The sequence below is a fragment of the Pseudidiomarina terrestris genome, assembly GCF_030466405.1.
Lineage (GTDB): Bacteria > Pseudomonadota > Gammaproteobacteria > Enterobacterales > Alteromonadaceae > Pseudidiomarina > Pseudidiomarina terrestris.
Genome location: NZ_JAGGJF010000002.1, coordinates 115,343 through 171,365, shown reverse-complemented (window position 1 = coordinate 171,365; position 56,023 = coordinate 115,343). Strand labels below are relative to the sequence as shown.

Annotated in this window: 61 protein-coding genes and 1 other RNA gene (1 of these 62 only partly in view); 16 read left to right on the top strand and 46 right to left on the bottom strand. The window is 53.1% G+C overall.

All coding sequences use genetic code 11. The annotated features are described in order from the left end of the window. Positions 1-37: 37 nt before the first annotated feature. Positions 38-643: a peroxiredoxin gene (locus J6J34_RS05050; protein WP_301720027.1), complete on the bottom strand. Its 606-nt coding sequence runs from the start codon at positions 641-643 to the stop codon at positions 38-40. A gap of 36 nt (positions 644-679) precedes the next feature. Then, positions 680-1,018, bottom strand: coding sequence for a Grx4 family monothiol glutaredoxin (locus J6J34_RS05045; protein WP_301720026.1), 339 nt, complete (start codon positions 1,016-1,018; stop codon positions 680-682). Positions 1,019-1,257: 239 nt separating this feature from the next. Here J6J34_RS05045 and J6J34_RS05040 point away from each other — a divergent pair, with 239 nt between their 5' ends. Beyond that, on the top strand, positions 1,258-1,839 hold the full coding sequence (locus J6J34_RS05040; protein WP_301898586.1) for a superoxide dismutase: 582 nt from the start codon (positions 1,258-1,260) through the stop codon (positions 1,837-1,839). Between the two features lie 77 nt (positions 1,840-1,916). On the opposite strand, the gene fadR is transcribed toward J6J34_RS05040, so the two are convergent. Further along, entirely contained in the window at positions 1,917-2,627 is a 711-nt protein-coding gene (gene fadR / locus J6J34_RS05035; RefSeq protein ID WP_301773775.1) for a fatty acid metabolism transcriptional regulator FadR, read from the bottom strand. Positions 2,628-2,813: 186 nt separating this feature from the next. Between fadR and dsbB the strand changes: the two genes are divergently transcribed. Further along, entirely contained in the window at positions 2,814-3,335 is a 522-nt protein-coding gene (gene dsbB, locus J6J34_RS05030; RefSeq protein ID WP_301720023.1) for a disulfide bond formation protein DsbB, read from the top strand. Between the two features lie 6 nt (positions 3,336-3,341). Here dsbB and J6J34_RS05025 read toward each other — a convergent pair whose 3' ends face one another. The 10 genes from J6J34_RS05025 to J6J34_RS04980 all read right to left on the bottom strand — a co-directional run bounded on the left by J6J34_RS05025 (position 3,342) and on the right by J6J34_RS04980 (position 12,748). After that, positions 3,342-3,794 (bottom strand): YcgN family cysteine cluster protein, encoded by a 453-nt coding sequence (locus J6J34_RS05025; RefSeq protein WP_301898704.1) that lies wholly within the window; start codon positions 3,792-3,794, stop codon positions 3,342-3,344. A 1-nt stretch (position 3,795) separates the two neighbouring features. Beyond that, complete coding sequence (locus J6J34_RS05020) at positions 3,796-4,434, bottom strand: fumarylacetoacetate hydrolase family protein (RefSeq protein WP_301898585.1); 639 nt, start codon at positions 4,432-4,434, stop codon at positions 3,796-3,798. A gap of 15 nt (positions 4,435-4,449) precedes the next feature. Then, complete coding sequence (locus J6J34_RS05015; protein WP_418055171.1) at positions 4,450-5,391, bottom strand: lytic murein transglycosylase; 942 nt, start codon at positions 5,389-5,391, stop codon at positions 4,450-4,452. 38 nt (positions 5,392-5,429) lie between these two features. Beyond that, on the bottom strand, positions 5,430-5,693 hold the full coding sequence (locus tag J6J34_RS05010; protein ID WP_301720020.1) for a YcgL domain-containing protein: 264 nt from the start codon (positions 5,691-5,693) through the stop codon (positions 5,430-5,432). Between the two features lie 13 nt (positions 5,694-5,706). Further along, positions 5,707-6,855: a ribonuclease D gene (gene rnd, locus J6J34_RS05005; protein ID WP_301720019.1), complete on the bottom strand. Its 1,149-nt coding sequence runs from the start codon at positions 6,853-6,855 to the stop codon at positions 5,707-5,709. Then, positions 6,852-8,537: a long-chain-fatty-acid--CoA ligase FadD gene (gene fadD, locus J6J34_RS05000; RefSeq protein ID WP_301898584.1), complete on the bottom strand. Its 1,686-nt coding sequence runs from the start codon at positions 8,535-8,537 to the stop codon at positions 6,852-6,854. Before fadD ends, rnd begins: the two co-directional genes overlap by 4 nt. A 71-nt stretch (positions 8,538-8,608) precedes the next feature. After that, entirely contained in the window at positions 8,609-9,502 is an 894-nt protein-coding gene (locus J6J34_RS04995) for an alpha/beta fold hydrolase (protein WP_301773769.1), read from the bottom strand. Between the two features lie 4 nt (positions 9,503-9,506). Then, positions 9,507-10,076 (bottom strand): Slp family lipoprotein, encoded by a 570-nt coding sequence (locus J6J34_RS04990; RefSeq protein WP_301898583.1) that lies wholly within the window; start codon positions 10,074-10,076, stop codon positions 9,507-9,509. Between the two features lie 45 nt (positions 10,077-10,121). Next, positions 10,122-10,820, bottom strand: coding sequence for a tRNA (adenosine(37)-N6)-threonylcarbamoyltransferase complex dimerization subunit type 1 TsaB (tsaB, locus tag J6J34_RS04985; protein ID WP_301898582.1), 699 nt, complete (start codon positions 10,818-10,820; stop codon positions 10,122-10,124). After that, on the bottom strand, positions 10,817-12,748 hold the full coding sequence (locus J6J34_RS04980; RefSeq protein WP_301720014.1) for a DNA repair helicase YoaA: 1,932 nt from the start codon (positions 12,746-12,748) through the stop codon (positions 10,817-10,819). Before J6J34_RS04980 ends, tsaB begins: the two co-directional genes overlap by 4 nt. Before the next feature lie 359 nt (positions 12,749-13,107). Between J6J34_RS04980 and hisG the strand changes: the two genes are divergently transcribed. From hisG to hisIE, 8 genes are read left to right on the top strand one after another with little or no spacing between them, the layout of a single operon-like run. After that, positions 13,108-14,016, top strand: a complete 909-nt coding sequence (gene hisG, locus J6J34_RS04975; RefSeq protein WP_301720013.1) for an ATP phosphoribosyltransferase — start codon at positions 13,108-13,110, stop codon at positions 14,014-14,016. 5 nt (positions 14,017-14,021) lie between these two features. Continuing rightward, complete coding sequence (gene hisD, locus J6J34_RS04970; RefSeq protein ID WP_301898581.1) at positions 14,022-15,347, top strand: histidinol dehydrogenase; 1,326 nt, start codon at positions 14,022-14,024, stop codon at positions 15,345-15,347. Continuing rightward, positions 15,344-16,438 (top strand): histidinol-phosphate transaminase, encoded by a 1,095-nt coding sequence (gene hisC, locus J6J34_RS04965; protein ID WP_301898580.1) that lies wholly within the window; start codon positions 15,344-15,346, stop codon positions 16,436-16,438. The genes hisD and hisC overlap by 4 nt, the downstream gene beginning before the upstream one ends. Beyond that, a complete protein-coding gene (gene hisB / locus J6J34_RS04960; protein WP_301720010.1) occupies positions 16,435-17,511 on the top strand; it encodes a bifunctional histidinol-phosphatase/imidazoleglycerol-phosphate dehydratase HisB in 1,077 nt (358 codons plus the stop codon). The genes hisC and hisB overlap by 4 nt, the downstream gene beginning before the upstream one ends. After that, a complete protein-coding gene (hisH, locus tag J6J34_RS04955) occupies positions 17,508-18,131 on the top strand; it encodes an imidazole glycerol phosphate synthase subunit HisH (protein ID WP_301898579.1) in 624 nt (207 codons plus the stop codon). The genes hisB and hisH overlap by 4 nt, the downstream gene beginning before the upstream one ends. Beyond that, positions 18,112-18,849, top strand: a complete 738-nt coding sequence (gene hisA / locus J6J34_RS04950) for a 1-(5-phosphoribosyl)-5-[(5-phosphoribosylamino)methylideneamino]imidazole-4-carboxamide isomerase (RefSeq protein WP_301898578.1) — start codon at positions 18,112-18,114, stop codon at positions 18,847-18,849. Before hisH ends, hisA begins: the two co-directional genes overlap by 20 nt. Next, the gene (hisF, locus tag J6J34_RS04945) at positions 18,831-19,619 is read left to right on the top strand and encodes an imidazole glycerol phosphate synthase subunit HisF (RefSeq protein ID WP_301898577.1); all 789 of its coding nucleotides are present in this window, start codon (positions 18,831-18,833) and stop codon (positions 19,617-19,619) included. Before hisA ends, hisF begins: the two co-directional genes overlap by 19 nt. A 9-nt stretch (positions 19,620-19,628) precedes the next feature. After that, entirely contained in the window at positions 19,629-20,246 is a 618-nt protein-coding gene (gene hisIE / locus J6J34_RS04940) for a bifunctional phosphoribosyl-AMP cyclohydrolase/phosphoribosyl-ATP diphosphatase HisIE (RefSeq protein ID WP_301834323.1), read from the top strand. On the opposite strand, the gene J6J34_RS04935 is transcribed toward hisIE, so the two are convergent. The 21 genes from J6J34_RS04935 to J6J34_RS04835 all read right to left on the bottom strand — a co-directional run bounded on the left by J6J34_RS04935 (position 20,206) and on the right by J6J34_RS04835 (position 38,086). Continuing rightward, a complete protein-coding gene (locus J6J34_RS04935; protein WP_301720005.1) occupies positions 20,206-21,618 on the bottom strand; it encodes an MATE family efflux transporter in 1,413 nt (470 codons plus the stop codon). The genes hisIE and J6J34_RS04935 overlap by 41 nt on opposite strands. A gap of 20 nt (positions 21,619-21,638) precedes the next feature. Then, on the bottom strand, positions 21,639-22,862 hold the full coding sequence (locus J6J34_RS04930) for an aminotransferase class V-fold PLP-dependent enzyme (protein ID WP_301720004.1): 1,224 nt from the start codon (positions 22,860-22,862) through the stop codon (positions 21,639-21,641). Continuing rightward, the gene (locus tag J6J34_RS04925; protein ID WP_301898576.1) at positions 22,855-23,667 is read right to left on the bottom strand and encodes an alpha/beta fold hydrolase; all 813 of its coding nucleotides are present in this window, start codon (positions 23,665-23,667) and stop codon (positions 22,855-22,857) included. Before J6J34_RS04925 ends, J6J34_RS04930 begins: the two co-directional genes overlap by 8 nt. Next, the gene (locus tag J6J34_RS04920) at positions 23,664-24,068 is read right to left on the bottom strand and encodes an MAPEG family protein (RefSeq protein WP_301720002.1); all 405 of its coding nucleotides are present in this window, start codon (positions 24,066-24,068) and stop codon (positions 23,664-23,666) included. The genes J6J34_RS04925 and J6J34_RS04920 overlap by 4 nt, the downstream gene beginning before the upstream one ends. A gap of 93 nt (positions 24,069-24,161) precedes the next feature. Continuing rightward, positions 24,162-24,806 (bottom strand): adenylate kinase, encoded by a 645-nt coding sequence (gene adk, locus J6J34_RS04915; RefSeq protein WP_301720001.1) that lies wholly within the window; start codon positions 24,804-24,806, stop codon positions 24,162-24,164. 136 nt (positions 24,807-24,942) lie between these two features. Further along, the gene (htpG, locus tag J6J34_RS04910) at positions 24,943-26,838 is read right to left on the bottom strand and encodes a molecular chaperone HtpG (RefSeq protein ID WP_301773759.1); all 1,896 of its coding nucleotides are present in this window, start codon (positions 26,836-26,838) and stop codon (positions 24,943-24,945) included. 71 nt (positions 26,839-26,909) lie between these two features. Beyond that, positions 26,910-27,524, bottom strand: a complete 615-nt coding sequence (gene recR, locus J6J34_RS04905; protein ID WP_301834326.1) for a recombination mediator RecR — start codon at positions 27,522-27,524, stop codon at positions 26,910-26,912. Between the two features lie 12 nt (positions 27,525-27,536). After that, positions 27,537-27,866, bottom strand: a complete 330-nt coding sequence (locus J6J34_RS04900; protein ID WP_126761366.1) for a YbaB/EbfC family nucleoid-associated protein — start codon at positions 27,864-27,866, stop codon at positions 27,537-27,539. Between the two features lie 23 nt (positions 27,867-27,889). Continuing rightward, a complete protein-coding gene (gene dnaX / locus J6J34_RS04895) occupies positions 27,890-29,725 on the bottom strand; it encodes a DNA polymerase III subunit gamma/tau (protein WP_301898575.1) in 1,836 nt (611 codons plus the stop codon). An 82-nt stretch (positions 29,726-29,807) separates the two neighbouring features. After that, entirely contained in the window at positions 29,808-30,332 is a 525-nt protein-coding gene (locus J6J34_RS04890) for an adenine phosphoribosyltransferase (RefSeq protein ID WP_301773756.1), read from the bottom strand. After that, positions 30,329-30,727: a response regulator gene (locus tag J6J34_RS04885; protein ID WP_301719996.1), complete on the bottom strand. Its 399-nt coding sequence runs from the start codon at positions 30,725-30,727 to the stop codon at positions 30,329-30,331. The genes J6J34_RS04890 and J6J34_RS04885 overlap by 4 nt, the downstream gene beginning before the upstream one ends. A gap of 43 nt (positions 30,728-30,770) precedes the next feature. Continuing rightward, positions 30,771-30,896, bottom strand: coding sequence for a hypothetical protein (locus J6J34_RS04880; RefSeq protein ID WP_301719995.1), 126 nt, complete (start codon positions 30,894-30,896; stop codon positions 30,771-30,773). 79 nt (positions 30,897-30,975) lie between these two features. Continuing rightward, on the bottom strand, positions 30,976-31,725 hold the full coding sequence (locus J6J34_RS04875; RefSeq protein WP_301898574.1) for an HvfC family RiPP maturation protein: 750 nt from the start codon (positions 31,723-31,725) through the stop codon (positions 30,976-30,978). Next, positions 31,694-32,539, bottom strand: a complete 846-nt coding sequence (locus J6J34_RS04870) for an HvfB family MNIO-type RiPP peptide maturase (protein WP_301719993.1) — start codon at positions 32,537-32,539, stop codon at positions 31,694-31,696. The genes J6J34_RS04875 and J6J34_RS04870 overlap by 32 nt, the downstream gene beginning before the upstream one ends. Continuing rightward, complete coding sequence (locus tag J6J34_RS04865) at positions 32,524-32,952, bottom strand: HvfA family oxazolone/thioamide-modified RiPP metallophore (RefSeq protein WP_301719992.1); 429 nt, start codon at positions 32,950-32,952, stop codon at positions 32,524-32,526. The genes J6J34_RS04870 and J6J34_RS04865 overlap by 16 nt, the downstream gene beginning before the upstream one ends. Positions 32,953-33,075: 123 nt before the next feature. Next, complete coding sequence (locus J6J34_RS04860) at positions 33,076-34,377, bottom strand: tetratricopeptide repeat protein (RefSeq protein WP_301773753.1); 1,302 nt, start codon at positions 34,375-34,377, stop codon at positions 33,076-33,078. Between the two features lie 3 nt (positions 34,378-34,380). Continuing rightward, positions 34,381-34,992 (bottom strand): energy transducer TonB, encoded by a 612-nt coding sequence (locus J6J34_RS04855; protein ID WP_301719990.1) that lies wholly within the window; start codon positions 34,990-34,992, stop codon positions 34,381-34,383. Position 34,993: 1 nt separating this feature from the next. After that, positions 34,994-35,395 (bottom strand): ExbD/TolR family protein, encoded by a 402-nt coding sequence (locus J6J34_RS04850; protein ID WP_034732452.1) that lies wholly within the window; start codon positions 35,393-35,395, stop codon positions 34,994-34,996. Positions 35,396-35,407: 12 nt separating this feature from the next. Beyond that, a complete protein-coding gene (locus J6J34_RS04845) occupies positions 35,408-35,932 on the bottom strand; it encodes a MotA/TolQ/ExbB proton channel family protein (RefSeq protein WP_301719989.1) in 525 nt (174 codons plus the stop codon). Positions 35,933-35,936: 4 nt separating this feature from the next. Then, complete coding sequence (locus tag J6J34_RS04840; RefSeq protein ID WP_301836548.1) at positions 35,937-37,307, bottom strand: MotA/TolQ/ExbB proton channel family protein; 1,371 nt, start codon at positions 37,305-37,307, stop codon at positions 35,937-35,939. Continuing rightward, positions 37,304-38,086, bottom strand: a complete 783-nt coding sequence (locus tag J6J34_RS04835; protein WP_301898573.1) for a DUF3450 domain-containing protein — start codon at positions 38,084-38,086, stop codon at positions 37,304-37,306. The genes J6J34_RS04840 and J6J34_RS04835 overlap by 4 nt, the downstream gene beginning before the upstream one ends. Before the next feature lie 394 nt (positions 38,087-38,480). Between J6J34_RS04835 and priC the strand changes: the two genes are divergently transcribed. Continuing rightward, the gene (gene priC / locus J6J34_RS04830) at positions 38,481-38,825 is read left to right on the top strand and encodes a primosomal replication protein PriC (protein WP_301898572.1); all 345 of its coding nucleotides are present in this window, start codon (positions 38,481-38,483) and stop codon (positions 38,823-38,825) included. Here the strand turns inward: priC and J6J34_RS04825 are convergent. The 4 genes from J6J34_RS04825 to J6J34_RS04810 form a co-directional block, all read right to left on the bottom strand. Further along, positions 38,799-39,890, bottom strand: a complete 1,092-nt coding sequence (locus J6J34_RS04825; protein ID WP_301898571.1) for a tryptophan 2,3-dioxygenase family protein — start codon at positions 39,888-39,890, stop codon at positions 38,799-38,801. The genes priC and J6J34_RS04825 overlap by 27 nt on opposite strands. 90 nt (positions 39,891-39,980) lie before the next feature. Beyond that, an RNA gene (gene ffs / locus J6J34_RS04820) (signal recognition particle sRNA small type) lies at positions 39,981-40,077 on the bottom strand. A gap of 94 nt (positions 40,078-40,171) precedes the next feature. Then, a complete protein-coding gene (locus J6J34_RS04815) occupies positions 40,172-40,918 on the bottom strand; it encodes an enoyl-CoA hydratase (RefSeq protein ID WP_301898570.1) in 747 nt (248 codons plus the stop codon). Continuing rightward, complete coding sequence (locus J6J34_RS04810) at positions 40,911-42,002, bottom strand: ketoacyl-ACP synthase III (RefSeq protein ID WP_301898569.1); 1,092 nt, start codon at positions 42,000-42,002, stop codon at positions 40,911-40,913. Before J6J34_RS04810 ends, J6J34_RS04815 begins: the two co-directional genes overlap by 8 nt. Positions 42,003-42,126: 124 nt before the next feature. Here J6J34_RS04810 and J6J34_RS04805 point away from each other — a divergent pair, with 124 nt between their 5' ends. The 4 genes from J6J34_RS04805 to J6J34_RS04790 are packed head-to-tail and all read left to right on the top strand — an operon-like array spanning position 42,127 to position 46,140. Beyond that, positions 42,127-43,278 carry a methyltransferase gene (locus J6J34_RS04805; RefSeq protein WP_301898568.1) on the top strand — a complete coding sequence of 384 codons (1,152 nt, stop codon included), beginning with the start codon at positions 42,127-42,129 and terminating at the stop codon, positions 43,276-43,278. 18 nt (positions 43,279-43,296) lie between these two features. Continuing rightward, entirely contained in the window at positions 43,297-43,887 is a 591-nt protein-coding gene (locus J6J34_RS04800) for a peptidylprolyl isomerase (RefSeq protein ID WP_301719981.1), read from the top strand. An 11-nt stretch (positions 43,888-43,898) separates the two neighbouring features. Then, positions 43,899-45,254 carry an AmpG family muropeptide MFS transporter gene (locus J6J34_RS04795; RefSeq protein ID WP_301773749.1) on the top strand — a complete coding sequence of 452 codons (1,356 nt, stop codon included), beginning with the start codon at positions 43,899-43,901 and terminating at the stop codon, positions 45,252-45,254. After that, on the top strand, positions 45,247-46,140 hold the full coding sequence (locus J6J34_RS04790; protein WP_301898567.1) for a ketopantoate reductase family protein: 894 nt from the start codon (positions 45,247-45,249) through the stop codon (positions 46,138-46,140). Before J6J34_RS04795 ends, J6J34_RS04790 begins: the two co-directional genes overlap by 8 nt. Here the strand turns inward: J6J34_RS04790 and ribBA are convergent. The 4 genes from ribBA to glyA are packed head-to-tail and all read right to left on the bottom strand — an operon-like array spanning position 46,115 to position 50,110. Beyond that, a complete protein-coding gene (gene ribBA, locus J6J34_RS04785; protein ID WP_301898566.1) occupies positions 46,115-47,239 on the bottom strand; it encodes a bifunctional 3,4-dihydroxy-2-butanone-4-phosphate synthase/GTP cyclohydrolase II in 1,125 nt (374 codons plus the stop codon). The genes J6J34_RS04790 and ribBA overlap by 26 nt on opposite strands. Then, positions 47,236-48,351 carry a bifunctional diaminohydroxyphosphoribosylaminopyrimidine deaminase/5-amino-6-(5-phosphoribosylamino)uracil reductase RibD gene (gene ribD / locus J6J34_RS04780; RefSeq protein WP_301898565.1) on the bottom strand — a complete coding sequence of 372 codons (1,116 nt, stop codon included), beginning with the start codon at positions 48,349-48,351 and terminating at the stop codon, positions 47,236-47,238. The genes ribBA and ribD overlap by 4 nt, the downstream gene beginning before the upstream one ends. 14 nt (positions 48,352-48,365) lie before the next feature. Next, positions 48,366-48,815 (bottom strand): transcriptional regulator NrdR, encoded by a 450-nt coding sequence (gene nrdR, locus J6J34_RS04775; protein ID WP_301719976.1) that lies wholly within the window; start codon positions 48,813-48,815, stop codon positions 48,366-48,368. A 38-nt stretch (positions 48,816-48,853) separates the two neighbouring features. Beyond that, on the bottom strand, positions 48,854-50,110 hold the full coding sequence (glyA, locus tag J6J34_RS04770; RefSeq protein WP_301719975.1) for a serine hydroxymethyltransferase: 1,257 nt from the start codon (positions 50,108-50,110) through the stop codon (positions 48,854-48,856). A 124-nt stretch (positions 50,111-50,234) separates the two neighbouring features. Between glyA and ettA the strand changes: the two genes are divergently transcribed. Continuing rightward, positions 50,235-51,899 (top strand): energy-dependent translational throttle protein EttA, encoded by a 1,665-nt coding sequence (gene ettA / locus J6J34_RS04765; protein ID WP_301719974.1) that lies wholly within the window; start codon positions 50,235-50,237, stop codon positions 51,897-51,899. Positions 51,900-51,929: 30 nt separating this feature from the next. On the opposite strand, the gene J6J34_RS04760 is transcribed toward ettA, so the two are convergent. From J6J34_RS04760 to J6J34_RS04745, 4 genes are all read right to left on the bottom strand, one after another. Next, complete coding sequence (locus J6J34_RS04760; protein WP_301719973.1) at positions 51,930-54,233, bottom strand: acyl-CoA dehydrogenase; 2,304 nt, start codon at positions 54,231-54,233, stop codon at positions 51,930-51,932. A 30-nt stretch (positions 54,234-54,263) separates the two neighbouring features. Then, on the bottom strand, positions 54,264-54,899 hold the full coding sequence (gene psrA, locus J6J34_RS04755) for a TetR family transcriptional repressor PsrA (RefSeq protein ID WP_301773743.1): 636 nt from the start codon (positions 54,897-54,899) through the stop codon (positions 54,264-54,266). 90 nt (positions 54,900-54,989) lie between these two features. Beyond that, positions 54,990-55,838 carry a 3-deoxy-8-phosphooctulonate synthase gene (kdsA, locus tag J6J34_RS04750; RefSeq protein ID WP_301720793.1) on the bottom strand — a complete coding sequence of 283 codons (849 nt, stop codon included), beginning with the start codon at positions 55,836-55,838 and terminating at the stop codon, positions 54,990-54,992. Between the two features lie 12 nt (positions 55,839-55,850). Continuing rightward, positions 55,851-56,023, bottom strand: the final stretch of a protein-coding gene (locus J6J34_RS04745) for a DUF819 family protein (RefSeq protein ID WP_301719971.1). It continues 1,078 nt past the right edge of the window; the window shows 173 of its 1,251 coding nt (coding positions 1,079-1,251); its start codon lies beyond the right edge, outside the window — the gene reads right to left on this strand; it ends in the stop codon at positions 55,851-55,853.

The following is a 56,023-nucleotide window of genomic DNA, read 5'->3' as shown; positions in this document are numbered from 1 at the left end:
ATGGCGGCCTTCTAACACTATTAACGCTTGTGGCCTGTTACAGCTTACCTGCGTTTTTCGAAAGGTAGTCAGCTACGCCTTTAGCGTCAGCTTTCATACCTTCGTCGCCTTCTTTCCAGCCAGCTGGGCATACATCGCCGTGTTCCTGGTGGAAGTTCAGCGCGTCTACCAAACGAATCATCTCGTCGATGTTACGGCCCAATGGCAGGTCGTTTACGATTTGGTGACGAACAGTGCCTTCTTCGTCGATCAGGAATGACGCGCGGAAGGCTACACCAGCTTCTGGGTGCTCAACATCATAGGCTTTACAGATGTTGTGCTTCACGTCAGCAACCAATGGGTATTTAACTTCACCAATACCACCATTTTCTTCACTGGTGTTACGCCATGCGTTGTGGGTGAATTGTGAGTCGATAGACACACCAATCACTTCCACGCCACGCTTTTTGAATTCTTCTAAACGGTGATCAAAAGCGATCAGTTCAGAAGGACATACAAAGGTGAAATCCAAAGGATAGAAGAATACGACTGCTTTTTTGCCTTTAATTTGCGAATGCAAGTTAAAGTCGTCAACAATCTCACCTGTTCCCAATACTGCTGATGCAGTGAAATTAGGAGCTTTACGGCCTACTAATACACCCATTTTTTTTCTCCGTAATGTTGTTGTACTGAATGAAACTTAATCTTCCGAAGGCGCAGGATGACGCTCTGCCACTTCGTTAATTAATTCTTGTAGTTCGCCTTTTTGGAACATTTCCAAAATAATATCACAACCACCGACGAGCTCACCCTCAACCCACAGCTGTGGAAAGGTCGGCCAGTCGGCATAATTTGGTAATTCTGCACGAATGTCAGGATTCTGTAGGATATCAACATACGCGAATGGCTGACCACAGCTCATCAACGCTTGCGAGGCCTGTGAAGAAAAACCACAGCTCGGTAATTTTGGCGAACCTTTCATGTAAAGCAGAATCGGATTTTCGCTGATTTGCTGCTTAATTTTCTCTACAGTTTCCATGCCTTCGTCCTTACTTCTTTAAGCGAGTTAATGGCGGCAAGTTTATCACATCAAGCACAAGGATTGCAGTACAGCAGGCCAGCAAAGGGACCATCTACTGACAATTTAAAATTTGCTTACTACACTTGAAATAAACTTTTCTGCCTATATCTAGGTATATTGAGACTTGAAGATTCGTTTTCAATGCTAAAATAAGAACGAGTCCAATAAATTCACAAAAGCAAGAATGGAGAGTCTATATGGCATTCGAACTACCAGCATTACCTTATGAAAAAAATGCTCTTGAGCCGCACATCTCTGCGGAAACTTTGGAATACCATTACGGCAAGCACCACGCTGCTTACGTAAGCAAGCTGAACGATGCTGTCAAAGGCACTGACATGGAAAATAAGTCACTTGAAGATATCATTAAATCTTCCTCTGGTGGCGTATTCAACAATGCAGCGCAGGTCTGGAACCACACCTTCTACTGGCATTGCTTAAGCCCAAATGGCGGCGGTGAGCCAAGCGGTGAACTTGCCGATGCAATTAATTCTGCATTCGGTTCTTTCGATAAATTTAAAGAAGAGTTCAAAGCGCAAGCAGCAGGTAACTTTGGTTCAGGCTGGACCTGGTTAGTGAAAAAAGCTGACGGCTCAGTTGCTATTGCCAATACGGACGATGCCGATACCCCTATCACCAACAGCGCGGTCACCCCACTGATGACTGTTGATGTTTGGGAACACGCTTACTACATCGATTACCGTAATGCGCGTCCAAACTACTTAGACGCATTCTGGAACATCGTGAACTGGGACTTCGTAGCGAAAAACTACGGTTAATTCCCGCTCCAGAGCGAAAGTTTTTACGAAAAAAGCCCCGCACTGCGGGGCTTTTTATTGCTACAGCAAAAGTGCTCTTACTCAATCAGGTTCGCTGGAATATCACCACGTAAGCTATGCCAGATACGACCTGAAGCATAACCATAATCGCGGACCAGCAGCGCCGCTTCGTCGCGTTTCTCTTCAGTCGCTACTTTCTTCAAATCTGCATAGTACTTGCGGGCCAGTTTGCGCGCGTCATCATTGGAGAAATAAAAGTTACCAATGCGCGAGTACAATCCTTTAAAGCCATTAAGTACCAAGACGTAAATTGGATTGCCTGATGCCATTGCCAGATCGTGGTTTAAACGATAGTCGTATTCGCTAAAGGCGTCGGCGGTATCTTCCAGCCCTTCAGCTTCAGCCAGTAGTTCAGCGACCCGTTCCGGTGCATTGCGCACGGCCGCACGAATATAAATCGCACTAATGTTGGTGCGCGCCGACAGCAACTGATCCACCAGTTCCGGCATGCCCTCTTCGTCAAGCCGCGCCAGCGTCTCCAGAATATTCAGACCAGAGGTTTCCCAGAAATTATTTACCCGGGTCGGCTTACCGTGTTGAATCGTTAACCAGCCATCACGCGCCAAGCGTTGTAACACCTCACGTAAGGTCGTTCGGGTCACGCCAATCAATTCTGAAAGCTCACGTTCGGCAGGGAGAATCGTACCCGGCGCGAAGTGCCCATTCCAAATGGACTTCACTATATATTCTTCTGCAAACCCCGCAGGGCTTTGTGCCTTGATAATCATGAAGTGGCCTATTTGCTGTGAATCAAACCGGTAAGGGCTAGATTAGTATTAATGTTATGACCGTTGATTTTATCAGGCTTTCCAATGGTCGGACAAGTTTTGTCGTCATTGCTTTTCAGAAATCTATCGACATCATCCGCGTGCTTCGCTATCTTTTCCGCAAAACCTATAACAAGAGATGTCTTCATGATGCGCTTTTTCGCCCAACTTCCCGAGCGCCGCGGCGCCTGGGCCTTGCTCGCTGCCTCGGCATTTGCACTTTTTGCGACAGCCCTTTACATGCAGTACCAGATGGATCTTGCCCCCTGTGTGAAATGTATTTATCAGCGTGTCGCTGTGCTGGGCGTGGGCTTAGCCGCTTTAGTTCCAGCCATTGCACCGAAGTTTATGTTAGCACGACTGGTCGGCTATGCCGGCTGGCTGACTGCGGCCATCTGGGGCTTCATCATTGCCAATAATCATGTTGCTGCGCAGCAGGCCAAGAATTCCTTTTTCGCAGTCTGCGATACCTTTCCCCAGTTTCCTGACTGGATGCCGCTGCACGAGTGGCTACCTGGTATGTTCGGCGCCACCGGCTTATGTGGAGATATTAACTGGTCATTCCTGGATATGAGCATGCCGGAATGGCTGCGCATCATCTTTGCCTTCTACGCGGTACTTGGCGGGCTGGTCCTGGTGCTGCGGCTGCTGGGCGCGCGCAAATTCTAGTCGGCCTTAGTTGCGGTCTCTTAGCGGCCAGGTCACAATTCTTAATTCGAGGTCCTCATGGACCTCGTTTTCGTTCTGGACTCGCCCCGCGGCACTCATTCCTGCTGCTATCATCGCTTTGCGAGAACCATCATTGCGCAGCGGATGCCAGCTCGGTAAGCCACGACCTTCAGCCAGGCGCCGGTAGGCACATGAGGTCGGCATAAAATCCAGTTCGTAGACGTTCTGCGGGGTGATCACCACACAATCTGGCACAAACTGCGTGCGTTCTGCGTAGTTGCTGCAGCGCGCAGTGTCGCATTCCAGCAACACACAGGAGACGTCGGTGTAATGCACGGTGTCGTCTTCATCGTCACTGTCGATCAATTTGTGCAGGCAGCATTTACCGCAGCCATCACACAGGGATTCCCACTCCGCGTGGGTCATCTGGGCAAAACTCTTGCGCTGCCAGAACGGAATCTCACTCATCTGCTATGACCTTGCCCTGCCAGTGGCCGCGCATTGCACCGAACTGCAGGTGCAGATCGAGTTGCTGACCAACGTGCAAGGGACCTACCCCTGCAGGCGTACCTGTCAGCACTACGTCCCCTGGCTCCAGGGTAAAGGTATGACTGATGTGCGCGATCAGCTCAGCGATGGGCATCAGCATCTGCGTCGCTTCACCTTGTTGTTGCAGGTGCTCATCACAGAAGAGCTTGAAGCTGGCTTGCTGCAACTGTGCCGGGTCATCGACCACTAACCACTCCGCCAGTACACAGGCACCGTCAAAGGCTTTAGCACGCTCCCAGGGCTGCCCTTGCTGCTTTAGTTTGTCTTGCAGCTCGCGTAAGGTCAGATCCAGTGCCAGAGTGACCTGGCCGATGGCGGCGCTGGCCTGCTCCGGAGTCGCCCGACGTAAGCGCTGCTGCACCTGAACCGCCAGCTCCAGCTCGTGATGACAGGCGCCGCGATCCGTTGGAATACGTACCTCGGGTAACTTTGCGAGACTGCTGGGCGGCTTGATGAAGAGCAAAGGTTCGGCAGGAATGGGATTATTCAATTCAGCTGCATGGGCCGCATAATTGCGACCCACACAGACAATTTTCGAAGGCTTCAACATGGCACTGGTTCGGGATCAGCGCGGAAAGCGAATACGGTCCGACAGGTAGCCGACCGCCGCCACAAAGTAATGCGAACGATTCCAGCGCATCAGCGCATCGTAGTTGGCATAGGCCAGATAAACCCGACCTTCTTTGTCGTCCGGAATGACCACAGCGGCTTCAATGTCACCGCGCTGCGGCAGATCGCTGCCATCCATGCGACGCACACCCAATGCCTGCCATTCAGCCAGGCTCTTTTTGTTTTTCAGCTCCGCAATGGAAACATCGAAATCCGCAGGCAGTTGCACTTGCCGGCCCCAGGTCACATCGTCGCGCCAGCCTGCATTTTTCAGGTAATTTGCCGCCGATGCGAAAACGTCGCCCATGGAGTTCCAGATATCCTTACGGCCGTCACCATCATAGTCGACCGCATAGGCCATAAATGAGCTTGGCATAAACTGCGTCTGGCCCATGGCACCGGCCCAGGAGCCTTTCATCTGGTCCACGTCAATGTGACCGTCCTGGATGATGGTCAACGCCTGCCATAGCTGCTTCTTAAAGAATTCTTCACGACGGCCTTCATAGGCCATGGTGGTCAGCGCTGAAACGACATCAAAACCGCCGGTATAAGAGCCGAAATTGGTCTCGATGCCCCATAACGCCACAATAAAGCGCGGTTGCACGCCATAGGCTTTGCCGACTTCTTCGAGCAGTTCTTTATGTTCGTTGTATTTCTCCAGTGCCTGTTTAGCTTTCCATTCCGGCACAGCTCGTGGCAGGTAGGTGTCCAACGTCAGTTTAAACTCTGGCTGGTTCTTGTCGGCACTCACCGAGCGCTGGTAAAATTTTGCGTTGGCAAAAGCTTTTTCCAGGGTTTCACTGCTGTAGCCCTGCTCCAGCGCTTCGACCTTAATCTTTTCAACGTAGTCTGCAAATCCGGCTTCATCCTGGGCAATGGCATGCTTAGGGGTCAGCATCAAAGCAGTGGCAACCAGTGCCATCGACATCAATTTTTTCATTTTGCCAATTCCTTCTTTAATAAATTCTCTGGCGGTGGCGGGATCTGCAAATAATAGCCGGGATCCTGTAAATGTTCTTTCAGTTCAGCGACCGATAGCCGGGCCAGCTTTCGCTCATCCGTCAGGGCTATCGTCATCACGTGCTTAGGTTCCCCGAAACTTTTCGCTAACGGCTCCGGTAACACAGAGAAATCGGCAGGATGCGCGATATAGAGGTAGGTATCCACCCGTTTCGGGCTTCGATAGACAGCACACAACATAGATTGCTACCACTCACTTCAATAATTGTTCGATCGGTTGCTTCAGCTTAGCCCCTCGCCAACTTGTGAACAAGTCCGGCAGCGGCAACTGGTCTTGCGCATGCGACGGAATCTGCCAGCACCAGTGCAGCACGTCATTAATCTGACGGCGGGAGGCTATCAGTGCCACATTGATACCCAGCTCGTCAGCGGTCTGTTGCGCCAGTTTTTTTATCGCATTGAACATGGTTTTGTAGTTCGGCAGATCGGTCAGGCGCAGCAGCGGAATATCCAAGGGTCCATTGTCACGACCTTTGGCAATAGCGCCCAACAGGGCGTCGCCGGCGTACTTGATGGTCACTGGCGAGAGTTCTTTAAAGTAACGCAATTTGTTCTTGCTGTCGGGCATCTGCCGCGCAAGGTCCAGCAAGGTATGATCTTTGGCGATAAAGCCCAGTGGCAAATCAGAGCTGCGCGCACGCTGATAGCGCCAGGCCACTAACTCACGCAGCACACTCAGCTGCTCGGGGTCGCATTGCCAGGCGTTACCAAAATACAGGAACTGCCATTCATCCGGGATCGTTTGCGCCCGTTTGTGCGCCTGCCAGGCACTTTCCTGCAGGATCAGCTCAAGCTTGCCCTGTGTTTGCGCCAGTTCATATAACTCTGGATACAACTGCTGCAAATAAAATACATCCGCCGCGGCGTAATCGAGCTGCTCCGGCGCCAGCGGCCGCTTCATCCAATCGGTGCGTGACTGCGACTTATCGATGGCAACACCAAGCCGTTGCTCAACCAGCGCCGCGTAGCCTAAAGCATCGCCATCCCCAAGCATGGCGCTGGCGATCTGGGTGTCAAAAATGGCGTTCGGAAGTTGTCCCATGTGCTGGTGCAGGATTTCATAGTCTTCGCCACCGGCATGAATCACCAGGGTGGTCTGCGGATCAGCCAGTAACTGCCAAAGCGGCAACAGCGCCTGGCCATCATCTTCTGCAGCCAGCGCCACCGGATCAATCAGTGCGGTGCGTTCGCCGGCCTGGATCTGCACCAGTCCGAGCCGCGCAAAGTAAGTGCGAGTGCGCACGAACTCGGTATCGACCGCGATAAACTCCGCGCCCTGCGCATGTTCACAGAATTCACCCAACGCAGCTGCGCTGGTTATCAATTGAAAGGCTATGGTCACGAGTCGTTTTTCGCCTTAGCTTCTTCTTCGTCACGAAGTTCACGACGCAGGATTTTACCAACATTGGTTTTCGGCAGTTCGTCACGAAACTCGACAAACTTAGGCACTTTGTAACCGGTCATGTTTTCGCGGGCGTAATCAATCATCTCTTTTTCCGTGAGTGATGGATCTTTCCGCACCACGAAGACCTTCACTGCTTCGCCCGACGAGTCATGCGGCACGCCGACAGCAGCAACTTCCAGCACTTTCGGGTGTTCCGCAATGACATCTTCAATTTCGTTCGGGTAGACATTAAAGCCCGACACCAAAATCATATCTTTCTTACGATCAACAATTTTGAAAAAGCCGTTTTCTTCCATGCGGCCGATATCACCGGTCAGGAACCAGCCATCCTGCATTACTTTGTCGGTTTCTTCAGGTTGGTTCAGATACCCCACCATGACCTGCGGACCGCGCACCTGCAGTTCGCCTTCTTCACCCTGGCCCAGTACTTCACCGGTTTCCGTGTCGACGACACGAACGTCCGTTGAAGGTAAAGGAATACCAATGGTGCCGTTGTAATGCTCGATGTCCGTTGGGTTCACTGTGACTACTGGCGAACATTCTGTTAAGCCATAGCCTTCCAACAGGCGTTGCTTGGTCACCCGCTCCCAGTGTTCAGCCACAGAACGTTGCACGGCCATGCCGCCGCCCAGCGCTATTTTCAGGTGCGAGAAATCAAGTTCCTTGAAGCCTTCAGTATTAAGCAGGCCGTTAAACAAGGTGTTCACGCCGGAGATAATCGAGAACTTATGCTTGCTGAGCTCTTTGATAAAGCCCGGCATGTCGCGCGGGTTGGTGATAAGAATATTCTTGCCACCATGCTTCATAAAGGTCAGGCAGTTCGCCGTTAACGCGAAGATATGATAAAGCGGTAAAGCGGTAATAATGGTCTCTTCGCCATCATTCACCAAAGGCGCCACAATGGCAGACACCTGTTCCAGATTCGCGACCATATTGCGATGCGACAGCATTGCACCTTTGGCCAGCCCAGTAGTACCGCCCGTGTATTGCAGGAACGCCAGATCATCGCCGCTCACTTCAGGGCGCTGGTAGGTCGCTTTGGCACCTTTAGCCAGGACGTCACGGAAAGTCACCGTGCCCGCCAGCTTGTAGCTGGGCACCATACGCTTAACGTGCTTCACTACAAAGTTCACGATCCAACGCTTAGGGCTTGGCAGCAGATCGCCAATTCCGGTCAAAATCACATGGTCCAGATCCAGATCACCGATCACTTTTTCCAGTGTATGGCCGAAATTATCCAGGATCACGATACCTTTACATTGTGCGTCGCTAAGCTGGTGCTTCAACTCGCGCGGCGTGTAAAGCGGATTCACATTGACCACGGTCATGCCCGCGCGAAGAATGCCAAATAACGCCACCGGGTATTGCAATAAGTTCGGCATCATTATGGCAATCGCGTCACCCTTTTTCAGGCCTTTGCTCTGCAGGTACGCTGCGAACTTTTTCGTTTCTTCATCCAGCTCATGAAACGACATTTCATGATCCATATTCACATAGGCGGTCTTGTCGCCATAGGCTTCGACACTTTGCTCGAAAATGTCGACCAGTGAATTAAAGTGATCAGGGTCGATGGTTTCTGGGACCCCTGCCGGATAGCGTTGTAACCAAGTTTTTTCCACGCGTTGGTGCTCCTGACTCATTATTTTTTGCCAATCTTCGCATATCCGACCAGTTTAAACTAGCCGTGAACTCATGCCAACATCGCAGTAAATTCGCGCCACACCGCATCTGGCTGCTCCATGTGCACGTGGTGCCCACCCGCGGCCTCGACAATTTCAAGTTGTGGCACGGCATCTTGCCACTGCTGCAGCGCCAGTTCGATGCGTTCACGGTGGCCGTGACTGCCTAACACCAGCTTTATCGGACACTCAATCGCTGCCAAAATGGAGCGTATTTGCAGTGGCGTCAGCCGTAATACCGATTTTGTCCGTAATTGGCCGTCTGCCCGAAACCGAAAATCATCTTCAGCCAGCTGTTCTAAACCACGCTCCACCAGTAACTGAGCCACCTCGGTATCAAAATCACCGGCTTGCTGACGCGCCAGCACCGCCGCGTCGAAATTCGGGTAATGTGGACGGCGTTTGCCCTGTTGTTGCAGTCGGCTGCGAAATCCCTGACGGATATCATCAAGAATAGCAGTCTCCGGACTACTTAAGAGGCCAAAAGCTTCAATCGCTAACAGATGACGGACCCGCTGAGGCTCAATACCGGCCCATAAATTGCCGACAAAGGCGCCCATCGAATGAGCGACCACCTCAACCTGCTGCCAGTTTTGCTGTTCACACAACTGCACCAGATCGTAGACATAGTCGAGAAAGGGGTAATAATTACCGGCAGGACGGTGCTGCGAGAGTCCGTGCCCGGGCCAGTCGATAGCCAGCAACTGATGGCTCTTCGCCAGATCCGAGGTCAGAAATTGCTGCGCCAGCGGCAAAAAACTGTGGCCGTTATCGAGCCAGCCATGCAATGCCAGTATAGGTTTGCCGTTGGCATTCCCCCAACGCAAGCCAGCCACGCTGCCCCAGTTCAGCTGAAAAGAAACAGGCTCAGCATGCTGCCGAGCCTGTGTATAGGTGTTGGTCATAGGTTTAGTTGTTCTTGTTATCGTCCTGATTACCGCCATTGGTTCTCACCGGCACTGGATAGTAGACCCGGTATGGCGGTGAATACCAGTGATGACGATACCAGAGTGAGCTGTAATCCACTTCCATCGGGCTCTTATCGATTTCTTTCCAAAGGTATTTGCCGGTCACGTCCAGGGTCGGGAACAGGTAACGAAACTCATCGATCTTCCCTTCCTCGGGCGCTTGCACGATACCGATGAAGGTAATGCTACGGCCTTTTTTATAAACCATAGGATCGACAAAACCGTCGAGTTTGGCCCGAAAACGACCGTCGCTGTTATCCGAAACGGCCGGACGGCCATACGAATTCAAGTCGTAATTGACCACTTCAACGATGGTACCGGAATCGGTATTGCGTACTTCAGCGATAACGCCACCCCAGCGCGCCGGTTTATTCTGCACTTGCTCAGGAGACTCCAGAGCTACTGTGTAGGGCGTCAAATTCGTGCCTTCAGCAACGGCAAGCTCATCCGGAACCGTCGAACATGCACTTAGAGTCAAAGCTCCCAGTGCTGTCAGCCAGTATTTCAACATGTTCGTACTCCTCATTCGATTGGAATGCTCTGCCCCGTTGCGCGATTAACGCCCGGGTAACTTTTTCCACGTCACTTCATTACGCACATATAAAGGTTCGAGTTCTTCTGCCGCCACAGGTTCACTTTGTTTTGCCAGAGTGAGCATATCCTGCGCTAGCGGTAAGGTCACAGCATCCAGCACCTGCACCTGCGTGTCAGGGTCAAGCTGACTGCCGTAGGCTTGCCAGCCGGTACCTGCACCGCTTACAACTGCAGCGCGCGCGCTGATATCCGCCCACCAACCCTGTTCCTTTAGGGGCGCTAAGGGCGCCATTTGTGCTGCACTGACAGGCTGTGCCAGGCCGTTGTCATTGACGTAGCTTGCCACATAGACTTCCTGCATGCGCGCATCGATGGCGCTGATCACAGCCTTGGCATCGTGACAACGTATCGCCTGTTGCGCCAAAGCTGCTAATGTAGAGACGCGATAAACCGGTAAATTGTGACTGAATGCGAGTCCCTGACTGATGGCAACACCGATGCGCACGCCGGTAAAACTGCCCGGACCATAACCACAGACAATGCCGTCCACCTCGGCCAGGGTGATACCAGCTTCACCTAACACCTCTTCGACAAACCCCAGTACCCGCTGGGAATGCTCACGCGGGGTCACAGCGGCGCGCTGAAAACATTGATCGCCGTAGCTTAACGCGACAGAACATTGTTCGGTCGCTGTATCAATTGCAAGTAATACCGCGCTCATTCCGATACATCTCCATTAATTTCTGCTAAAAACTCTAATGCCTGAGGCAAGTCTCGGGTGCGGCGTAAGGGGGGTAAGCTGGCCAAAAACAGTTGCCCGTAAGGTTTGCTCACCAAACGCTGATCGCAAACGATCAATACGCCGCGGTCACTGCTATCACGGATCAGGCGTCCGGCGCCCTGTTTCAGCGCGATCACCGCAGGCGGTAATTGTACCTGAGTGAAAGGTTCAGCTCCACGTAATCGACAGTCCTCAATGCGTGCCTGCAGCAGGGGATCATCAGGCGAGCCAAACGGCAGCTTATCGATGATCACACAGGTCAACGCCTGCCCGCGCACATCCACCCCTTCCCAGAATGACGAGGTTCCCAGCAGCACGCCGTTACCGGCTTTGATAAAATCTGCCAGCAATTCGCGTTTGTTGGTACTGCCCTGCACAAACAGTGGTCGGTCGGTCAGCGTGGCCAGTCGTTCGGCCACTCGCTGCAACATGCGGTGACTGGTAAAAAGCACAAAAGTGCCGCCCTGTTGATTCACGTCAAGTACCTGCGTGGTGATCTGCACCAGATGATCCAGCATCTCATGCTGATGAGGCTGCGGCAGGTAACGCGGGACACACAAGATGCCTTGCTCAGCGAAGGCAAACGGACTTGGCAGGCACAGTGTCCGCGCTTGCTCCAGGCCCAACAGGCGGGTGAAGTGGGTAAAATCGTCGCCAATAGCCAGGGTTGCTGAGGTAAAGACCCAGCTGGCATCAGAGTTGCCGACATAACTGCCGAATTTATCCGCCACCTGCAACGGCGTCTGATGCAGAGTGACTTGCCTTGGTGTGGTTTCAAACCAGAAGCTGAAACCGGTACGCTGGGTATCCTGCAACAGCTCCCAGGTATGCAAAAACTGTACGCAGCGCTCGTAAATGCTGTCCAGGTCCTGGTTACGGCCGAGCGCCCCCTTGGCGACATTGGCAAAAAACTGCAGGTTCTCGCTGAGTTGCATAACGGCGGCCTGCACCTGCGGTTGCTGCTGTGCCTGGCGCCAGTTGCCGCGCTGCGGATCCACCGGAAACGCCAGTCGCCAATCGCGCAGACTACCGATGAGTTTGTCGGCAGCTTTGTCCAGCTGGCGTAGATCTTTCAGCTCGGTCAGATAAAGCACCTTAGCTTCCTGTGCCAGCTCCTGTAACTGCCGGCTGCCGACCGCCTCACCAAAATACTGACTGGCAATATCTGGCAACTGGTGGGCTTCATCAAAGATCAGTGCATCGGCATGCGGGATCAGCTCGCCAAAGCCAATATCTTTGAGTGCCATATCGGCAAAAAATAAATGGTGATTAACCACCACGATATCCGCTTCCAGCGCATTTTTGCGCGCTTTAACCAGGTAGCAATCATCGTAGTCGGGACAATCACGGCCAAGGCAATTATCGACGGTGCTGGTCACGTGCGGCAGTACTTCGGCGTCCTCAGGCAAACTGCTGAGTCCACCAACATCGCCATCTTCTGTGCGCGCCGCCCAGCGTTTTACCTCAACCACTTGTTTTTGTACCGTCATCGAGAGCTCGCTGGCATGCGCCTGACTTTGCGCCAGACGGTGCAGACACAGATAGTTACTGCGACCTTTAAGCAGACTGACCTGTTTTTGTGGTGCGATCGCATCCCGCAGAGCAGGTAAATCACGGTGATACAGCTGCTCCTGCAGGGCTTTGGTGCCCGTCGAAATGATTGCAGAGCCTTTGCTTTTCAGAATGGGAACCAGATAGGCGTAGGTTTTCCCCGTCCCCGTTTCCGCTTCCACCACAAGCTGAGACTTATCTTTTAAAACCTGTGCAATAGCGGTCGCCATTTCCGTCTGCGCGGGGCGTGGTGAAAAGCCAGGTAAAGCCGAGGCGAGTGCACTGTCAGGTTGAAAATATTGGGCTACGGATGTCATCGCTCGGCGCGGTCTTTCGTTGGGGGTGATCGGTAGTCGCTAGGTTAGCGTAACTTACTCTGAATGGCTACGCTCATCAGCAAAGCTGAGCTCAAACCAAATGCTATACAACTTGCCATACAAGAAATCTTGGTAAGCTGATTACAAAGGGTTGAATCGATATTTTGAAATCTATACAATTCACCCATTGCAAATTTCAAGGACCACAAATGCGTTACAACAACTGGCATCATCATCATATCCAACGACGACGTTAGCCTCGTATTGTACGCGGAAGGCTGACACATTGGTGGTTGCCTTCACCCATTACGAACCCCGAAAGGCAACCTTTTGGGGTTTTTTTATAGGAGTTATAAAACATGGTTGTCGATACAAATTCAGCACGCTTAACCATCGCAATTCAAAAATCGGGTCGTCTCAGTAAAGAGTCGATGAAACTGCTGGAAGCCTGTGGCGTGAAGTTTAGCCTGCATGAGGCGCGCTTGTTGGCGCACAGCAGCAATCAGCCGATTGATCTGTTGCGCGTGCGGGATGATGACATCCCTGGTCTGGTCATGGACGGCGTTGTTGATCTGGGTCTGGTGGGCGAGAACGTACTTGAAGAAGCCCGGCTGGAGCGCGTCGCGACAAAATTACCTGCTGAAATTAAGCGCTTGCGTCCCCTCGACTTTGGCGGCTGCCGCCTGTCGATTGCGGTACCTAAAGAGGACAACTACAACGGCCTGAAGGATTTAGCCGGCAAGCGCATTGCGACCACCTACCCTTACCTGTTACAGGATTACCTGCAACGCCAAGGCATCAGTGCCAGCACCGCCGTGCTCACCGGTAGTGTTGAGGTTGCACCGCGCGCCGGGCTGGCAGATGCGGTTTGCGATCTGGTCTCCACCGGCGCCACCCTGGAAGCCAACGGCCTGGTCGAAAAAGAAGTGATTTTCACCAGTCAGGCGCAGCTGATCCAGCGCCCTGAGCCACTCAATGCCGCCAAGCAGGCGCTGATCGATCAATTATTGCCGCGCCTTGATGGCGTGCAGATGGCTCGCGAGAGCAAGTACATCATGCTGCACGCACCGCGCGCCGCCTTAGATAAAGTCGCCGCGCTGTTACCCGGCGCTGAAGATCCAACCATACTGCCTCTGAGCCACACCGACGAGCTGGTGGCAGTGCACGTGGTCAGCACCGAAACCTTATTCTGGGAAACCATGGAAGAGCTGAAAGCGGTAGGCTGTAGCTCCATTCTCGTGCTGCCAATTGAAAAAATGATGGGGTAATCGACATGGCCGATGCACGTCTTGATTTAAGCACCCGCCAGTTTTGCTGGTCGCAGCTCTCAAGCGAGGATCAAAAAGACCTGTTGCAGCGTCCGACCCAGCGGGTCTCGACCGAATTAACGGCAACGGTCAATGCGATTCTTGCTGCCGTGCGCACCGAGGGCGATGCGGCAGTGCTGCGTTACACCCGACAATTTGATTGCGAGAGCCTGACAGAGCTGCGCTATCCAGCCGCAGCCATTGCCCGGCAACTGGCCAAGCTGCCGGTTGCCACTAAGGCAGCGATTGATACTGCTTATGGCACTATTCGTAAATTTCACGAAGCGCAACGCCCGCAAGGCATTAAAATTGAAACCGCCCCCGGTATCGAGTGTGAACTGCGTTACGCGCCAATGGCAGCGGTCGGACTCTATGTGCCCGGAGGCACTGCGGTATTGCCCTCCACGGCCTTAATGCTGGGAGTACCAGCGCAGCTGGCAGAATGTCCGCGCGTGGTCTTGGTCAGCCCACCCGATGCTGATGGTGAGTTGGCCCCGGCGCTGCTTTACGCCGCGCAGTGCTGCGGCATTACTGAAATTTATCGCTGTGGTGGCGCGCAGGCGATTGCTGCCCTCGCCTATGGCACTGAGTCGATCGGCAAAGTGAATAAGATTTTTGGCCCTGGCAACAGTTTTGTCACCGCCGCAAAGCAGGCGGTCTCACAGGACCCATCAGGCGCGGCCATTGATATGCCGGCAGGCCCTTCTGAGTTACTGGTGATCGCTGATGACCAGGCAAACCCGGCCTATGTCGCCGCGGATCTGTTATCCCAGGCTGAACACGGCGCGGATTCGCAAGTGGTGCTGCTGAGCGACAGTGCTGCGCTCATTGCTGCCGTTCGCGAGCAGCTGGAGACGCAGCTGCAGCAGCTTTCACGTGCCACCACGGCGCGCCAGGCATTGGCCAATAGTGCCTTGGTTGAAGTTGCCGATCTGGATCAAGCGGTTGCCATTAGCCAAAGCTACGCGCCTGAGCACTTGTCGGTACAAACCGCCGCGGCTGAAGAACTGGCAGAACGTCTTACCCACGTCGGTTCGCTGTTTATCGGGCCTTATACGCCAGAGTCCGGCGGTGACTATGCCACCGGTACCAACCACGTGTTACCGACGTATGGTTTTGCCAGCACCGCCAGTAGTCTCGGTTTGCTTGATTTCTACCGCCGCTACACCAGTCAAAAAGCTACCCGTGCAGGGCTGGCAGGACTGGCAAGTGCCATTGTTGAACTGGCGCAAACTGAAGGCTTAGATGCCCACGCGCGTGCCGTCACTGTGCGTCTGGAGGAGTCCTCATGAGCGACTTTATTGCCGCGTTACAGCGCCCGCACCTGGCCGCTATTACTCCTTACCAGTCGGCCCGCCGCAGCATGTCCGGCGGCTCCGTCTGGCTAAACGCCAACGAAGCGCCAGCAACACCGGCCTTTCCTGAGCAGGAACAGTGGCATCGCTATCCGAGTTTTCAAAGTGACGCGCTGAATCAGGCTTACGCAAGTTACGCCGGGGTGTCCCGCGAGCAGGTGTTAAGTTGCCGCGGCAGCGATGAAGCCATCGAGCTGCTGATCCGCAGTTTTTGCGAGCCAGTCAGTGACGCGGTCATGATCACCACACCCACCTACGGTATGTATGCTATCAGTGCCGCGACCCACGGTGCCGCTGTGGTCGATTGCCCACTGCAACAAGCTGCCAGTGGCGATCTGCAACTGGATGTCGCGGCCATGTTGGCCCGTCTGAACGATCAATCCGCCGCGCCGGTAAAACTTATTTTTGTCTGCAGCCCGTCTAATCCGCTGGGCAACGAAGTGGATGCAGCGGCGCTGCGTGAATTGCTCGATGGTGTTGGCGACCGTGCCCTGGTGGTGCTGGATCAGGCCTATATCGAGTTTGTCGATCCGGGCTCAAGCCAGCGCGACTGCGCAACCTGGTTGGCCGATTATCCGCAGCTGGTGATCCTGCGTACCCTTTCTAAAGCCTTTGGTCTGGCTGCTCTGCGCTGCGGTTTTGCCATCGGCCAGCCAGCCTTGATTGAGGTGCTGCGTAAAGTCATTGCCCCTTACCCGTTGCCGGCACCAACGATTGCCGGCGCCGAGCAGGCGCTAAGCGCGACCGGCCTCAATGCGATGCAAGCGCAGCTGGCGGACATTAAAGTACAGCGTCAACGGCTGCTTGACGATCTGCGCAGCCGCAGTTGGGCGCAACGTATCTGGCCCACGGTGACCAATTTTGTCTTAATTTCCGTTGCCGACGCGCAGGCTTTGGTCGCACACTGTCAGGCACAGGGCGTGCTCATCCGCAATCAGTCGAGCCAACGCGGACTGGGCGAATGCGTTCGTATCAGTATCGGTAGCGAAGAAGAAATGAATCAATTACTGGAGGTTCTGCCACAATGAGCCAGCAAAAACTACTTTTTATCGACCGTGACGGCACCCTGGTGCAGGAACCCCCGGTCGACAAACAACTCGACAGCATAGCCAAACTCGAATTTGAACCGCAGGTGATCCCTGCGCTACTGGCCTTGCAAAACGCTGGCTACCGGTTGGTGATGGTGTCCAATCAGGACGGTCTCGGCAGCGACAGTTTCCCTCAGGCCGATTTTGATGCCCCACACGACCTGATGATGGCAATCTTCTCTTCTCAGGGCGTACGCTTTGATGATGTGCTGATTTGCCCGCACTTTGCCGAAGACAACTGCAGCTGCCGTAAGCCGAATCTGGGACTGGTGAAAGACTATCTGCAACAAGGCCGGATTAATTTTGCCGAGTCCTATGTGATCGGCGATCGCGAGACCGACCTGCAACTGGCCGAGAATATGGGCATCCGGGGCTTGCGTTACGATCGCGACAGCCTTAACTGGGCGGCCATCCAGCACCAGCTGCTGGACCGTCCGCGCACGGCCAGTGTTCGCCGTGTCACTAAAGAAACTGAGATTTCTATCGCGGTTGATCTGGACGCCCAGGCACCGATTGAAATTGCCACCGGTATTGGCTTTTTTGACCACATGCTGGAACAAATTGCCACCCATGCCGGTATCTCCCTGCGTGCTCAGGTTAAAGGCGATCTGCACATCGATGAGCACCACACCGTAGAAGATACCGCGCTGGCATTAGGACAGGCGCTGCGGCAAGCTTTGGGCGATAAACGCGGCATCGCGCGCTTTGGCTTTGCCTTGCCCATGGACGAATGCCGGGCTGAATGTCTGATTGACCTCTCCGGTCGCCCGTACCTGCAACTGCAAGCCGAATTCAGCCGTGCCGATGTCGGTGGCATGGCAACCGAGATGGTGGGACACTTTTACCGTTCACTCAGCGATGCCATGGCCATTTCGTTGCACCTGAGTACCACTGAAGGTAACTGTCACCACCAGGTCGAGAGTCTCTTTAAAGTGTTTGGTCGCGCCCTGCGCCAGGCGGTGCAGCGCACCAGTGATGGTGCCTTGCCATCAAGCAAAGGGATGCTGGCATGAGTTTAGTGATTGTCGATACATCGTGCGCGAACTTGTCTTCGGTCAAGTTTGCCTTTGAGCGCTTAGGCGTAAATCCAGTGATCAGTGCCGATGCGAGTGTGATTCGCAGCGCTGATCGCGTCATTCTCCCTGGGGTTGGCACGGCCAAAGCAGCGATGCGCAATCTGCATCAGCTTGGCCTTGTCGACACCCTTCGTCAGTTGCAGCAGCCAGTGCTGGGCATCTGTCTGGGAATGCAGTTGTTGACGGAGTCCTCAGCTGAGGGCAACGTCGACTGCCTGGGCGTGATCCCAACCCGTACCAAGGCGATGCAGCAGGGCCAGGAATCTGCGCAGTTTCCGCTGCCACATATGGGCTGGAACACTGTTGTCGCAAGTACTGACAACCCGCTGCTTAAAGGTCTGGATAGCTCGGCCTACTGCTACTTTGTGCACAGCTTTGCTGTTGCCACTGATGCTTATACGCTGGCCACGACCCAGTACGGCAACACCAGATTCGCCTCGATGATCGGCCACGGCAATTTCTTTGGCGCGCAATTCCACCCCGAGCGTTCGGGCAAGGTAGGCGCGACCATTTTGAAAAATTTTATGGAGTTAACTGATGCTGATTCCCGCACTTGATTTGATTAACGGCGAAGTGGTTCGCTTGCAGCAGGGTGACTTTGAGCGCCAGACAACTTTTGCCAGTGATCCGTTACCGCTCGCGCAAGCTTACGCGGCAGCGGGCGCCGAGTGGTTGCATGTGGTCGACCTGGACGGTGCGCGTGACCCCGCCAAGCGCCAGATCGCCACCTTGCAGCGGCTGGCTGAAGCCTTGCCAATGGCGCTACAGGTCGGCGGTGGCATCCGTCAGCAGGCAGATCTTGACGAGCTGTTCCAGTGCGGGGTGCAACGGGCAGTGATTGGCTCCCTGGCAGTGCAAAACCCGCAACTGGTGTCGAGCTGGTTCGATGATTATGGCAGCGACGCTATCGTGTTGTCACTGGATGTCAGTATTGCCGAAGATGGTCAGGCGTTTGTCGCCACTCATGGCTGGCAACAGACCTCTGAGCTGACCCTGCAACAGGTCATTGAACGCTTTTTACCTGCAGGACTGCGCCACGTGCTCTGCACGGATATCTCTCGTGACGGCATGTTAGGCGGTTACAATACCGAGCTTTATCAGCAGCTGAAAACGCAGTACCCGGAGTTGGTGATTCAGGCCTCCGGTGGCGCCGCCAAATTAGAGGATCTGCGTCAGTTACGGGCGATCAACTGCGACAGCGCCATCCTCGGTAAAGCTTTGCTGACCGGACAGTTCACTCTAGAGGAGGCGTTGGCATGCTGGCAAAACGCATAATCCCCTGCCTGGATGTACGTGATGGCGAGGTGGTCAAAGGTGTGCAGTTTCGCAACCATGAAATCATCGGCGCTATCGAGCCTTTAGCCGCGCGTTATGCGGCTGCCGGTGCTGATGAGCTGGTCTTTTACGATATTACCGCGTCTTCGGACGCGCGGGTGGTCGACAAATCCTGGGTCGAGCGGATCGCCCGCCAGATTGATATTCCTTTCACCGTCGCCGGCGGAATTAGTTCCATCGAGCAGGCGCGTGAGCTACTGGCGATGGGCGCGGACAAAATCTCCATCAATTCACCGGCGCTGCGCAATCCGGACCTTATCAACACGCTGGTCGACGAATTCGGCCAGCAGTGCATTGTCATCGGTATCGACAGTTTCTATGATGCTGAAACCGATCGCTATCTGGTGTATCAATTTACCGGCGATGAAAGTAAGAGTCAGCAAACCCGCTGGCAAACTGCTGAGTGGCTGCAGGAGGTGGTCTCCCGTGGCGCCGGTGAGGTGGTACTGAATTGTATGAATCAGGACGGTGTGCGTCAGGGGTATGATATTAAACAACTTAAACAGATGCGCGCGCTCTGCCCGGTGCCCTTGATTGCCTCAGGTGGTGCCGGTTGTATTGAGCATTTCACCGATGTTTTCACCGCTGCCGAGGTCGATGGTGCACTCGCTGCTTCTGTGTTCCATAAGAACACCGTGGTGATTGCAGAATTAAAACAAGCCTTGATAGATGCCGGAATTGCCATCCGGCCGCTGGAACAAACACAATAGGAAAGCTTCATGCGTATTGATGAAAGCAATCAACAGCAGATAGATTTTGATAAACAGCAAGGGCTGGTGCCTGCCATCGTCCAACACGCGCTGACCGGCACAGTACTGATGCAGGGCTATATGAATGCTGAGGCGGTGCAAGCTACCCTGGACGAGCAGCGGGTGACCTTTTTTAGTCGCAGCAAGCAGCGCTTGTGGTGCAAAGGCGAAAGTTCAGGCCATCACCTGCAACTGGTAAGCCTGCACACAGACTGCGATCAGGACAGCTTGCTGGCCCTTGCCCTGCCCCAGGGACCGACCTGTCATCTGGGCACAGAGAGCTGTTTCAGCGCGACTGACTTCAGTGAGCAACCTCTGTTAAATCAGCTAATGCGCATTGTCCAGAGCCGTTCCGCTAACCCCGAGGGCAGCAGCTACACCGAACGGCTCTTGGCGGAAGGCAGCAAACGTGCGGCGCAGAAAGTAGGTGAAGAAGGCGTTGAAACAGCACTGGCTGCAGTTGCCGACGATCGCGAAGAGCTACTCAATGAAAGCGCTGACTTGCTCTACCATCTGCTGGTGCTGCTGCGCAGCAAAGACCTTGAGCTTAATGATGTGCTGACGATTCTGCATCAGCGTCGGCGTTAATCTGTACCTGGTGTGTGTGCGCGTAGCGACGGCTCACTACGCGCAGACGCCAGGTCAGCAGTACTGCCGCACAGCTCAAACCGACAATAAAACCAATCCACATACCGGCAGCGCCTAAAGCTGGCACAATAACATCGGTCAGCGACAGTAAGATCCCCACCGTCAGACCCAGTGGCCAGTACGACAGGAAGGTAATAAACATCACCACTTTGGTGTCTTTGTAGCCACGCAAGGTGCCCATGGCAATGGCCTGGAAAGTATCCGACAGGGTAAAAATAGCCGCCAGCCCCATCAGCGTTGCCGCCAGCTGAATGACCGCCTGATCACTGGTGTATAGACTGGCCAGCCAGGCGCCGCCTAAATACATAATCAAACCATTCACGCCGGCAAAGGTCATTCCGTACAAGGTGGCAAGCTTATGACTTAACATGGCATTGGACGGATTTCCTGCCCCCAGGGCAAAACCCACCCGCAACGTGACCGCCATGGACAAACTCAGCGGCACCATATACACCAGCGAGGATATGTTCAGCGCAATCTGATGCCCGGCCACCACAGTGGCTCCAAGTGGCGCAATTACCAGCGCGGCAGCAGCAAACAGGCTGACCTCGAAAAACATTGATGTGGCGATAGGAAAACCCAGACGAATAATGTACCAGACGTCATCCCAGTCGGGCCGGTGCCACTGGCTGAATAATCGCAAGGCTTTGAAGCGCTTGGCACAGAGCACGTACACCAGCAATCCCAGCGCCATCACCCATAAGACGATTGCCGTCGCCACACCACAGCCTGCACCGCCCAGAGCCGGCGCACCAAATTTACCGTAGATCAGGATATAGTTGGCCGGGATATTGACCAGCAAGCCCAATACCCCAATCACCAGCGAGGGCATGGTGTGCGACAAACCCTCGCAAAAATTGCGCAGCACCATGTAAATCACCAGGGCGGGAATAGCCCAAAGCAAATAAAACAGGTAATCCAGGGTGATCACGCGGAAGGCGTCTTCGACATTCATGGCATTCAGGATCAATGGCGCCGACAAAATCACTGCCACACAAAGCAAGCTGCCAATCAGTGCCGCATAGAAGCCCTGCTGAACCATGTTGGCTATTTTTTGTTGTTTCTTGGCGCCGTCGAAGTGCGAAATAATAGGGGCCAATGCCAATGCCAGGCCGAATACCAGCAGTGTTGAGGGTAACCAGATACTGCCGCCCACGGATACCGCGGCAAGATCGACAGCACTGACACGCCCGGCCATGACGGTATCGACTACGCTCATGAGCATTTGAGTCAGCTGCGCGATCAGAATCGGCCCAGTTAACTTGGCGAGTTTCTTGGACTCAGTCCACCAGTGGTCGGCTGCACGGGGCATGACATCTTCTCTTCGTTTAGTTAGGCGTCAGCAAAGAGCTGATAGGCTTGATCCAGGGCAGCGAGCAGACGCTCACAATCGGCGCGCGTAGTATAGGCTGCTAAAGACACTCTGACTACCGCTTCATGCTGCCAATGTTGCAATAAAGGTTGCGCACAATGACTACCAGCACGCACCGCAATGCCCTGCTCTGCCAGAAAACTGGCAAGGTCATAGGCGTGTACTTCAGGGCTGAAAAAACTGAGCACCGGTAATGCGGGCGCCTGGCGCGGCAACAACTGAATCCAGCTACGTTGACCTAATTCATCAACAAGCCACCGGGTCAGCCCATCCAGGTAATCACTAAGCCCTTTTTGGCGTTGTTCTGTCAGCCATTCGGCGGCTTCGGCACAAGCCACAATTGCCGCGGTATTGGGCGTGCCTGCTTCGTATTTATGCACGCCGGTTAACCACTGACTTTGCGCTTCGCTGACCTGCGCCACCATACCACCGCCCAGCAAAGCCGGCTGCAACTGTTGCTGTAAGCGATCCGAGAGGTACAAGACGCCGCAGCCGGTAACGCCATACATTTTGTGCGCAGAAAAAGTCAGCGCGTCACACTGCAGCGCCGCCACATCCAAAGTTACTGAGCTCACCGCCTGGGCCGCGTCGATAATACTGACCGCACCCTGTGCCGCGGCCTGTCGACACAGCTCCGCCACCGGGAAGATCTGGCCGGTGACATTACTGGCCATGGTCACAGCCAACAGCTTACAGCGCGGACCGATAAGCTCAGGCCAGGTCGCGGGTAAGCCGCCCGTGAGCGGATCGAGATCGAGCCAGCGCAGCTTCAGCTGATGGCGCTCCGCCAGCCGCTGCCAGGGCAAAAAGTTGGCGTGATGCTCGGCCCGGCTGACCACAATCTCATCGCCGGCCTGCCAGTCGATGGTAAGGCCTGTGGCTAACAAATTCAGACTGTGCGTTGCGCCTGCGGTAAATACCAGGTGCTCAGCGTCGGTCCCGATCCAGTGCGCTAAGCGCTCGCGTGACTGCTCCAGCAACTGCGTCGCCTGCTGTGCCAGCGGGTAGCCACCACGATGCACATTGGCATGCTGGCGGCGGTAATACTGCAAATAACGTTGCAGCACAGGTTCAGGAACCTGACAGCTTGCTGCACTATCCAGATAAACCAGCTCCGGCTGCTCCTGCCATAACCCGAAGGCATCGCGTGGCGGTTGATAGCCTGTTGCGCGTGCTTCAGGCACCACTTGGCTCCGTTACCTGCTGCAGGAAGTTCACCAGTAAGGGATTCACCAGTTGCGGGTGCGTCAGTGGTCCCATGTGGCCGCATGCAAGCTGCTCAACTTCAACCTGAGGCAGTACCTGTTGCAGTTGCTCTGCGACACGTCTGGCACTGGCCTGGGTACGCGCACCTGTCAGTAACAACACCGGCACTTCGACCCGCCGATAATCCACCAGTTTATGAGGCTCGCCCATCAGTGCGGCGAAATCCATCGCGACTTTGTCGGCCTGACTGGCCATTTGCTGCTGCAACTTTTCAGGTAAAGCCGCGAAGTAACCCGGTACGTTCCAGTAGTCAACAAAGGCCTGGGTCGCTGCCCATTTATCCTCCTGATCCATTTGGTTGGCGATGGCTTCAACTTCCTGACGTGCCGGATCATTGGCATCCAGCACATGAAAAGCGACCGGTTCAAACAGCGCCAGGGCACGCACCGGCAGCAGGTTCTCCAGCGCCAGTTTAAGCGCCACCGCAGCTCCATAAGAGTGCCCTACCAAAATCACCGGCTGACCTTGGGTCAGTTGCTCCACCGCCGCCACTATGCGCGGGACCTCGTCGGTAAAGCGAAACGCTTCGGTCGCGTCGACCTCTGGCGCCGGTGCTTTGCCGTAGCCGAGCAGATCGATACCAATCAGATGGTAATCTGCTTGTAAGCGTTTTATCAGGTCTCGCCACTGGCCGGTATTGCTTTGCGAACTGTGCAGCAATACCACAGCAGGCCCGGCGGCGTCGCCGCTGACATGGATGCCGGCAGGTAATGCGTCGGTCATGCCAGCATACCCATGGCGTAGCCGAGCATGTAGCCGGCTTGTACCAGCAGTACAATAAAGGTACCCAGAACACCCACAGTGCGCGCCCAAGATGGTCCAATGCTCATTCGCAGACCAATGGCGTGGCAAACCCGGGCGACAAACAACAGACCACCTACGGTATGCAGCAGCATGCCGCTGGCACCGCTTAATTCCATCAGTACTAAGAGTAACAGCAGAAAAGGTACGTACTCGGCGAAGTTACCGTGAATGCGCACCGCAACTTCAAGATCTTTGGACTCACCAGTGCCAATCCCGACCCGATCGCGCCAGCGCAGACGGATCACAAGTGCCGCCAGCACAAAATAAAGTAACGCCAGTAACCCGGCGTACAGCATGCTAATAGGTAGTTCGACTGTCATGGGTATTCTCCTTGTTATTATTTATAAAAAAAGCCCACGCAAGGTGGGCTTCTGTCGAACAACGAAAACTTGGCGCAACGCTTTGCTGCGGGCTTAGCCCAACAGTTCACCAAGTTCTTTACTGATCGTTTCAACATTACGGGTTCCATCGACTTTATGGAACACGGTCTGGCCTTGCTCGGCTAGTTTACGATAATACGCAACCAATGGCTCAGTTTGTTCATGATAAATTGCCAGACGCTTACGCACGGTTTCTTCCTTGTCATCGTCACGGATGATGAGGTCTTCGCCGGTCACGTCGTCTTTACCTTCAGTCTTCGGCGGATTGTGCTGCACGTGATAAACCCGGCCCGAACCCGGATGCACACGGCGACCGCTCATGCGATCGACAATCACATCGTCAGGTACGGCGAACTCAAGTACCACATCCACGTCGATACCGGCTTCTTGCATAGCATCAGCTTGTGGAATGGTCCGTGGAAAACCGTCCAACAGGAAGCCATTCTGGCAGTCGGGTTGCGCAATGCGCTCTTTGACAAGACCAATCATGATATCGTCGGACACCAGCTTGCCGTCATCCATTACCGCTTTCGCTTGTTGCCCTAATTCGGTACCGGCTTTGATTGCAGCTCGTAACATATCTCCGGTTGAGATCTGCGGGATCCCAAACGTCTTCATGATGAACTGCGCCTGGGTACCTTTCCCTGCGCCTGGCGCGCCTAAAAGGATAATGCGCATTTACAACCTCTTCCTAGTTTTTGGTTTGCATTCGATTTAGGTCGAACTTTACCGCCTAGAGACGAGCTTTACAAGTCCGAGCAATGCCGACTTTCGTCGGTACTGCCCGGATTTGTCGTCACCAACCCCATCTTCGTTAAGAGGCGTCGGTCAGCTCCATCATCAGCCGGTTCAGACGGGTCACAAATTGCGCCGGATCTTTCAGGCTGCCCCGTTCAGCCAGGGTCGCCTGATCCAGTAGCAGTTGCGCCCACTCGGCGAATCTGGCTTCATCTTCAACGGCAGTGACCCGTTGCACCAGTGCATGTTCAGGGTTGACCTCGAAAATGTACTTGGTTTCCGGAACCGGTTGCCCGGCAGCTTCCATCAGCTTCGCCATCTGAGTGCTCATGTCGTTATCATCGGTCACGATACAGGCTGGCGAACTGGTCAGGCGGTGGGTGACGCGCACACTCTTCACCTTCTCACCCAAAGCTGTTGCAAACCGCTTCACTTGCTCTTCGAAGGTTTTCTCCAGCTCTTCCTGTTGCTGCTTAGCTTCCTCGTCTTCCAGATCACCAAGATCCAGGTCACCACGGGTGACGCTTTGGAAGGCATGCTCTTTGTACTCGCTCAGATGGCTCATCAGCCACTCATCGATACGCTCAGACAACAACAGCACTTCAATGCCTTTCTTGCGGAAGATCTCCAGCGCAGGATTATCACGTGCGGCTTCATAGCTGTCGGCCACAATGTAATAAATCTTGTCCTGCTGCTCAGACATGCGTCCGATGTAGTCATCCAGACTGAAGGTGGCTTCTGGCTTGTCTTCTTGAGTCGAGGCAAAACGTAACAGACCAGCGATTTTCTCCTGGTTCGCGTGGTCTTCCGCAGGACCTTCTTTAAGTACGCTGCCGAAGGTATTCCAGAAGCCCTGATAGGCTTCAGGATCGTCCTTGGCCAGCTTACTTAGCATGCCGAGCACTTTCTTGGTGCTGCCGCTACGCATCGCGCGGGTGATCTTGTTGTCCTGTAAAATTTCCCGGGAAACATTCAGTGGCAGATCATTGGAGTCCATCAAACCGCGCACAAAACGCAGATAGGTTGGCATGAGCTGCTGGGCGTCGTCCATGATGAAGACGCGTTTCACGTAAAGCTTGATCCCGTGTTGCTGTTCCCGGTTCCATAGGTCCCAGGGCGCGCGTTTCGGGATGTACAACAAGCTGGTGTACTCCTGCGTACCTTCGACTTTGTTATGGCTCCACAGCAATGGGTCCTCGAAGTCATGGGCAATGGTCTTATAAAATTCCTGATACTCTTCGTCGCTGATCTCGCTCTTCTCGCGGGTCCACAGCGCCTGGCCAGAGTTGACGGCTTGCCATTCAGTGGTCTTACCGTCGTCATCACGCTCTGGCATCTGCACCGGTATACTCAGATGGTCCGAGTACTTGGTAATGATGCCGCGTAAGCGCGACTCGTCAAGGAAATCCTGGGCGTCGTCGCGGACGTGTAAAATGATATCGGTACCACGTTGCGCTTTCTCAATGTCGCGCAGGTCGAACTCGCCCTCGCCTTTTGAGGTCCATTCCACCCCTTCACTGCTGTCAGTGCCGGCGGCGCGGGTGCGCACGGTAACACTGTCGGCAACGATAAAGGCAGAATAGAAGCCAACGCCGAACTGTCCGATTAAACGGCTGTCCTTGGCGTCGTCACCAGAAAGCTGGCTGAAAAATTCTGAGGTGCCTGATTTGGCGATGGTGCCCAGGTTACTCATCACTTCTTCGCGGGTCATGCCGACACCGTTATCACTGATAGTGATGGTGCCTGCGTCTTTATCGACACTGACGCGGACACGCAACTCGGCATCGTCGGCAATCAGTTTACTGTCGCTTAACGCCTTAAAACGCAACTTATCGGCCGCGTCAGACGCATTCGATACCAGTTCGCGTAAAAAGATTTCCTTGTTGGAATAAAGCGAATGAATCATCAAATGAAGCAATTGCTTCACTTCAGTCTGAAACCCATGGGTTTCGGCTTGACGGGTCTCCGCCATAGTGGAATCTCCTGCACTATTGTTGATGAACACTAGAGCAGAGATGGGGACGTAATTACTTAATTCAAGAGTTAAAACAGATCAAAGTCGATACGTTTACGGCCGCTGAAGGCATGACCAAGGGTCGCCTGGTCAACGTATTCAAGCTCGCCACCGACAGGAACGCCGTGGGCGATACGTGAGGTATTGATAGAATGCTGGCGTGCCAACTCCGCAATGTAATGCGCTGTGGCCTCACCTTCAATGGTCGGATTGGTAGCTAAAATGATTTCCGAGATGGGCTCCTGAGCCAGCCGCTCGGCCAGGGTGTCCAGGCCAATGTCTTCCGGCCCGATACCATCGAGCGGCGACAAATGTCCCATCAAGACAAAATAACAGCCCTGATACTGGCCCGTTTGTTCAATGGCCAGAACATCTGCCGGCGTCTCTACAATACACAGCAGGCCAGCTTCGCGCCGATTCTGATTGGCACAAAGCTCACAGATCTCGCTTTCCGTTAAGGTCCGGCAGACACTGCAATGACCGACCCGCTCAATCGCTTCCGCCAATGCCTTAGACAGCTGCAGGCCGGCATCGCGTTGCCGCTCCAGGATCTGGAACGCCATGCGTTGGGCGGACTTTGGGCCCACCCCGGGCAAGGTACGTAAAGCACGCATCAATTCAGTAATCGCCGGACTTAACCGCATCGCTAACAGCCTTTAGAAAGGGAGTTTCATGCCTGGTGGCAAGTTCATGCCGCCCGTGACTTCTGCCATGCGTTCTTTGGTCGTCTGCTCTACCCGACGCACGGCGTCGTTGATAGCCGCGGCGATCAGATCTTCCAGCATTTCCTGATCGTCGTCTTCTAACAAACTTGGGTCAACGTGCACGCGGCGCACGTTATGGTTACCCAGCATGGTGACTTTGACCATACCTGCACCTGCTTCACCGGTCACTTCCAGATTAGCGATTTCTTCCTGGGCTTGTTGCATGCGCTCCTGCATCTGTTGCGCCTGCTTCATCATATTTCCCATTCCACCTTTAAACATAACTTACCTCTACTATTTGTTCGTTAAAGTGGTTTCACTGAGTCGTCTTGCAACTCAGCACCAAATTGTTGCTGTAACCCCTGCACCAGCGGGTCTGCAGCTAAACTTTGTTTTGCCTGAGCTAAGCGCTCAGCATCGATCTGCTGTTGGATTTCAAATGGCGTCGCCTGTTCCGTGGTGGCCAGCACAATATCCTGCAGATCTAAATCCAGGCCCTCTTTTAAGGCGGTACGGATTGCTTCACATGCACCGTCGCTCAGTAAATGCTGCCACGCCTCGCGCACCTGCATAATGTAACCTTCTGCGGTGTGCTCCAGCACACTATTGCGTGCCAGTTGTCGCGCCAGACCTTCCAGCTCGACAGTATCAATGAGTGCCGCCCAACGATCAATCTCGGCGGCACTGCGAACGCCCGCTAGGATTTCAGGATTTTTTTTTTGCTGCAATAGCTCGCGGGTTTCCAACAGTGCTGCCAAACCATCCGCCGCTTCAGTTGTCTTCTGTGACGTTGTTTGCGGCTGCGGAGTTTGCTCTGGCTCGGGCTCCGGCATAGGTTCCGGTTCAGGCGCTGGTGCTGGCTCTGGCATCGGGGCCGGCTCTGGCATTGGTGCCGGTTCTGGCATCGGCGCCGGCTCTGGCATCGGGGCTGGCTCTGGCGCTGCGCTCAGTCGTGATTCAGGCAAGGGGGTACTGGCTTCGTCCGTTGCAGCCTGACGCGCTGAGGAATGCGTTTCCACCTGAGTGACTTCGTCCGCTGAGCGTTCCACGATAGAAAGCTTCTGTGGCCTGAATGCCATCAACCTTAATAAGGTCATCTCCACACCGCTGCGAACATCCGCTGCATAGTCCAGATCGCGACGGCCCTGCACCAGAATGTCATAGTAAACTTGCAACAGCTCAGCCGGCAGATGCTGGGCCAGATGCTGATCTTCAGTGCTCAGCCCAAGGGTCTCGGCAGTTTCGGGCACCGCCTGAAACAACGCCAGCTGATGCACAAAATTCTGTAATTCGGCCAGTAGATTGCTCAAGTCCGGCACCTGCCCGGCAACCCGGGCCAGGGTGGTCAGGACGTCTCCGCCCTTGCCTGCCAAGACCTGCTCTAACAGCCGGGCCAGTTCAAAGCTCGGTACTGCACCCAGCATTTGCTGTACACCGGCCATGGTCACTTGCTGTTCGCTTTGTGCAATCGCTTGATCGGTAAGGCTTAAAGCATCACGCATACTGCCCCGGGCAGCGCGCGCAATGGCAGTCAGCGCGGCTTCTTCAAACGGGATAGCTTCTTGTTGCAGGACATAGGCCAGATGACTGGCGATTTCCTGTCGATCCAACGCCTTGAGGTTAAACTGCAGGCAGCGGGATAATACCGTGATCGGCAGTTTCTGCGGATCCGTGGTCGCCAGTAAAAATTTGACGTGTTCGGGGGGCTCTTCCAGAGTTTTTAGCAGCGCATTAAAGCTGTGCCGCGATAACATATGGACTTCATCAATCAGGTAGACTTTATAACGTCCCTGAGTCGGACGGTACTGAACGTTATCCAGCAGCTCTCGCGTGTCTTCAACTTTGGTGCGCGAGGCGGCGTCAATCTCAAGCAGATCAACAAATCGTCCCTCGTCGATGGCAACACAGGCAGCACAGGTGCCGCAGGGTTCAGCAGTCACGCCATTTTCGCAATTCAGACTTTTTGCCAGGATGCGGGCAATCGTGGTTTTGCCCACGCCTCGAGTTCCGGTAAGTAACCAGGCATGATGTAACCGACCTGATTGCAACGCATTCATCACGGGCTTCAGCACGTGTTGCTGACCCACTACTTCTGCGAATTTATGCGGTCGCCATTTACGGGCGAGCACCTGATAACTCATGCTAGCTTCCTTGTTGAAGTACGCTAAGTTGAACGACGCTAATCACTGCCAATGACTGACAAGAGAATGTCCTTACGTTACCTCAAAATTCGCACAGGGTATAGTAAGGAATCGCTGCATCGTTAAGACGCTGAACGCCTGGTAAGTCGTTTAAAGTGATAATGAATGCGCACTCATGCAGTTGCGCGGCGGCTTGTTCAACCAGCGCTACCCCTGCGAGTACTGTGCCGCCCGTGGCCAGCAAATCATCAATAATAAGCACTTTATCCGTGGCGGTTAAAGCATCCGCGTGCAGTTCCAGGGCATCATCGCCGTACTCGAGCTGATACTTTTGTTGCAGGGTTTTGCCGGGAAGTTTGCCGGGCTTACGCAAAGGGACAAAGCCGATGCCCAGAGCATAGGCTAAAGCGGTCGCGAAAATGAACCCGCGTGCTTCGATTCCCACTACTTTGGTGATACCTGCCCCGCGATAACGCTCAACCAGGTGATCTATGGTTTGCTGAAATGCCGGCCCATCAGCCAGCAACGGCGTAATATCGCGGAACACGATACCCGCTTTCGGGTAGTCGTGGATGGCACGAATGTGCTGGGTAATTAACGGTTTCATGAGGCCGCAGATTGCTTCGGAATTTGCATGGTCTGCCACAGGTCCGCCAACAACTCGAGCAAACGGTCAGCCGCGATTGGCTTTGCCAGACTCAGATTCGCACCTGCCCGACGACCGCTTTCCTCGATGTGTTTGACATCTTGGGTCGACATCAGGATCAGCGGGGTTTGCTGGTAAGCGCGCATGCCTCGTAAGTTGCGCAGTAACGTTAAACCATCCATCAGCGGCATTTTATGATCAACCAGGATCACATCAAATGACGTTGCTTTCGCCTGGTTCAGGCCGTCCAGTCCATCCGTTGCACAGCTCACCACAAACGGGGTTGCTGCAAGAATCTCAAGAAGGCTCGCTCGCGTGGAAGGGTTGTCCTCCACCAGCAATAGCTTGGTTGACATAGTTTGCCTTTTGGTTTGACGTCTCTCGGGATTTACCGAATCGTTATGCGCTGAAGTGCTTAAACCACTGCAGAATAGCCGGTAATAGGGGCATAGCGACAACTAACACAACTGCAATCCAACCCAATAGCGGGCCTGATGGGTCACGGAAATTTTGATCATTTGCCATTTTGATTACCTCTTTACTTTGGTAGCCACAATTGATTGCGTCGCTACAGCAAGAATTTTGCGGTGCGGATCATACTCGATTATGGCTTGTCTAACAACACGAACCGTTCAGCAAAATCCACCGCCACCGACGCGAAGCCCTGCTGCAACTGCTGCTCAGTGAAATCTGGCAGCTGTGTCGCCAGCGCCTCGCTAAGTTGCATAAGGTTACGCGGTTTTTGTTGCAGTAAGTCGATCGCCAATGCCGTTAATGAGTTCAGTTCCAGGAATTGGACTCTTCCTTCCGGGCTTTGATAAACCAGCACAAAATAAGGGACATCCAGAGCTGCCGTGGGCCTGAAATCGGCGTTAATCTGTGCCACCGGGTAGTCGAAAATACCTACCTGCGCGGTCGGATTAACATGCAACGTCGTGCCTTCATCAATCTCATTAAGGGGCTGAAAGGCATCGTCCAGATGACCGAATTGGACATCCACTTCCATCCGTTCATAGCGAGCAAGATCAAATAACCACTGCGGGTAATCTGCATCAGCCAGCTTGCCGCTTGCCAAAAACGCGACAAACTCTGTGCCGATATCTGAGAAAAGTGGTGAATCCGAGCGATGCTGCGCAACAAAACTGGCCAGCAGGTTACGCCATTGTTCCTGCGTTAGGAGTTGATGGAGCACAGGAAAACCGGTGGCGACGAACTGCTTAATATTGGCATGGATCAGGCGCCGATAGATCGCCAGTCGCCGCTGCTCTATATCAGCGAACTTCTCATCAGCTGCGTTTGGCGAGCGTAACCATCGGGCAAACTCAAGCTGGGTCTGTTGAAACTGCTTCGACACGTTGCTCCTGCTCATAATTGTGCTGACAGTTTGCGACCTTGGCTGCTTCTTGTAACAGTTCAGGTAACGGGGGAATATTGAAATCGCGCTCCAGTACCGTGGGGAAGAGCCCGTGACACTGATAGGCATAGTCTAACAAACGCCAGACATCCGGCTTCACATCGGCGCCGTGGGTATCGACAAAGAGATCATCGTATTCTTCTGAGTGCCCGGCGATATGCCCGTACACGATGCGTTCACTCGGCATAGACCGAATGAATTCGCGTGGATCATAGCGATGGTTGACACTATTCACAAAAACATTGTTTACATCAAGGAGCAACCGGCAGTCAGCTTCTTCGAGAACCTGACAAATGAACTCCTGTTCAGTGAGTTCACCACCAAAGTTGGCGTAATAGGAAACGTTTTCCAGCACCAACGGTCGCTCAATAATATCCTGCACCTGCCGCACCCGTTCAGCAACGTAAGACGCCGCTTCAGTGGTGAATGGCATAGGTAACAGGTCATATAAGTGCCCTTCAGCGGAACAATAGCTGAGGTGTTCACTGTAGATCTTGATATCGAAACGATCGAGAAATCGTTTCACTTGTTTGACGAATTCAACGTCGATAGGATCCGGGCTGCCGATAGATAACGACAGACCATGACTGGTCAGTGGCGCCTGCTCACGCACACGATCAAGCGTACGTTGCGCATGCGCGCCACGTGGAAACCAGTTCTCTGGCGCAAGCTCCCAAAAACCAACGGCGGGAGCCTGTTCCAGTACATCAGCGAGAAACTCGCGACGGAGTCCGAGTCCTACTGTCCGCCGCACTTCCCTTCACCACATTTACCTTCGCCACATTTGCCTTCTTTGGCTTTTTCGGCTTTGTCAGACATTTTGGCTTTCATTTCTTCGCCACACTTGCCTTCGCCGCACTTGCCTTCAATTCCTTTCTCGGCGTGCTCGGCAGCGTGTTCAGCCATTTTGGCTTTGTGCTCTTCGCCACACTTGCCTTCGCCGCACTTGCCTTCGCCACATTTGGCTTCCTTGGCTTTTTCGTGCATTTTAGCTTTCTTGTCTTCGCCGCATTTGCCTTCACCACACTTGGCTTCACGCTCTTTGCTCTGCTCTTGCTGATAACCGCTACCCAGGTCAGAGTAGCTAAATGGATTAGCACTGGCTGCCTGAACCGACATACCGCCTGCAAGAAGTGCGCCTACGGTGACTGCTACTGATTTCTTCATGTTGTTCATTGTTCAACCCTCTTTATCTCTGTAGGTGAATTCACTAGTAACTATAGCGCAAATTGCAAAAAAAACCCCGCTTTGCAGGCGGGGTTTTACGTGTAATTTACGAAAACTATGCAATTACAGTGAGATACCGAGATTGCTAGCTTTGCTGCGAATGTAAGATTCCCAGCTACGTGCGTTACGACGTTGATCTGAGTATTCTTGTGCTTCGAGCACATACTTCAGTGCCTGACTAAACTTGTTTTGATAGAAGTAAGCTTCTGTCAAAGACATGTAAATCTTACCAGGTTCTTCGTAACCCAAATCAATGGCTTTCAGATACGCATCCGCTGCTTGCTGATACTCTTCTGCTCGCAAGTGAGCAGTACCTTTACGGCGGTAGTAATCAGCACGAGTTGATACGTTATCTTCCAGCTGTGCAGCAAATTCATACATATCTGCTGCCAAAGCATACTCACGAGCCATTTCGTAGTTACTTGCTGCACTGTAGTAATGACGTGCAGTTTTCTCTACATCTCCGGCTTCAAGATGCTTCACCATCAACCTTGCGGCGTCGTAAGGAATACCATTGTTTCCGTACAACTGAATGACAGCTTTGATTTGGCTTTCTTTGTCCAGGTAACCGGCTAAGTAGGCAACCTCAAGCGTTTGCAGTGCTTTGTCGATCTTTTCCTCGAGCATATACATCATGCCCAACTGGCTCCACCACACCGATTCGGTAGGTAGTTGCTCAAGACCGGTCTCCAGCACATCAATCGCATCAGAGTACATTTTACGTTCGTAATATGAGGCAATCTTCAAAACGTAAGGGTTTTTGTTGGTTTCCTCATAATGCTGGATAGCTAAGTCCGCAGGACGGATAATTTTATCGAATTGCTTAAGCTCGTAAAAAGCGTTAGCAATACGCAAAAATACGTCCGGATCCGGGTCCCCGGTGAACTGTAGCCATCTATCGTAATATTTTAACGCATCACGATAGTTTTCCAGCTGCAAACTAATGTCAGCTGCCAGTTTCAGCGCGGCCGCCTGATCGTTCCAACCCAACACATTGGCTTCCGCCGCTGCGCTGGTTCTCTGCATTGCTGCTTCGATTTGGTTGTTGGCTGCGTACAGGTTACCCAGGAAACGATCCACGTAGGCCTTATCATATTCATCACGAGGAGAGAGCTCTTCCAGCACTGCAATAGCGCCCAGAATGTCCTCTTCTTCGCTGTAAAGCTCGAAAGCTTCCATGATACGGCGACCGAATCGTTCTGAAACCGTGCGGTTACTGCGACTCGCTTTACGCTGTTCGACTACTTCTGGAGAAGGCAAGTTGTAATTGACGTCTTGCGCTGAAGCGGCAGGTGAACCTGCCACTAAAGCACCACACAATACACTCGCACTAATCAGCATAGTGAGTTTTTTGTGCATCATCATTAATTACTCCTGATCCAGGTTGAAGTCGAGCTGGACAGTTTGTCCGGGCTGGCGAACGGGCTTGCCGTCTACCATCTTCGGCTTATACTTCCAACGCAACAGCGCACGACGGGCTTCCTGATCGAATACACGGCGTGGCTCTGAGTCGATAACTTCAACATCAGTTACACCACCGGCTTCATCAATGGTAAAGCGCAGAAGCACCCAACCTTGAATACCGTCACGAGCAGCAGCTGGCGGATAACGCGGATTGATACGAACGATTGGCGTAGCTTCGCCATCTCGCATCATCGCACCACTAGCGTCAAAGCCGGTGTCGGTGCCACCTACATCAACGTCAAATCCTAAGTCCATGTTCATACCGTCAGAGTCAGAAGCATCTGGCTCATTCGGTGGCGTCTCAGGCGGTTGCGCTGGCGGCGGAGGCGGCGGTGGTGGCGTCCGACGACGCTGATCCACATCCGAATCCGGCGGCTGCGTAACAATCTCAATGACTGACGAAGGCGGCGGCGGTGCATTACGCCCCTCGCCCCCGCTGATCAAGAATGCCATGAACGCGAACAGGAGGAACGTAGCTGCAGCACCTAATAGTATTGATACTATAAAGCGCACCATATTAATCGTCCTCTGCGGCTATGGATATCTTGTCAATACCCGCTTCCTTGATTTGATCCATGACTTCAACGACAACACCATGTTTGGCTTCTTTGTCCGCCTGAATCACTACGATATCAGTTGGCTGTTCTGCCAATAGACGTTCGATGTTTGCACCTACGCGCTCAACATCAACCATACGCTTGTCCATCCACACTTCACCATTCGCACGAATAGCGATGAAGATGTTGGCAGAAGGTTTCTTCTGCGCCTGACTTGCTTCTGGCTTGTTAACGTCGATACCAGCTTCTTTTACGAAAGAGGTGGTTACGATAAAGAAGATCAACATGATGAAAACGATGTCGAGCATCGGCGTCATATCGATCGCAGCATCTTCCTCTTCACGAATACGTTTACGTGCCATAATTCTTCTCTCTTAATGATGTGGCAAACTATCGATCAACTTGTCCCGTGCGCGTTTTACCCGAGACTCTAAGCGAGTCGAGAAAAACATGCCGGACAGAGCGGCAACCATGCCAGCCATAGTAGGTATCGTCGCCATAGAGATACCATCGGCCATCAGGCGTGGATTACCAGTGCCCTGTGTCGCCATGGTCTCGAATACGGCAATCATACCTGTCACCGTACCCAAGAGTCCGATTAACGGACACATAGCGATCGTCGTCTTAACCAACAACATACGTGCGTTAAGTTTATCAGATGCCTCAGAAATCCATGCTTCACGGATCTTATGAGCATACCAAGAAGTAGTATCCTGCCGAGCTTCCCATTTAGCGATGATTTCCTTTTTCATCTTTGGATAAGCTGTTGTCAGGAACCAGAAGCGCTCAATCATGAGAACCCACATGAGAAAGAGCGCTCCCATGACGAAGTACAAGACATCGCCACCGGTACTCAGAAAATCCCTGATAGATTCCCAAAGCTCCATCAGGTAAAGCATAGGATTACTCCTTCTCCGAGTGCGCGGCTACAATGCCCGCCGCTTGCTCGTCCAATGTGTGAACGATCTTCTTAGCACGACCCGCAACAACTGCGTGGATCAGAATTAATGGTAATGCTGCGATCAGACCCATAGCGGTGGTTACCAACGCCATTGAGATGTCGCCTGCCATGATTTTCGGATCACCTGTACCGTACAAGGTAATAGATTGGAAGGTACCGATCATACCGATTACCGTACCCAATAGACCAAGTAGTGGTGCGATTGCCGCGAAAATCTTGATGATGTTAACGCCAGCGTCAATACGTGGAGTTTCACGCATGATAGCTTCGTCAAGTTTCAACTCAAGGTTCTCAACGTCGTCAGTCTTGTTGTCATGGTAGACTTTCAAGATACGACCCAGAGAGTTTTTCTGAGAAGGGTTACCAGTGTTCTTCAATTGAGCACGGATCTTCGCACCTTCTGAACCCAGAGTAATGATTTTCCAGATTGCAATCAGGATACCGATGATCAGCACAACTGTGATCACGTAACCAACTGTACCACCTTGGTGATACTGCTCTTCAAGCGTCGCTTTTTGCGTTGCCAGGTTGAGGATTTGGCCTCGTGCCGGGTCAACAAATACGCCTTCGTAACCTGATTCAGTATTCAGGAACGATTGCGCAGCTGAAAGGATGTAACCTTCAGGCTGACGACCTAGTGGCTGAATTTCTTCCGCCTGGTCGTTGTATACGAAGTACTCACCGCCTGATAACAGGTTGAAGGTACCGATACGAGTAACATCACGTTGCTCAGAAGTACCGTCAAGCAGAGTTACCTCTGACGGGAAAGTGACAACTTTGCCTGATTCTTTCATCTCAGTTAACCAAGCTAACCAAAGCTCTTCAAGCTCCTGGATAGTAGGTACTTCGCGAGCTTCAGCAATACTTTCCAGCACGTCTTCACGACCTGGGTACTGCGCACTCACGATTGAGGTTGCGATACGACCGATGGTTTCGCTGGCAGCACCACGTGCTACACCAACGATCTCACCCAAAGTACCTAGTTGGTTTTGCAACTCGGTTTCTTTGTTGGCAAGGGCAATTTCGTTTTCAGAGAATTGCGTTTGCAACCGCTGGCCACGAGCTTGCTCATCAGCAAGTTGTTTTTTCGCTTGATTCAAAAGTGCTTGCTTGTCAGCACGCTCAGAGGTGAATTCAGCTTCACGTTGAGCATTGATGCGCTGTGACGCAGCACGGTTCTCTTTGACCAGCTCAAGAAGCTGTTCAAGTGACTTCGCTTCTGAAGCTGTTTGTTCTTGCGCAAATGCAGAGCTTGCGCCGATCGAAAGAGAGAATGCTGTCGCTACCAGCAAGGATTTCACTAGTTTGTTCATTCTGCACGCTCCGCTGCATAAATTGGCAATTTAAGGAGATCTGGGGCGGTTTGTTTACGCGCCATACGGATAGCTTTCGTCAATGCACTCAGGTAGGCGTCGTCTAAGACTTCCCACTCGTTAGTGTCATCGTTGAAAATCCAGCCGTTTTTCAGATCCAGCGATTGCGCCATCAGCGCCGCGCGGCCCAGGTGGAAGAAGTCAACTGAGATTTCTTCACCGCCGAATTCCAATTTGCCTTCATAGGCAATCAAACCAGAACCGTAATCCATTTCAGCTTGATAAGCTTCAGTGATTTGACGGAACTGCTCAGAGGTCGTTACGTTCGCATTTGACATGATGTCGCGCAGACGCTCAACACGTGCCAGACGCGAGTCACGATGGATTGGAATATCCAGCTCAACAAACTGCTCCAAAGCGTCGATCATTTTGTACATCAACGGAACAACACCTTGTTTGGTGTCTTCAACGCTATCGATCTGACGCTGTAGAGAAGCCAGTTGTGCATTCTGATCGTCAACCAAACGTTGTACGTGGTCGTTGTAGACTTTGAGCTGTTCATACTCATCTACAACACCGCGATATTCATACAACAGTTCTTGTGACTGCTCGAACAACGAGTTGATTTTCTCTTGTGAACGAACATCAGCTTCGTGGATTTTCGCTTCTTCGTTTTGCAACGTAGAAATAGATTGTGCAGCAGCTGTAGCGCTACCTGCTATCGCTAAAGCGCCCACTAGGGCCGCTGCGATTTTGCTTTTATTGATTACTTTGGTCATAGTTCCCAACCAATTTGACTTAACTTTTCTGCTGACAACGACATGCCGCCAGCTTCCCAGTTATTTGAGTGACGAATAGAGTTTAATCAACACTTGCAGCTATTGCTTAAATGTTTCTAAGCAATAATCTGCTCAATACTCCCACGATCTGCAGAACCCTGTCAACCACCGATCATAGATTATTACTAGGCTAAAAGCGCATAATAATGCATATACAGAGTGTTAACATGAGGCCTAAATGCGACATAAAGGACACTTAGTTTGATGCGCTTCAACAAATAAAGTTCCCCGTCTCATAAATTGGTGATTAAGCGTGATTTTATTGACAAATTGAGAAACGCGGCTCTATCCAAGAATAATTTATTCCGCTACGCTAAGAGGTCAGAAAAAGTTGATGCTCTGCATCTTAATCACTATCGATAAACCTCAATCAGGTGCCTTAACCATGCCGCAGGAATTGCAAAATGCCACGCTTCGTTTACGCCAGCAGCTTAAAGTGATGCGTGGCCAAATCGATGCACTTTCAGTATCAGAGGAAGAGTTTAAGGACTGGTTTGATCAACAGTTATTTAAAGTCACCCATAGCCAGCCAGGTGACTACATAACTGAGATAGAGGGAAATATCCGACAACTGGAGCGAACCAGCAACGTTGAAAATCAACGTTGGCTGGCAGAGCGTATTGAACAGCAAATGCTGGCGTTACAGCGTGCGCTAAGGTGTTTCGCGCGAAAACCCTAGGGCCTTACGCACACCCGGGGGCAACTCAGGCAGTGCGCTTTTCGGTAACAGGTAGGTCGCCATCGCAAAAAAGTCCTTAAATACCCGGTTTTGTTCAGTGGTACGGCGTAAGTAATCATGCCCGGAGCTACCGCCGGTACCAATCTTAGTGCCTAGCATGCGCTGCACCATCATGGCATGTTTGTAACGCCAGATGGTCAGCTTCTCATCCATCTCAGCCAGCGATGTAATCACCTGCCAGGCGAGATTAAACGCTGGTTCCTCGCGATACTGAGTAATAAAGAGCGCACTGAGCATCGCTTTTTGCGAAAGTTTTACACGACCTTCCTGTTGTAGCTCGCGATAACGTTCGTCGTCGAAAAGCGCTGCGAAGTTGTCGCGATTGGCCTGAATACCCGCCAGCTCAGTCTCCAGCTGCTGTGCGTCGCTGGCTGTTTCCCGGACAATAGTTTCATCGTGATCCAGCGCCTCGTTAACCGCTTGCTGATACATTTCCCAGAACTTAAAGTTCTTAAATTCCAGAAACGGCATACGCGCCAGCCAGGCATCGACTCGATCAAATAATGTGGGCTGCTCTTCAAGGTCTTCCAGATAAGCACGATCTTCATCGTTTAAGCGGTTGTAAAACGACTGCTGGTCAAAGGCAATTCGCGTCGCACGCGTCAAACCTAAGCGGATCTCCAGTTCTTTAAACTGGATGCTCTGAAAGCCAGATGCGGGTACCAGGTAATCGCGAAACTCCAGAAACTCCTGCGGAGTCATGGTTTCGATGACGCCGACCTGATCGTTCATTAAGTCTTGAATGGTGAGCACCCGGCGCAGGCGATGGGCGACCAGATAAAGTCCTTTGTCATCGAGCTCAGGCGCTGAAAATTCCCCGTGGATCGAACGCAACTCATGTAAAACTTGCTTAAACCACAGCTCATAGACCTGATGCACAATGATAAACAGCATTTCGTCATGGGCTTCCGCGCCATAACGCACGCTATGTGGCGCTTGCGCATCGAGTAATTTGTCTAGTTTCAGGTAGTCGCTGTAATAAACCGGCTCAACATTCTTTGGCATAGTGATTCTTCTTTGCTGGCGTTAGTGTCGTTCAGCTTAAAGGAAGGCAGGCAGAGGTACAACTAGATGCTGTTTTAGATTGGGTGGCGGCCTTACCAGCCACACCCCGGCACACACATCCCTGACTACGGCTGCTCCCTTCCGGGCCTGACCGGGTTCACCAGTTCGTGTTGCGGGGGGACCAATAAGGCCACCATAACGCCGCGCATTATCTATCATCCACGCCCTGCTCGCAAGGGAACTCGGCGCAGATGCTTAGTAAATAAACGATTTAGCTGGAATTAATTCTTTTTATGTAGTTTTTGCGCGATGGCTTCACGCGCAGCATCAGAATGCAGCGCCTTGATAAAGACCTGCGCTTCTCGTGAAATACGATCAGCAACGGCTTCGGTCGGCTGTTTCAGCAGATTTTTGGTCGCCCGCAATCCACTCACAGGTTTGCTCGCCAGTGACGCCGCAAGCTCAGCTGTCGCCTCAGCCAGTTGCTCACTGGCCACGACTTTATTGACCAGACCGTAGCTCAGTGCCGTAGTGGCATCGATGCTGTCACCGAGCAGCAGTAACTCCGCTGCACGTAAATGGCCACATAAGAGTGGTAGTAACTGACTGGAGGCTGCTTCTGGCACTAAGCCTAAGTGAATAAAAGGCAGTGCCAGTTTGGCGTCACTGCCCGCCAGCACTAAATCGCAGTGCAATAGTATGGTTGTGCCTATGCCAATTGCCGGGCCATCAACGCTCGCCACCACCGGTACACTCAAACGGCTCAGGGTATACAAGAATTCGAACGGGGGTGAGTTTTCGTTGAGTTCATCGGCCTGCAGAAAGTCATGTAAATCATTGCCTGCAGTAAAACAGCCATGACTACCTTGCAATACAATGGCGGCAACTGAGCTGTCGCGCTCTGCGTCTTCCAAAGCAGCGGTCAGTTCACGGTACATTTGTTGAGTAATGGCATTCTTCTTTTGCGGACGATTGAAGGTCACCCAAACAATGCCGTCGCGCTTTTCAGTAACGATGCAATCACTCATGACCACGTTGCTTCCATGCTTGCTTGGTACGCTCGTGCATCGGCAGAATTAAATCCAGTGCGGTTTGCCCGTCACTCGGTAATTCCTCGTTGTTCGGACGAATAGGAGTAACCCGCTGGCCCCATTTAATAATACCGGCTCCACAGGTCAGGCCACCGCCAAATACAGCCGAGACAATGGTGTCTCCGGGCTTCACAATGCCCTGCTCGACTGCTTCACAGAAAGCGATAGGCAAAGTTGCAGAAGAGGTGTTGCCATACTTCTGAATGTTAATGACGGTCTTTTCCTCAGGTACCTTACACATCTTCGCCAGATAATCGATGAGGCGCTTGTTGGCCTGATGAGGAATTAAAGAATCAATGTCGTCGGTGGTTAAACCGGTTTCAGCAAAGACTTTTTCGACCGCGGTATTCATGCCCTTGACGGCGCGTTTGAAAATCTCCTGGCCGACAAAGTTAAAAGGCATAATGCCATCAAAATTAAACCGGTCGAAACTCATGCCGAACTCGAGGGCTAAGACATCACGTGCATCTGCATCGCAGGTCACATGTGAAGCTAGCAAGCCACTTTCGGTTTCGCTCGCCTCAAGCACCATAGCGCCGGCGCCGTCACCAAACAGCACCGCACTTTCGCGCTGCGTCCAGTCCAAAATGCGCGTCAGGCGCTCGGCACCAATAATCAGTACCTTCTTGTGGACGCCCGTGCGGATGGCCTGAGTCGCATAATGCATGCCGTACAGGAAGCTACTGCAAGCGGCGTTCAAATCAAACGCTGCAGCAAATTTACAGCCGAGATCACGCTGCACTGCTGATGCGACGTTCGGTATGATTTCGTCAGGAGTACAGGTACCGACCAGAATTAAGTCGATGTCATTAGCGTCCACGCCAGCTGCCGCGAGCGCGTTGCGCCCGGCTACAGTTGCCAGTTTTGACGTTCCTACCGCACTCACCCGGCGCTCTTCAATTCCTGTACGAGTACGAATCCACTCGTCCGAGGTCTCTAAGAAGGTCGCCAAATCATCATTGGTCATGATCGCTGGCGGTAAGCATTTTCCCCAACCGGTAATCTCTGCGTATATTTTCACTGTTTAAAACCTATAGTCACTGCACGTTTTTCGTTATCATAGCACGAATGTTACGAAGAGAAATGTCCGGGTTATGGAAAAATCAAGGGAAAACTCACGGGGAAACTCAAACAAAAACGCAAGGGTGAAATCCTTCCACGCCGCCTCTGCGCCAACTTTGTTTCAAACCGCTGCCGGTCGCTGGCAGCTCCACCGCTACCCAGCTCGCAGTAACGAGACACTGCAGGCATGGGACGCTGCCGATGAGTTACTGCATGAGGCTTTCATCGAGCACGAGCGCCAAGGCCAAATGGCTGCGCAGCCACTACTGGTAAACGATGCTTTTGGTGCACTCTTAATGGCGGTCGCGCCACGCGCCGTGGTCACCTGCAACGACTCTTACGTCAGCCAACTGGCTCAGCGCGCCAACCTGGAACTCAATCAGCTGGAGTGCGATTTAACCCAACTATCTCCATTAGATGACCTGCCGCCATCCTGCGATCTGGTGCTAATGAAGTTGCCTAAAAGTCAAAGCCTGCTGGAATTCCAACTGGCGCAACTAAGCGGCAGTCTGAAGCCTGGCACAACCGTGCTGGTGGCAGCTAAAAGCAAACTGTTCACGCCCGCGACCCGGGCAATCTTTAGCCAGTTCTGTGATGACGTGGATATTTCCCTGATCCAACGCAAGTGCCGGATGCTGCGTGCAAAAGTTCGCGCGGTCGCGACGCCGATAACACAATTCTTGAACACCTGGCAGCAGCCTGAGCTTAACCTTGAACTGACCCACCATGCCGGCGTATTCGCCCGCAACCAACTGGATATTGGTGCACGTCTACTGCTCGAACATTTGCCCGCAGCCGGAGCGCAACAGGTCATCGATTTGGGTTGCGGTAACGGTGTTCTGGGCCTCGCCTACGCCCGGCAATCGCCACAAAGTGCGGTGACATGGGTGGATGAGTCCTATCTGGCGATTGCTTCATGTCAGCGCAACATTGCGCTTAACCTGGGCACCGCAGAACGCTACCAGGCATACGTTGACGATTGTTTAAGCCAGCAAAGCAGCAATTCTGCCGACCTGGTGCTTTGTAACCCGCCCTTTCATCAGGAACACGCCATTACTGAACATATTGCCCGGCAGATGTTTAAGGATGCCCGGCGGGTTCTGCGTAAAGGCGGTGAAATGCGGCTGGTCGCCAACCGACATCTCCCGTATTATCAATCCCTCAAACGTTTATTTGGTCAGGTAGATTGCGAAGCCAGTAACGCTAAATTCGTGGTCTACCGCTGCCAAGCTTAAGTCAGCCAAAGGTGAATTATGAAAAGCATTGCCTCTGCCCTGGTTATGGGCCTGTTCCTTTTACTGCCTACCTCAGTGGCGCAGGAGATCCAACCGGATAATCCTTTTCCCCGGGTCAAGTTTGTCACCTCACACGGTGAAATCGTCATTGAGCTAAACCGCCATCGCGCGCCGCTGACGGTAAAAAACTTTCTCAAGTACGTTGATATCGGTAGTTACAACAACACTATTTTTCATCGTATCGTGCCTGGATTTGTCGTTCAGGGTGGCGGCTACGATGAAGAGCTCGGTGCCAAAACCATTGGTGCACCGATTCCCAACGAATCTGGCAATGGGCTGACCAACAAGTACGGAACCATCGCCATGGCGCGGGAGAACGATCCGCATACCGCAACTCGTCAGTTTTTCTTTAACGTTAAGGATAACCCCTCGCTGGATCCTGATGGTGGCTGGGGCTATGCCGTATTCGGCGTGATCGCAAGTGGCTATGAGACCCTCGACAAACTCGCCGAAGTGGAGTCGCTTCCCTACCACGCCGAAACAGGCTGGCGTGATTTTCCAGCTGAACCACCGGTCCTGATTAGCGCCGAAGTTCTTCCGCAACAATAAGGCGTCCTGATATGCCAGCACTTGAGTCGACGCGACCCTGGTACAAAGACTTTAATGTTTATTTGGAACCCCGGATCTGGGTGATTTTCCTGTTTGGTATGATGAGTGGGTTCCCCTGGGTTCTGATCGGCTCAATGCTGTCCGCCTGGCTCCAGGAAAGCGGCGTATCACGCAGTGAAATCGGGCTGTTTGGCATGGTCTTCGTGGCCTACTCGGTGAATGCCTTATGGTCTCCTTTTGTCGATCGGGTCAAGCTTCCTGTTCTACACCGCTGGCTCGGGCAGCGACGCAGCTGGTTAGCTTTGTGTCTAGTCGTCTTAATGGCAGCAACTCTGGCGCTGAGTAGCTTAAATCTTGCTGAACACGCGTTCTGGGTCGCCTTTGGCGCCTTACTTATCGCCATAGCGTCAGCCACTCAGGATATTGCGATCGATGCTTTTCGGATTGAAACCTTCGGCCAGCATGAGAGTAACCTGCAATCGGCAGGCGCGGCCATGGCCACCGCCGGCTGGTGGACAGGTTACAGTGGTCTGGGCGCCTTACCCTTCTTCTTAGTCGATGGCACCGCCTGGGACTGGCAGGCCGCGTACAAAGTCATGGCGGTGGTATTGGCCGTACAGTTCTTAGTGGTTATCTGTATCCGTGAATCTAAGCGTTACCGGGCCGAATTAAAGTCGTTTAGCCGTTGGCAGGACTGGTTCCGAACCACGCTTTATGATCCCATCGCAGAGTTTTTTCTGCGCGCCGGCTGGAAGCTTGCCGTCGCCATCCTCAGCTTTATTTTTCTGTTCAAGATTGGCGAAGCCTTTCTGGGCCGGATGAGCATCGTCTTCTACAAAGAAGTCGGCTTCACCAATGACGATATCGCCATTTATTCAAAAATGGTCACCTGGTGGGTCACCATTGTCTTTGCCATTATCGGCAGTATGGTGAACGTTCGCTTAGGTACCATGCGCGGCCTGCTGATTGGCGGTATCGCCATGGCCGCAAGTAATCTGATGTTTGCCTGGATTGCGGTGGTCGGCCCCGACACTAATCTGTTGCTTGCCGCAGTTGTCATCGATGGCTTTACGGGAGCCTGGTCGACGGTCGCCTTTGTCGCCTTTATCAGCTTACTCTGCAACCGGGCGTTTACCGCAACCCAATACGCCCTGCTCGCCTCGCTGGGGAATCTCGGCCGAACTCTGCTGTCATCCTACAGTGGCTTCGTCGTCGACTGGCTCAATGGCGACTGGTCGTTGTTCTTTATTCTGACCGCGGTCATGGTGACGCCGGGCTTACTGCTGCTGATTCTGCTGCGTAAAGCGCTGCACCGGATCCAGGCGCCGACCGCAGACAACAGTGCCGAGCAGGTGAGCAATGAGTAACGCACTGCCCTGGCTGGTCATTGGGCAAGGTGCTATCGGCAGCTTGATGGCGATACGGCTGGCAGAGCAAGGCTTGCCAGTACAATTGAAACTACGTCAGGAAGCCCCGGCAAAGGGCACCACCGCGCTTAGCTGTGGCGACACTCCAGTGCGTTTGCCAACCACCAGGTCAGTCACACAGGCCTGCTGGATCTTTGCTGCGGTCAAGGCCTATGACGTCGCACCGCTGCTGCGCGAGCTGCACCAATCGCCAGCGTTTCGTTCATCTACGCTGGTGCTGAGTTACAACGGCATGTTAAACGACGAAGCAACTTTGTTGCGGCCGCATGACTTGCATTGGGTCACCACCCATGGTGCCTACCGCGAGCTTGATCGGGTCGTGCACGCCGGCCATGGGCAAAGTTGGCTGGGGACCCAGCAAGCGGGTCTGGCGCAGCCACAAGAGCTCTGCAAACAGCTCGCTCAGGCTCTGCCGCCATTGACCTGGGACGCCAACATCGCCACCCGGCGCTGGCATAAACTGGCGGTAAATTGTTTGATCAATCCTTTTACTGTGGTGCATCACTGTCGTAACGGCGAGCTTTTACAGCAGGTCAGCGCTGCGCAATGGCAGCAGGTTGCGGAGGAAATTGTCGCCGTAGCCGCCGTGCGGGGCATCGAGCTTGAAGCAGCCAGGCTGATCGACCATGCCCGGCAGGTTGCTAGCGCAACTGCAGCCAACCGCTCGTCCATGTTGCAGGATTACCGGCTGGGACGAACGACGGAAATTAGTTATCTGAACGGTTTTATCGCCTCAGCGAGCGCTGAGGCGGGACTTACGGCACCCGCAAACGCTGCCTTAGCGCAGCAGGTGCTGGAGCTTAGTCGTGATCGGGATCTTCGATAAAGTCGACCACTTCCAGACCAAAGCCTGACAGTGCCGAGTAACGTTTTGGCGAACTCATCAGATGCATCTGATGCACCCCTAAATCTGCCAGTATCTGCGAGCCAATGCCGACATTGCGCGACGCGTTGGAAGCGGCCGCACTAGGTTTACTCTCACCGCGATCCTCTGCCGCAAAACTTTGCACCTGAGCAAGAATATCATCGGTGGTCTGAGCGCGACCAATGACGACCAAAACACCGCCCTTCTCACCAATAAATTCCATCGCATGGGCAAGCGGCCAGCTGCGCTGACTGGCGCGATCCGTCGAAAACAGATCGTTAAAGGTATCCTGCAGATGCACCCGCACATTGACTGCATCAGCATCGTTGATGTCACCTTTAATCAAAGCATAATGAACCTGCTTATCGATGGTGTCCTGATAAGTAACCAGGTCGAAATCACCGAATCGGGTCGGCAGCCGGCATTCAGCTTTACGCTCCACGGTTTTTTCAGTCAGTGAACGGTACTCGATCAAATCGGCAATGGTGCCCATCTTCAAGTCATGTTCTGCGGCAAATTTTTCTAAATCAGGGCGACGCGCCATCGTACCGTCTTCATTCAGCACTTCGACGATCACAGCCGCGGGCTCGAAGCCCGCCAAACGCGCCAGGTCGCAGCCAGCTTCAGTGTGCCCGGCACGGTTAAGCACGCCACCGGATTTCGCTTTAAGCGGGAAGATGTGCCCGGGCATCACCAGATCGCTGGGCTTGGCGTCAGCAGCGACAGCCGCCTGCACGGTGCGAGCCCGGTCGGCCGCTGAGATACCAGTAGTGACACCTTCAGCCGCCTCAATTGAGACGGTAAAGTTGGTCGCATACGGAGCATTATTCTGATTAACCATCAGCGGCAACTGCAACTGCTGGCAGCGCTCTTCGGTCAGGGTTAAACAAATCAAGCCGCGCCCGAAACGTGCCATAAAGTTAATTGCTGAAGGCGTTACGCACTCGGCCGCAATAATCAGATCGCCTTCATTCTCACGATCTTCATCATCCATCAAAATAACCATTTTACCCTGACGGATATCTTCAATAATCTCGGCAGCACTGTTTAAGGTCGTCACGACTGTACTTCTCCTCTGTCGGCACCGGCGCTCCCATGAAGCGGCCGTGCACAAATTTTTAAATCATCACCCACCTGGGTAAAGCTGTGGTAACGAAGTTGAGGCGCCTGCGCCAGATCCTGCAGTTGCGGCAATTGCAACACCCCGCGGCTGGTATCCCCGAGCAATTTTGGCGCCACGTAAATAATCCATTCATCAACCAACTCAGCAGCGACCAGCGCACCGGCTAATTCTGCCCCGCATTCGGTCCACACATCATTAATTTCTAATTCAGCCAGTTGACTAAACAAGGCCCGTAAAGGCAGTCGACCCGTGTTCGCTGGTAACACCAAGGTGCTGACGTGCGCAGGCCATACCTGCTCGTCAGACTCGCCGTCGACGACCCGCAACACTGGATCGGGGATTGCGAAAAACTCATGCTCCGCGGGCAACTGCTGCTGTCGATCCAACACTACCCGTAAGGGTTGCCGTTCAGCCTTAGGGTGGCGTGCAGTCATCCGTGCCTGGTCCATCATTACGGTGCGGGCGCTGGTTAAGATCGCCCCAGCCTGAGCCCGATAAGCATGCACATCGAGGCGCGCTTCCGGCCCGGTAATCCATTGACTCTGGCCATTTGCCAGTGCCGTACGGCCATCCAGGCTCATCGCCATTTTCAACCGCAACCACGGCCGTTGTCGTTCCATGCGTGAGACGAAACCACAGTTCAGTTGCCGTGCGGCAGCCTCAAGCACACCGCTGGTCACCTCAATACCGGCCTCGCGCAACCGTTGTATGCCCTGTCCTGCGACCAGAGGATTGGGATCCTGCATAGCGATGACCACCCGCGCCAGTCCGGCAGCTATCAATGCGTCCGCACAAGGTGGCGTGCGGCCATGATGGCTGCAGGGTTCGAGGGTTACATAGGCGGTCGCACCGCGGGCGAGCTCGCCCGCTTCACGTAAGGCATAGACTTCAGCATGGGGTTCACCGGGACGTTCGTGCCAGCCCTGGCCAACGACTTCGCCAGCACGCACGACCACACAACCCACCAGGGGGTTGGGGGCAACCGAAAAGGCTCCGCGCTGAGCCAGTTCAAGCGCTTGCTGCATGTACTGCGCATCATTCTGCTGCATGCCTGAGCCTCTGCTTAGTCGTTGAGGCGAGCGATTTCTTCACCAAACTCGCGAATGTCGTCAAAAGCACGGTAAACGGAAGCAAAGCGAATGTAGGCGACTTTATCAATGGCTTTCAGATTCTCCATCACCAGTCCACCAATGACCTGACTGGTAATTTCCCGCTCGCCCGTTGCCCGCAGCGCCGACTTCACATTTTGAATGGCCTGCTCCATGGCTTCCAGACTCACCGGACGTTTTTCCAGGGCGCGCAGCAAACCATTGCGTAACTTGTCTTCATTAAAGGGCTCGCGCGAGCCGTCGGACTTTATCACACGCGGCATGATCAGTTCTGCGGTTTCAAAAGTGGTAAAGCGCTCTTTGCACTCACTGCATTCGCGCCGACGACGCACCGAAGCGCCATCAGCGACCAGCCGTGAATCAATCACTTTAGTATCTTGTGTACCGCAGAACGGACAATGCATAGCTGTTCCTTAGTCCTGAGAGTGCGTAGTGCTCAAACTTAACCGTAGACCGGGAAGCGTTTGCACAAGGCTTTTACCTGTTCACGCACTTCGCTGATTTTGTCTTCGTTTTCGATATTATCGAGCACATCACAAATCCAGTGACCGACCTGCTCCGCTTCAGCTTGTTTGAAACCGCGGCGGGTGATCGCTGGCGTACCTAAACGCAGACCTGAAGTCACAAATGGTGAGCGCGGGTCATTCGGTACTGAGTTTTTGTTAACGGTGATAAAGGCACGACCAAGAGCTGCATCAGCATCTTTACCGGTGATGTCTTTATCGATAAGGTCAACCAGGAATAAATGGTTCTGGGTGCCACCGGAGACGATCTTGTAGCCGCGCTCCTGCAGCACTTTGACCATGGCATTGGCATTGGTCAGCACTTGTTGCTGATACGCCTTAAATTCCGGCTCCATCGCTTCTTTAAATGCCACTGCTTTGGCCGCGATCACATGACACAGCGGTCCACCCTGACTGCCGGGAAACACGCCACTGTTCAGTTTTTTATGTAGTGCTTCGTCGTCTTTACCAGACAAAATCAGGCCGCTACGCGGACCGGCCAGCGTTTTGTGCGTGGTCGTGGTAACAACATCCGCATAAGGTACCGGGTTGGGATACAAACCGGCAGCGACCAGACCCGCAACGTGCGCCATATCAACCAGCAAATAAGCACCGACCTCGTCCGCAATCTCGCGGAACTTCGCCCAGTCGATCACGCCTGAATAGGCAGAAAAACCTGCGACGATAAGCTTGGGTTGGTGTTCTTTCGCTAACGCACGTACTTCAGCGTAATCGATTTCGCCGGTGCTCTCGTCAAGACCGTACTGGACAGCATTGTAAAGTTTACCCGAGAAGTTTACGCCCGACCCGTGGGTCAGATGGCCACCGTGAGCCAGGCTCATACCCAGCACTGTATCGCCGGCTTGCAATAACGCCAGGAAAACAGCTGAGTTTGCCTGGGAACCGGCATGCGGCTGCACGTTTGCGTATTTTGCACCAAACAATTGTTTGGCCCGTTCGATGGCCAGGTCCTCGACCATGTCGACATATTCACAGCCGCCGTAATAACGCTTGTGAGGGTAACCTTCAGCGTATTTATTGGTCAGCTGGGAGCCCTGTGCCTGCAGCACGCGTGGACTGGTATAGTTTTCTGAAGCAATAAGTTCAATATGTTCTTCCTGGCGCTCAACCTCGCCAGTCATTGCTTGCCAGAGTTCAGCATCATAATCGGCAATGTTCATGTCATTTTTTAACATCGGGGCTCCTGACTTCAAACGGGACATCATTTGCGCCGTAGTTTACCAATATACTTGGGTTCACGCCAACTTAAGGGTTAAAATAGCGGCCTTATTCAAGTCGAACGAAGGAATTGTTGCTGCTATGGCACAGTATATCTACTCAATGACACGGGTGAGTAAAGTTGTCCCGCCCAAAAAGACCATCCTAAAAGACATTTCGCTGTCGTTTTTCCCGGGCGCTAAAATTGGCGTGTTAGGTCTAAACGGTGCGGGTAAATCTACCCTGTTGCGCATTATGGCAGGCGTCGATAAGGAATTCGAAGGTGAAGCGCGCCCCTTAGCCGGTATTGAGATTGGTTACCTGCCGCAGGAACCGCAACTCGATGAATCGAAAACCGTTCGCGAGACCGTCGAAGAAGCCGTTGCTGAAGTTAAAAATGCATTAACCGAGCTTGATGAAGTTTATGCTGCCTATGCCGATGAGAATGCTGACTTTGATGCTCTGGCAAAACGTCAGGGCGAGCTGGAAGCTATCATTCAAGCCAAAGACGGCCATAATCTGGACAATATTCTTGAGCGTGCTGCTGACTCGCTGCGCCTGCCGCCATGGGACAGCAAAATCAGTGTCCTCTCTGGTGGTGAACGCCGGCGCGTAGCTATCTGCCGCTTGTTGCTCAGCAAGCCGGACATGCTGCTACTCGATGAACCGACCAACCACCTTGATGCTGAGTCCGTAGCCTGGCTGGAAACCTTCTTGCACGAGTACGATGGTACTGTCGTTGCCATTACCCACGATCGCTATTTCCTCGACAACGTCGCCGGCTGGATCCTAGAGCTTGACCGTGGTTACGGCATTCCGTGGGAAGGCAACTACTCCTCCTGGCTGGAACAAAAAGAAAAACGGCTGGAGCAGGAAGAGAAAAGCGAAAAAGCCCGCCAGCGCAGCATCAAGCAGGAGCTGGAATGGGTGCGTCAGAATCCGAAAGGCCGGCAGGCGAAGAGTAAAGCCCGGATGTCGCGCTTTGAAGAACTGCAAAGTGGCGATTATCAGAAGCGTAACGAGACCAACGAGCTGTTTATTCCACCGGGTCCACGCCTGGGTGACAAGGTACTTGAAGTTGAACACCTGCAGAAAGCTTACGATGGTCGCGTGTTGATTGATGATTTGAGCTTCAGTGTGCCAAAAGGTGCCATTGTCGGCATTATCGGTCCCAACGGTGCGGGTAAATCAACGCTGTTCCGTATGATCACCGGCAAAGAGCAGCCGGACGGCGGTACGGTTGAACTTGGCGAAACTGTGCAGCTCGCCAGTGTCGACCAATTCCGCGACAACATGAATGACAAAAATACCGTCTGGCAGGAAATTTCCGACGGTCAGGACATCCTCCGCATTGGTAACTTTGAAATCAACAGTCGCGCTTATGTCGGTCGTTTCAACTTCCGTGGTAACGACCAGCAGAAGCGCATTGGTGAGTTATCGGGCGGTGAGCGTAATCGGGTGCACCTGGCAGCGTTGTTAAAAGCTGGCGGCAACCTGTTGCTGCTCGATGAGCCAACCAACGACCTTGATGTAGAAACCCTGCGGGCACTGGAAGAAGCCTTACTCGAATTCCCGGGCTCAGCAATGGTGATTTCGCACGACCGTTGGTTCCTGGATCGCGTCGCGACGCACATCCTGGATTACCGTGACGAAGGCCAGATTAACTTCTATGAAGGTAACTACACGGATTACGAAGCTTATATGAAACAGAGCCTCGGTGAGCAAGCGATGCAACCGCACCGCATGCGTTATAAACCGATTGGCTAACGGTCATCCCTGACCCGAAAAGAACGTTCGCTACTTAGCGAACGTTCTCTTTTCCAGGGTCCCTGGTGCGAACTGATCCACGGCAATCGCCGCAATCCGCAGTTTCTCTACCTGCTTGAGGCTCTTCGCCTCGTCGGCACTTAAAATGTCCGCTTTCCGCGCCGCTTTCACCAGCTCGTCGCCCGCCAGGTTGGGCGCAATCTCGCCACGTTTCTCAGCTTTCTGCAAGCGTTTGTAGACACTCTCATGTGCTTTCATAGCGGTAAATGCCAGCTCCATATGACCGGTCATATCTTTAGGATCATCTTTCCAGTAACACAGGAAGGTATGGCGGTCACGGGTGACGCCCGGCTCCATCATGCTGTCGGCAATGCCTTGCAACAACTCATCCGCAGGAGCGTTGTAATGAATCCCTAACGGGAAAATTGCAACGCGTAAGCCCCAGGCAATCACGCGGTTGGGGAAGTTTGCGAAGAAACCGTCGAAGGCTTCACCGATGGCGTGCAGGTGATGTTGCAATGCATAATTCACGTAAACCAGATCACCACTTTGACGACCGTCGTCTTCGTAACGCTTGAGTACCGCAGAAGCCATGTACAGGTGGCTGAGGACATCTCCCAGCCGCGCTGACAGCATTTCTTTGCGCTTCAGGTCACCACCCAGTATCAGCATTGCTGCGTCTGCAGTCAGCGCCAGAGCGCGGCTCATGCGTGTCAGCTGTTGATAGTAACGAGCAGTAGGACCACTGATTGGACTGGAATTAAAGCGCGCTCCAGTCAGCCCCATCCAGAAGCTACCAAAGAAGTTACTGGCGGCGAAACCAATGTGTTTCAGCAGCAGCTCATCGAAATCTCTTAAGCCTTGCTCTTCATCAGGGTTGGCGGCCGCGTCCATTTCTTTGAGCACGTAGGGATGGCAACGCGTCGCGCCCTGGCCAAAAATCATCAGGTTACGCGTTAGTATATTCGCGCCTTCAACGGTAATGGATACCGGGGTGGCCATGTAGCCATGACCAAGGTAGTTTTTCGGACCCAGCTGAATGCCCTTACCGGCATGCACATCCATGGCCGCTTCAATGACCTCACGGCCCATTTCCGTCATATGGTATTTCGTCATCGCCGTGATCACTGACGGGCTCTTGCCTTCACACAACGCAGCTACGGTGAGTCGCCGCATGGATTCGATGGTGTAATTGGTACCACCGATACGCCCCATAGCTTCCTGGACCCCTTCAAACTTGCCAATCGGCAAGCCGAACTGCTGTCGTACATAAGCGTAGGCACCGGTCATACGTTGCGCCATGTGTCCGGTCGCCGTGGCCAGCGCCGGTAAAGAAATACCGCGGCCTGCCGACAAGCATTCCATCAGCATGCGCCAGCCCTTACCTGCGTAGTCCTTACCACCAATAATCCAATCCAGTGGGATGAAAACATCTTGCCCTGACGTGGTACCGTTCATAAAGGCCTGATTCAGTGGCAAGTGACGATCACCGGTCGTAACACCCTCATGGTTGGCAGGGATCAGTGCACAGGTGATACCAATATCTTCTTTGTCACCAATTAAACCTTCAGGATCGTGCAGCTTGAACGCCAGCCCTACGACCGTAGCGACCGGTGCCAGCGTGATGTAACGTTTGTCCCAGTTCAGCCGGATACCTAAAACTTCTTTACCTTCGTGCTCACCTTTACAGATGATACCGGTATCCGGGATTGCCCCGGCATCCGAGCCAGCTTCCGGGCCAGTGAGCGCAAAACAAGGAATATCCGTGCCATCTGCCAGGCGTGGCAGCCAATACTTTTTCTGCTCGTCCGTACCGTAATGGGTCAGGAGTTCGCCTGGACCCAGTGAGTTGGGCACCATCACCGATACCGCAGCACTGATGGAACGCGTGGCAATGCGGGAGACGATGTGCGAGTTCGCCGCCGGAGAGAAATCCAGGCCGCCAAACTCTTTACCGATGATCATCGCGAAAAATTTCTCTTTGCGAATGTAATCCCATACTTTTTTGGGCATATCGCAATCTTGCTGAACGATCTTGAAGTCATCCAGCATCGCCAGCAAGGTTTCCAGTTCGTTATCAATAAAAGCCTGTTCAGCTTCGGTAAACTTTGGCGGCGCCGCCTGCTGGAATTTGTGCCAGTCCGGCCGCCCACTGAAAAGCTCTGCATCCCACCACACGTCACCTGCGGTCATAGCCTCACGCTCGGTGTCAGACAACGGCGGCAGGACGCGTTTAAAGAAGCCAAACATCGGCCGGCTGATCAGGCTACGGCGGATTTCTTTTACTGCAAAAAGCAGTACTACAGCGACGACTAAAAGAATCAGAATTTCCATAACCTACCCTCGTACTTAGTACTTTGAATGCTACTCAGCGGTGGTGGCGTCAACGCCACCAGCTAAAAATGGAATCAATCGATCAATCACCTGATCGGCGGCCACGGCTTCACCGAAGTCGGCTGCAGCGATTTCCCGCAACGCCGGACCGGAAACCTGAGCAAAAACGGTCGCGCCCAACACAAAGTGTAGACGCCAGAACATATCTACGGGACTTAATTTTGGATTCGCCTGATGCAAGGTATCCAGTAACAGCGCCATCACATCACCAAAGTGTTCCATGGTGTAACGCCGCAGATGTCCCTGAATTTCCGCATAGGCAAAGCCCAGCAGGCTCAGGAACAGAGTCGGACCATGCTTGCGCACCTGCCGCAATTCGCTCAGCGGCGTACGGAAACGATCAAAAACGTCGCGCGTAGTGAAGCTGCCCTTGGCGCCGAGGCCTTCGAGTTGCGTCCGTAACGCAGGCATAAAGATTTCCAGATAGCGCGCCATCACCGCCTGAATCAGCGCTTTCTTGGAACCGAAATGATAATTCACTGAAGCTAAATTGACCGCTGCTTCGGTTGTGATTTGACGTAAGGAGGTTTGCTCGAAGCCCTGCTCTGCGAACAAGGCCTCGGCAGCATTTAGAATTTTTTCTTGGGTTGTGATGCGCTTAGCCATCTTCACCGCCGTTTGGAACATCCATTTTAAACATGCGTTTTAATTTATAGCATGTCAGGCAACGGTGCAAGGATCTGACCAGCTTCTTTGTTAACTCGTCGAGGTATCGAGCTCGGCGAAATTTTTGACTAACTCGTCCACTGCCTGCATCTGTTGCAGGTAGGGTTCAAGTTTACTGAGCGGCAGAGCGCAGGGTCCGTCACATTTTGCCTGATCTGGATCCGGATGAGCTTCAATAAACAGCCCCGCTAACCCCAGCGCCATTCCCGAACGCGCCAGCACTGCTGCTTGCGCCCGGCGGCCATCAGCTGAGTCAGCGCGGCCACCTGGTCGCTGCAATGCATGCGTTGCATCGAACATTACCGGTGCCATCTGGCGCATCTCATCCATACCCAGCATATCCACGACTAAATTGTTGTAACCAAAGGAACTGCCGCGCTCGCACAAAATAACCTTGCGATTCTCAGCTTCGGCAAATTTTTTCAAAATATGCCGCATTTCCTGAGGTGCAAGAAACTGTGGTTTCTTCACATTAATCACTGCACCGGTTTCCGCCATCGCCACGACCAGATCCGTCTGCCGTGCTAAGAACGCCGGAAGTTGCAAAATATCAGCGACTTCGGCGACCGGCTTGGCCTGATAGGGTTCATGCACGTCGGTAATAATCGGTACGTTAAAGGTCTGTTTGATCTCAGCAAAGATCTCCAATCCTTTTTCCATTCCAGGTCCGCGATAGGAGTGGATGGAAGAACGATTGGCTTTATCAAAAGATGCTTTGAAAACAAAAGGAATACCAAGGCGTTGGGTGACTTCAACATAATGCTCAGCCACTTGCATTGCCAGATCTCTTGATTCAAGGACATTCATGCCGCCGAAGAGCACAAACGGCAAGTGGTTTCCCACTTGCACGTCACCGATTTTGATAACTTGCGTATTGATCACAATAATTCCTTAGCCGGTGGCAATGACACGAAGGATTTGCCCACAAATATAGGCCATATAAGTACCTAGTGCATAACCCAGCACCGCTAATAATACCCCTACCGGAGCCAATGACGGGTGAAAAGCAGACGCCACCACAGGAGCTGATGCGGCACCGCCGACATTCGCCTGGCTGCCAACCG

Bases quoted from the DNA above. Each gene is read 5' to 3' on its own strand.
- J6J34_RS05050 (WP_301720027.1), bottom strand. From the start codon at position 643: ATGGGTGTATTAGTAGGCCGTAAAGCTCCTAATTTCACTGCATCAGCA.
- J6J34_RS05045 (WP_301720026.1), bottom strand. From the start codon at position 1,018: ATGGAAACTGTAGAGAAAATTAAGCAGCAAATCAGCGAAAATCCGATT.
- J6J34_RS05040 (WP_301898586.1), top strand. From the start codon at position 1,258: ATGGCATTCGAACTACCAGCATTACCTTATGAAAAAAATGCTCTTGAG.
- fadR (WP_301773775.1), bottom strand. From the start codon at position 2,627: ATGATTATCAAGGCACAAAGCCCTGCGGGGTTTGCAGAAGAATATATA.
- dsbB (WP_301720023.1), top strand. From the start codon at position 2,814: ATGATGCGCTTTTTCGCCCAACTTCCCGAGCGCCGCGGCGCCTGGGCC.
- J6J34_RS05020 (WP_301898585.1), bottom strand. From the start codon at position 4,434: ATGTTGAAGCCTTCGAAAATTGTCTGTGTGGGTCGCAATTATGCGGCC.
- J6J34_RS05015 (WP_418055171.1), bottom strand. From the start codon at position 5,391: ATGCTGACCCCTAAGCATGCCATTGCCCAGGATGAAGCCGGATTTGCA.
- J6J34_RS05010 (WP_301720020.1), bottom strand. From the start codon at position 5,693: ATGTTGTGTGCTGTCTATCGAAGCCCGAAACGGGTGGATACCTACCTC.
- J6J34_RS04995 (WP_301773769.1), bottom strand. From the start codon at position 9,502: ATGACCAACACCTATACACAGGCTCGGCAGCATGCTGAGCCTGTTTCT.
- J6J34_RS04990 (WP_301898583.1), bottom strand. From the start codon at position 10,076: ATGTTGAAATACTGGCTGACAGCACTGGGAGCTTTGACTCTAAGTGCA.
- tsaB (WP_301898582.1), bottom strand. From the start codon at position 10,820: ATGAGCGCGGTATTACTTGCAATTGATACAGCGACCGAACAATGTTCT.
- J6J34_RS04980 (WP_301720014.1), bottom strand. From the start codon at position 12,748: ATGACATCCGTAGCCCAATATTTTCAACCTGACAGTGCACTCGCCTCG.
- hisG (WP_301720013.1), top strand. From the start codon at position 13,108: ATGGTTGTCGATACAAATTCAGCACGCTTAACCATCGCAATTCAAAAA.
- hisD (WP_301898581.1), top strand. From the start codon at position 14,022: ATGGCCGATGCACGTCTTGATTTAAGCACCCGCCAGTTTTGCTGGTCG.
- hisC (WP_301898580.1), top strand. From the start codon at position 15,344: ATGAGCGACTTTATTGCCGCGTTACAGCGCCCGCACCTGGCCGCTATT.
- hisB (WP_301720010.1), top strand. From the start codon at position 16,435: ATGAGCCAGCAAAAACTACTTTTTATCGACCGTGACGGCACCCTGGTG.
- hisH (WP_301898579.1), top strand. From the start codon at position 17,508: ATGAGTTTAGTGATTGTCGATACATCGTGCGCGAACTTGTCTTCGGTC.
- hisA (WP_301898578.1), top strand. From the start codon at position 18,112: ATGCTGATTCCCGCACTTGATTTGATTAACGGCGAAGTGGTTCGCTTG.
- hisF (WP_301898577.1), top strand. From the start codon at position 18,831: ATGCTGGCAAAACGCATAATCCCCTGCCTGGATGTACGTGATGGCGAG.
- hisIE (WP_301834323.1), top strand. From the start codon at position 19,629: ATGCGTATTGATGAAAGCAATCAACAGCAGATAGATTTTGATAAACAG.
- J6J34_RS04935 (WP_301720005.1), bottom strand. From the start codon at position 21,618: ATGCCCCGTGCAGCCGACCACTGGTGGACTGAGTCCAAGAAACTCGCC.
- J6J34_RS04925 (WP_301898576.1), bottom strand. From the start codon at position 23,667: ATGACCGACGCATTACCTGCCGGCATCCATGTCAGCGGCGACGCCGCC.
- J6J34_RS04920 (WP_301720002.1), bottom strand. From the start codon at position 24,068: ATGACAGTCGAACTACCTATTAGCATGCTGTACGCCGGGTTACTGGCG.
- adk (WP_301720001.1), bottom strand. From the start codon at position 24,806: ATGCGCATTATCCTTTTAGGCGCGCCAGGCGCAGGGAAAGGTACCCAG.
- htpG (WP_301773759.1), bottom strand. From the start codon at position 26,838: ATGGCGGAGACCCGTCAAGCCGAAACCCATGGGTTTCAGACTGAAGTG.
- recR (WP_301834326.1), bottom strand. From the start codon at position 27,524: ATGCGGTTAAGTCCGGCGATTACTGAATTGATGCGTGCTTTACGTACC.
- J6J34_RS04900 (WP_126761366.1), bottom strand. From the start codon at position 27,866: ATGTTTAAAGGTGGAATGGGAAATATGATGAAGCAGGCGCAACAGATG.
- dnaX (WP_301898575.1), bottom strand. From the start codon at position 29,725: ATGAGTTATCAGGTGCTCGCCCGTAAATGGCGACCGCATAAATTCGCA.
- J6J34_RS04890 (WP_301773756.1), bottom strand. From the start codon at position 30,332: ATGAAACCGTTAATTACCCAGCACATTCGTGCCATCCACGACTACCCG.
- J6J34_RS04885 (WP_301719996.1), bottom strand. From the start codon at position 30,727: ATGTCAACCAAGCTATTGCTGGTGGAGGACAACCCTTCCACGCGAGCG.
- J6J34_RS04880 (WP_301719995.1), bottom strand. From the start codon at position 30,896: ATGGCAAATGATCAAAATTTCCGTGACCCATCAGGCCCGCTATTGGGT.
- J6J34_RS04865 (WP_301719992.1), bottom strand. From the start codon at position 32,952: ATGAAGAAATCAGTAGCAGTCACCGTAGGCGCACTTCTTGCAGGCGGT.
- J6J34_RS04860 (WP_301773753.1), bottom strand. From the start codon at position 34,377: ATGATGATGCACAAAAAACTCACTATGCTGATTAGTGCGAGTGTATTG.
- J6J34_RS04855 (WP_301719990.1), bottom strand. From the start codon at position 34,992: ATGGTGCGCTTTATAGTATCAATACTATTAGGTGCTGCAGCTACGTTC.
- J6J34_RS04850 (WP_034732452.1), bottom strand. From the start codon at position 35,395: ATGGCACGTAAACGTATTCGTGAAGAGGAAGATGCTGCGATCGATATG.
- J6J34_RS04845 (WP_301719989.1), bottom strand. From the start codon at position 35,932: ATGCTTTACCTGATGGAGCTTTGGGAATCTATCAGGGATTTTCTGAGT.
- J6J34_RS04840 (WP_301836548.1), bottom strand. From the start codon at position 37,307: ATGAACAAACTAGTGAAATCCTTGCTGGTAGCGACAGCATTCTCTCTT.
- J6J34_RS04835 (WP_301898573.1), bottom strand. From the start codon at position 38,086: ATGACCAAAGTAATCAATAAAAGCAAAATCGCAGCGGCCCTAGTGGGC.
- priC (WP_301898572.1), top strand. From the start codon at position 38,481: ATGCTCTGCATCTTAATCACTATCGATAAACCTCAATCAGGTGCCTTA.
- J6J34_RS04825 (WP_301898571.1), bottom strand. From the start codon at position 39,890: ATGCCAAAGAATGTTGAGCCGGTTTATTACAGCGACTACCTGAAACTA.
- J6J34_RS04815 (WP_301898570.1), bottom strand. From the start codon at position 40,918: ATGAGTGATTGCATCGTTACTGAAAAGCGCGACGGCATTGTTTGGGTG.
- J6J34_RS04800 (WP_301719981.1), top strand. From the start codon at position 43,297: ATGAAAAGCATTGCCTCTGCCCTGGTTATGGGCCTGTTCCTTTTACTG.
- J6J34_RS04795 (WP_301773749.1), top strand. From the start codon at position 43,899: ATGCCAGCACTTGAGTCGACGCGACCCTGGTACAAAGACTTTAATGTT.
- J6J34_RS04790 (WP_301898567.1), top strand. From the start codon at position 45,247: ATGAGTAACGCACTGCCCTGGCTGGTCATTGGGCAAGGTGCTATCGGC.
- ribD (WP_301898565.1), bottom strand. From the start codon at position 48,351: ATGCAGCAGAATGATGCGCAGTACATGCAGCAAGCGCTTGAACTGGCT.
- nrdR (WP_301719976.1), bottom strand. From the start codon at position 48,815: ATGCATTGTCCGTTCTGCGGTACACAAGATACTAAAGTGATTGATTCA.
- glyA (WP_301719975.1), bottom strand. From the start codon at position 50,110: ATGTTAAAAAATGACATGAACATTGCCGATTATGATGCTGAACTCTGG.
- ettA (WP_301719974.1), top strand. From the start codon at position 50,235: ATGGCACAGTATATCTACTCAATGACACGGGTGAGTAAAGTTGTCCCG.
- J6J34_RS04760 (WP_301719973.1), bottom strand. From the start codon at position 54,233: ATGGAAATTCTGATTCTTTTAGTCGTCGCTGTAGTACTGCTTTTTGCA.
- psrA (WP_301773743.1), bottom strand. From the start codon at position 54,899: ATGGCTAAGCGCATCACAACCCAAGAAAAAATTCTAAATGCTGCCGAG.